The organism is Sphingomonas sp. (genome assembly GCF_036388215.1).
In the GTDB taxonomy this organism is placed as follows: domain Bacteria; phylum Pseudomonadota; class Alphaproteobacteria; order Sphingomonadales; family Sphingomonadaceae; genus Sphingomonas.
The window spans coordinates 168,898-212,706 of sequence record NZ_DASVSH010000026.1; the positions used below are offsets into that span (position 1 = coordinate 168,898).

Consider the following 43,809-nt stretch of genomic DNA (forward strand, 5'->3'; position numbering starts at 1 on the left):
GCGCCGGATCGTCGGGTGAGGATATTCTGCTATGGCCTGGTCTTCGCCTGTCTGCTCATTCCGGTCGGTACATCGACGCGCACGGGGCTCCTCTGCATCGCCCTTCTCGCCTTGCTGATGCTGCGCGATTTCAAGCGGCCTTTGGTCTATCTCAGCGCGCTCGGCTGCCTGGGCCTGTGCGCGATCCCCTTCCTCCCTTCGTCCTTCACCGAGCGGATGGGGACGATCAAAACCTACCAGGGCGACGCCTCTGCCTCCACTCGCGTAGCGGTGTGGCAGTGGACGATGGACTATGTGAAGGTCCATCCGATGGGCGGCGGGTTCGAGGCCTATCGCCAGAACAAGATCCGCTACGAGAAGGTCAGCGTTACCGAGGCGGGCGGCCAGGCCGAAGTGAAGCGCAGCCTCGAAATTGATTCCGCCCGCGCCTATCACAGCGCCTATTTCGAAATGCTCGGAGAACAGGGCTATCCCGGGCTGCTGCTATGGCTGATGATCAACCTGGGGGGTGTCTTCCGGATGGAAGTGCTCAGACGGCGCTACAGGAAGGCTGAGACGGGCCAGGAATGGGTCGCGCCGCTTGCGGCCGCGCTCCAAAATGCGCACATCATCTATCTGCTCGGCGCGACCTTCGTGGCGATTGCCTTTCAGCCCTTCGTCTACATGCTGATCGGCGCGCAGATCGGGCTCGACACTTATGTCGCCCGCAAGCGTGGGGAAACTGCGTGGCGACCCTTGCGCAAGCAACGGCTGGCGACGGCATGAGCGGTGAACTTCGAGCGCTTACCGGCGCGCGGGGAATCGCCGCGTGGCTGGTGGTGCTGTTCCACCTGCGCTTCATGATGGCGGGAATCGGCGGGGCCGCCGGCCCGATGGCGCTGGGGTATCTCGCCGTCGACTTCTTCTTCGTGCTTTCGGGCTTCGTGATCTGGCTGACTTATGCCGAGAAGCTTCGCGCAGAGGGGCCGGCCGGGATTCCCCGCTTCCTCAAGCGGCGCATCGCCCGCGTGTGGCCGCTGCACATGTTCGTGCTCGCCGGTGCGATCGTGTTCTCGTTGATAATCGCGTTGCTCGACCATCCTGACTGGTCGCAATATCCGCCGGCCGAGCTGCCGCTCCACATCCTGCTGGTACAGAATTGGGGATTCACCGATCGCCTGACCTGGAATGTCCCGGCCTGGTCGATCTCGTGCGAGCTGGCGGCCTATCTTCTGTTTCCATGGCTGGTGATCGCCACCGATTTCAAGCGCTGGCCCAGTTGGGCGCTGATCGCCGCCGCGGCCGGCATCGCAGCCGCCTTGCACCTGGTTTTCACGTTGCGTGGAGTGAGCTTGCTCGGCGCGGACATCGTCAAGATGAGCGTGCTGCGCTGCCTGGCGGAATTCGCGATCGGCATGCTCACCTGCGCGTTGTGGCTGCGGTGGCGTGCCCGCCCGCTGCTGCCAGCGCTCGCGGCGGGCGCGGCAGGAGCCGCGATCCTCGCTTTGCATGTGGAGGGGCTGGCGCCGCAGACGTTCGCGCTGCCGCTGGTCTTCGGCGCGCTCGTCCTCGTCCTCGCGCTCACATCCGAGATGCGCGGCAATCCCCTTGCCTCGGCGCCGGTGCACTATCTCGGCGAAATCAGTTACGCGACCTATCTCGGCCATTGGATGCTGTGGATGGGCTTCAAGCTCGCCTTCATCCACGACCACGACATGGGCTGGGGCCTGTTCGCGCTGTTCCTGCTGCTGGTTTTCGCCGTCTCGGTAGCGCTTTACCACCTGGTCGAGCGGCCCGCACAGCGCTGGATCAACGACTGGAAGCCACTGCGGCGAGCCGCCGCGACAATCTGATACAATATTGCCCTAGCGTTTCCCGATCATTTCTCTAGCGTAACGTAGAGTCGGCTGGGGGAGTGGCCAATGTCCTACCGCATATTCGCGTCGGCACTCGCGGCCACGGCGCTTGCATCGTGCAGCAGCGGAAGCTCCACCGGATCGACGGGGGGCGCGGTCGTCGCAGCGGCCCCGACGCCCACACCGACACCTACCCCGACGCCCACACCCACCCCCAGCACGGCCGTCACCACCTTCACCACGCTCGATCTGGCCGCGCTTGCGAGCTATGCGCCCGTGCTCCCGGCGTATTACGACGCCACCGTGGCCGGCGACGACAACACCCCCGCCGGCACGACGCTCGACAATCGCATCGCCACGCTTGGCCGCGTACTCTTTTATGACCGGCGGTTGAGCACCAACGATACGATCTCGTGCGCGTCATGCCACCAGCAGGCAGTTGGCTTCACCGATCCGCGCCGGTTCTCCACCGGAGTGAACGGCGCGGCCTTCACCACCGCGCATTCGACACGGCTCGGCAATGTCCGCTATTACCGGCCGGGCTCGATGTTCTGGGACCGCCGCGCGGCCAGCGTCGAATTGCAGGCGAGCCAGCCGATCCAGAACCCGGTCGAGATGGGCTGGGATGCCGGCGCTGGGGGGATCGCCGCGCTGATCACCAAGATGGGCGGCATCGCTTATTATCCCGAACTGTTCGCCTTTGCCTTCGGCACTCCGACGATCACCGAGGCGCGCATCCAGCAGGCGCTGGCGATGTTCGAGCGCGCGATGGTCTCCACCGCCAGCCGGTGGGACACCGGCTATGCGGCGGTGTTCGTAGCCGCGCTCCCCAATCGCGGGCTCAATCTCGATCTGGCCAACTTCACGGCGCAGGAAAATCGCGGGCGCGCGCTGTTCATGGCGCCGCCCAATGCTCCCGGCGGTGGCGCGGGCTGCTCGGCATGCCACCAGCCCCCGACCTTCGGCCTCGACCAGAATTCGCGGAGCAACGGCCTGGATGCCGGCGAGACGATTGTGTTCAAATCGCCCTCGCTCAAGAATGTGGGGCTAGCCGGTCCCTACATGCACGACGGCCGCCTCGCGACGCTTGCGGCAGTGATCGAGCATTACGACAATGGCGTGCAGAACGGCCCCGCGCTTGACAACCGCCTGCGCCCGGGCGGAGTGCCGATCCGGCTCAACCTGTCGGCCGCGGACAAGGCGGCGCTGGTCGCCTTCCTCCTCACGCTCAACGATCCAGTGCTGACGGTTGACGCCAAGTTCTCGTCACCCTTCCGTCCATAGCCTCCCCCCGGTCGTAGCGCGGAACGAAGCGATGGTCCGGGCATTACTCCCTGACTTGCGAGGGGAAGCCCAGTGGCGGAAGACGGCATCGTCTATATCGACGATCAGGAAAGCGGTATCACGCGCAGGAAGATGCGGCATGGCTGGGGCTATTGGGATGCCCAGGGCGCTCGCATTACGGATCGCGCCGAGATCGACCGGCTGAACGCCATCGGGCTGCCTCCTGCCTATACCGATGCCTGGTTCTGCCCCGATCCGCGGGGCCATATCCAGGCCACCGGCAAGGACGACAAGGGCCGCAAGCAATATCGCTATCACACCAGCTTTCGCGAAGCTCAGGAAGCCGCGAAATACGATCGCTGCGGTGGCTTCGGCAGGCACCTGCCCAAACTGCGCGCCAGGGTCGAAGCCGATCTGAAGCTGCGGGGGCTATGCAAGCAAAAGGCGGTTGCCGCAGTCGTGCGGTTGCTCGATCTGGGCACGATCCGCGTAGGCAATGAGAGCTATGCGCAGGCCAATAAGAGCTTCGGCGCGACAACTTTGCGCAAGCGTCACGCCAAGGTTTCGGGCTCGTCGCTCAAGCTCCAGTTCCGCGCCAAATCGGGCAAATTGCGCGTGATGATGATCACCGATGGTTCGCTCAGCCGCTTCGTAAAGCGCATGCAAGATCTGCCCGGCCAGAACCTCTTCCGATATTTCGATGAAGCCGGCGAGGCGCATCCGGTGACTTCCACCGACGTCAATTGCTATATCCGCGAAGCGATGGGCGAGGATTTCACCGCGAAGCATTTCCGCACCTGGGGCGCCAGCGTCCTCGCCTTCCAGGCGCTCGCGAGCGCTGAATCCTATCTAGGCATCAAATCCATGCTGGAGCCCGTTACCCAGGCGCTGGGCAATACACCCTCGATCGCGCGCAAATCCTATGTCCATCCGCGCCTGATCGAACTGGCCAAGGACAAGCACGCCCAGCAGGCGTTTCGTCAGGGGCTGCGCCTGCCGCGCGCGACGCCGCATTTGAGCCGATACGAACGCGGCCTGATCGCCTATCTGGAGCAATCCCTAGCCGCTCCCAGCAGTCAAAAGGCCGCATGACCAACTCTACACGCAAAGAACCCGCGCTTCCCTCGGGTGCCGACCTGCAGGCCCAGGCCCAGGCCTTCCTGCGCGACGCCGCGATCTGGATGCAGCAGCATTGGCTCAACATCCTTGTCGCCACGGCGATCGCGGTGGCGATCTTCTTCGCGCTCCACGCCACGCGCCGCTGGGGAATGAGGGTGTGCGAGCGCGGCGCAGGCGTCGCCAACTGGTATTCGATCATCGGCCGGGCCGTTTCGAAGACTGGCCATTTCTTCATCTTGATGACGTCGATCCGGCTGGTGGCGGGCTACGCCAATCCGCCCGTAATGGTGATGGCGACGATCGGCTTCCTGTTCACCATCGCGGCGGTGTTTCAGGCGGCGATCTGGGTGCGCGAGCTCATTTTCGGCGCGGTCGAGCACAAGACCAGTTCGGAGCAATATCACGGCGCCGGGCTCGCGAGCGCGCTCGGCATCATCCGCATGATCGTGACGGTGGTCGTCTTCGCCATCGCCTTCGTAGTGGTGCTCAGTAATCTAGGCGTCGATGTCACCGGGCTGGTCGCAGGCCTCGGGGTTGGCGGCATCGCTATCGGCCTGGCGGCGCAGGGCATCTTCGCAGACCTGTTCGCGGCGCTGGCGATCATCTTCGACAAGCCGTTTCGCGTGGGTGACAAGGTCCGCTTCGATACAACTTCGGGCGTGATCCAGTCGATCGGGCTCAAATCGACGAGGGTGCGCGCTTTCACGGGCGAGGAGTTGATCATCGCCAACAAGCAACTGCTGGACAAGGTGATCGAGAACATCTCCAATCGCCACCACGTCCGAATCAAGCTGCTTATCGGCGTCGCCTACGAGACGCCTCACGACAAGCTTGAGGCGCTTCCAGCGATACTGACCGAGGTCGTCGGCCAGTGCGAAGCCAAGATATCGCGCGCGAGCTTCGAGGCGTTTGGAGCGAGTTCGATCGACATGATCCTCGAATTCGACGTGCCCGGAGACGACCAGCCCGCCGCGCACGCAATGCGCGACAAGGTCATCATCGGCATCGTCCGCCGCTTCGCCGAAGAGGGGGTATCGATCCCCTACCCGACCCAGACCGCATTCACTGCGATGCCCGACGGAACCCTGGTCCCGCCTTATCCGATGGACGGTGACGAGGCCGTGTGCTCCGCCTCGCCCTGAGGAAGACCCTTCGCGCGCGCTCCGTCCGTTCATTTAACTCATTGCTTTCACTGGATGAGCGCTTAGGCTTGGCGCAAAAGGGCCGGGCGTGACAGGACAGGGTGTAACAGCGGGCGGTCTCGCCGTGGAGGTCGGGGCAAAGCAGGTTCGCCTGGCGTGGATAGGCGATGGCGCTCGTCCGGCTTCCTCGCTCAGCTATGCCGTGGCGGATTTCCCTACGCTGACTGACGTGCTGCTGCGCTTCGAGCGCGATTCGGGCAGGCCGCTGGCAAATGTCCGCTGCGCAATGAGCGTGTCGGGCTCGACGGCTGGCGAAGTCGTATCGATCGCGCGGGGCCGCTGGACGGTGTCGCGCAGCGGCCTGGCTTCGATCTTTCGCCGACCCGTGCTGCTTCTCAACCTGGTTTCGGCTACGGCTTGGTCTCTGCTTGGCCCATCTCCGCCGCGCCTTCAGCAAATCGGCGGCGCGGGCGCCTTTGGTCTTGGCTCGCCGGGCCGCTGGCTGGTCGCGAATATCGATCAGGGCGTCGGGCTTGCCGGCATCGATATCGGTATCGATGGCCGCGCCCGCATTATCGATTGCGAGATGGGCCATTGCGGCTTCCCCCCGGAAAATGCCGTGGAGGATGCGCTGCTGCACGCGCTGCGAAAGCGCAAACAGCCGGTGTCATGGGAGCATGCGCTGACTCTGGCGCCGGACGATGCCTTATGGGCTGGGCCGGGGCTTCCCGCGGGGCGGGGCCAGCGGCTGGACCTGCTGGCCGGGCTGGCGGGCGCATTCGTCGGCGATGCGATGCTGGCCCTGGGCGCGTGGAACGGCGCATTCGTGATTGGGACCGGCAGTGCCGCGCTTGCCTCGCCCTCCTCCGCATCGGTCTTCAATAGCCGATTCGAACAGCAGCCGTCGTTCGGGCGCGTGATCAAGCAAGCGCCGCGCTGGCGCATGGAAACCCAGGATTCGGTGCTGACCGGCTTGGCGGTGGCACTGGCCCACGCGGAGCACGACCGCTAGATTCCCCCCTCGTCCAAGCTGAGCAAAGTCGCATTGCCGCCCGCACTGGTGGTATCTACCGATATCGAGCGCTCGACGCAGAAGCGGTGGAGATAATGCGGCCCGCCGGCCTTGGGGCCGGTGCCGGACAACCCCTCGCCGCCGAAGGGCTGCGAGCCGACCACCGCGCCGATCATCGAACGGTTGATATAGAGGTTGCCGGCCTTCGCGCGCGCCTCCGCGATCTCCGCCGATCGGGCGATGCGGCTGTGCAGTCCCATCGTCAGTCCGAAACCCTTAGCATTCACTCGGTCGATCGTCTCCGCTAGCTGCCCTGCCGACCAAGTCGCGACATGCAGGATCGGGCCGAACCATTCCTGGGTCAGGTCTTCCAATTTATCGAGCCGGATCAGCGTGGGCGGCACGAACAGGCCATTTGCGGGCACTGGCAACGTCTTGAGCCACTTGCCCTTCACGCCCTCGCGATAACCCATCAGCCGGTCGTACGCACCCTGGTCGATCACAGGACCGACATCGGTGCGCGGATCGCCCGGATCGCCGATCACCAGCAGCTCCATAGCGCCACGCAGCATCTCGATCACATTATCGGCGATCTCTTCCTGGAGCAGCAGCAGGCGAAGCGCCGAGCAGCGCTGGCCCGCCGAGCGGAACGAGGAAGTGAGCACGTCCGCCACCACTTGCTCGGGCAACGCGGTCGAATCTACAATCATCGCGTTGATCCCGCCGGTTTCCGCGATCAGCGGCACAAGTGGACGGCTGTCATCCTCCAGCAATGCCTTGGCGATCTTGCGCGCAGTCGGCGTTGAGCCTGTGAAAGCCACGCCGGCAATACGCGGTTCGGCGGTCAGCGCCGCGCCCACTTCGGGGCCGCCGGGTACGAGGATCAGCGCATCTTCCGGCACCCCCGCCTGATGGGCGAGCCTGACTGCCGCGCGGGCGATCTCGGGCGTCTGCGGCGCAGGCTTGGCCACCACGGTATTACCCGTCACCAAAGCCGCGACGCACTGGCCAAGGAAGATCGCCAGCGGGAAATTCCACGGCGCGATCGTTGCCCAGACGCCGCGCCCTTCCAGCCGCATTTCGTTGCGCTCGCCCGTCGGCCCCGGCAGCACCACCGGCGCCATGTCGCCGCGCGCGCGCATCGCATAATAACGGCAGAAATCCGCCGCCTCGCGCACTTCGCCCAGCGCATCGGGAATGGTCTTGAAGGCCTCCTTAACCGCCAGTCCCATCAGCTCGATACGGTGTTCTTCGAGGAGATCGGCGAGGCGTTCGATGATCTGTGCACGATGCTCGACGGAGGTGGCAGACCAGTCGGGAAATGCGAATTGGGCTGCCGTGACGGCGTCGCCAACACTCCCCTCCCGCTTGCGGGAGGGGCTGGGGGAGGGGCTGTCCGCAAGCAGTTCGGGAGCGGCAACAGGCCCTCCCCCAGCCCCTCCCTTGGAGAGGAGGGGAGAAGAAGCAATCGCCCCCGCCGTCTCGGCAAGCACGCCCCGCTCCTGCAAGTCGATCCCTGCCGAATTCCGCCAGGCGCCAAACAGCTCGGCCGGCAACGGAATGCTCGGATGCCGGCTGCCGCCAACCGCCGCGATCTTCTCAACCGGATCGGCGAGCAGTTCCTCTTCGGACAGCTCCTCATCCGCAAGCTGGTGCACGAAGCTCGAATTCGCCCCGTTCTCCAGCAGCCGCCGCACCAGATAGGCGAGCAGATCCCGGTGCCCGCCGACCGGCGCATAGATGCGGCACTTATGGCCCTCTTCCCGGACGAGCCGCTCATACAGCCCCTCGCCCATGCCGTGCAGCCGCTGGAACTCGAAGTCGCGGCGCGCCTTTCCGTTTCTTGGCCCAGCCCACTCCAGGATCGTCGCCACGGTCAGCGCATTGTGGCTGGCGAACGCCGGCACGATGTTCTTCGCATCGAGCATGTCGCGTGCGCAGGCGAGGTACGACACGTCGGTCGCCGCCTTGCGGGTGAATAGCGGATAGTCTGAAAGGCCCTCGACCTGGGTTCGCTTGATCTCGCTGTCCCAATAGGCGCCCTTCACGAGCCGCACATGCATCGGCCGCCCGAGTTGATCGGCCCATGCGATCACCGCGCGGCATCTTTTGCCATAGCCCTGAACCGCCATCCCGAAGCCGTCCCAGCCGTTGATCTCGGGGCGGCTTGCCACCGCGCCGATGATGTCCAAGCTCATTTCAAGCCGCTCGCTCTCTTCGGCGTCCACCGTCAGCGGGATATTCTGGTGCGCGGCCTCCGATGCGAGCTGGGCGAGCATGTCCGTGAGATCGGGCACGCACCGCTCATATTGACCGACCTCATAGCGCGCATGCAGCGCCGATAGCTTGACCGAGATCGAATGCCCCGCTTTGGGATCGCGGCCCACCGCGCGGATGGCGCCGAAATACGCCTCGAAATAGCGCTCCGCATCCGCCTTGGTCCGCGCGGCTTCGCCCAGCATGTCGAAGCTGGCGGTGAAGCCCCGATTCTCGGGCTTCTTCATCCGCCTCATCGCCTCATCGATCGTGCGGCCCATCACGAAGACTTCGCCCATCATCTTCATCGCGGCGCCAACCGCTTGCCGGACGAATGGCTCGCCCGCGCGTGCAATCAGCTTGCGAAGCGCGCTTTGCTGCTCCGCGCCGACCAGTACGCGTCCAACCACCAGGCCCCAGGTTGCCGAATTGACCAGCATCGAGTTCGATTTGCCAGAATGCGCCTTCCAGTCCGCATCGCCCAATTTGTCAGCGATCAACAGGTCCGCGGTCTCGGGATCGGGGACACGCAGGAACGCCTCGGCGAGCGAGAGCAGGGCGACGCCCTCCGTCGAATTGAGCCGATATTCCTGCAGGAACTGGTTCACCCAGCCCTTGTTCTGCGCCGCGCGCAGATCGGTCAGCAGCCGAAGCGCATGGCCCACCACGCTCCCGCGCGACTCGGGCGTCAGCCTGGCGCGCTCCAGCAGCGGCTTTAGAACATCGGGTTCGCTCGCGCGATGCAGCGCCTTCATGGCTTCGCGAGGGGCGGACGCTACGGCAGTCGGCATTTTCAAACTCTCGGTCTTGCAAGGCTTGCTCAAGCCCCGCCAGTTTCTCTAGGGGTGGGCTGCGCTATGCGAGAAACGCGCGCGGGAGACTAGTGTCAGTGGATACGATCACCGTTCAGCAGATGGCCGGAAGCATCGGAACCGAGCGCATTTCCGAATGGGTCGAAGTCACCCAGACGATGATCGACACCTTTGCCGAGGCGACTGGTGACCACCAGTTCATTCATGTCGATCCCGCCCGCGCCGCGCAGACGCCGTTCGGGGGCACGATCGCGCACGGCTTCCTGTCGCTATCGCTGATGCCGATGCTCGCCGCGAAGACCGATGCGCCGAAGATCGAGGGCGCCAGGATGGGCGTCAATTACGGGGGCAACAAGGTGCGCTTCATGCAACCCGTCCGATCGGGATCGCGCGTGCGCGGCCGCTTCAAGCTGCTCAAATTCACCGAGCGCAAGCCCGGCGTGTGGGAGCAGGTGAATGAATATACGCTCGAGATCGAAGGCGCGGACAAGCCCGCCCTGATCGCCGAGTGGATCGCACTGGTTTACGTTTGACTGTCTTAAGCCCTCTCCCGCTTTCGCGGGAGAGGGTTGGGTGAGGGTCTTCTTCTTTTCGGCGCTCAAAAGAAGAAGACCCTCACCCTCCCGCCTTCGGCGGGCCCCTCCCTCTCCCGCGAAAGCGGGAGAGGTGTTGAAAATTCGAAGAAGAAAAGGACCCAAGCATGCGCTCCGCAGTCATCGTCTCCACCGCCCGCACGCCGATCGGCCGCGCTTATCGCGGCGCGTTCAACAACCTACCCTCGCCCACGCTCGCAAGCCATTCGATCAGGGCGGCAGTCGAGCGCGCCGGCATCGACGGCGCCGAAGTCGAGGATGTAATCCTCGGCTGCGCGCTCCAGCAGGGCCACCAGGCCGGCAATATTGCGCGCACTTCACTCCTGCGTGCGGGATTGCCCGTCACGGTTTCGGGCATGTCGCTCGATCGGCAATGTTCGTCGGGCCTGATGGCGATCGCCACCGCCGCCAAGCAGATCATCACCGATAATATGGACGTGACCATCGGCGGCGGAGTGGAGAGCATCAGCCTGGTCCAGACTCCCCAGATGCGCGTCGCCGCCGATCACGAGCTGCTGGCGATCCACAAGGATGTGTACATGCCGATGCTGCAGACCGCCGAAGTGGTCGCGAAGCGCTATGGCATCGGCCGCGATGCCATGGACGAATATGCGCTACAGTCGCAGCAGCGCACCGCCGCCGCCCAGGCCGCGGGCTATTTCGACGCCGAAATCGTGCCGGTCACCGCGACAATGAACCTCGTCAACAAGGAAACCAAGGAAGTCACGACCAAGGAAGTGACGCTCGCCAAGGACGAAGGCAACCGCGCCGACACGACGATCGAGGGCCTGCAGTCGCTCAACACCGTCCTGCCCGGCGGCACGATCACCGCGGGCAATGCCAGCCAGCTCTCCGACGGCTCTTCGGCGAGTGTACTGATGGAGGAAAGCCTCGCCTCGAAGCGCGGCCTCGCTCCGCTCGGGCGCTATGTTGGCATCGCAGTCGGCGGCACCGAGCCCGATGAGATGGGCATCGGCCCCGTCGTGGCGATCCCCAAACTGCTCAGGAATTTCGGCCTCAAGATGGACGATATCGGCCTGTGGGAGCTCAACGAGGCATTCGCTGTGCAGGTTCTCTATTGCCGCGACAAACTCGGCATTCCGAATGAGCTGCTCAACGTATCGGGCGGCGCGATCTCGATCGGCCATCCTTATGGGATGACCGGCGCCCGCGCGACTGGGCACGCCTTGATCGAAGGCAAGCGCCGCGGCGCGAAATATGTCGTGGTCACGATGTGCGTCGGCGGGGGCATGGGCGCGGCGGGATTGTTCGAGGTCCTTTAGAGGGGCTGGACGACCGGCAATAGCCCCCACCGCCCGGGGGCCAGTAAAGGAGAAAATCCGCCGTCTCGCAAGATTTGGACAATATTTTCTATTTTACTCTAATTTTGGTACGAAAATTATATCGCGCGCGGCCGCGATCCGCCATAGCGACCGAACCTTCCATTCAAGGAAGACTCGGGAGAGGCGCGGTGGGCGACGGCTTGGCGCTCGTGGCCGATATCGGCCGCCAATCGGTACGGTTCGGGATCACCGGCGGCGGCGCCGGGCTCGAGCCCCGCGATGTGCGGCGCTTTTCGAGCGACGACCATCCGACCTTCACGAGCGCGCTGGTTAGCTATCTGCGCGATTGCGGCCTCCAGAATGAACATTTGCCGAGCGCGCTGGCGGTTGCGGGGGCCACCCGGGGCGACCTCATCAACCCGACTGGCAGCCGCTGGTACATCTCGCTTTCCGGCATAGAATCGGTGCTGCGCGTGCGGCCTCTGGCGCTCAACGAATGCGTCGCCAATGCGCTCGCGCTGGTTCAGTTGCCCGCCTCCGCATACAGCGCGCTCCAGGGCATGCCGAACAAGGTGGAGGTCGGCGGAAATTATGTCGTGTTGGGGGCGGGCGCCGGACTGGGGGTAGCGGCGCTGATCACGTCCGGGAACAGGCTGGTCCCCGTGCCTAGCGAGGCGGGGCATATGACCTTCGCGGCATGCACGGCCGACGAGCGCAGGTTCGTCGAGTATTGCGCGGCGAAAGGCCTGGTACCCGATACGGAAATGTTGCTGAGCGAGCCCGGCCTGCTGCGCGCATATGAAGTCCTGTCAGGCGGAGCCAAGCTCGCCAAGCCCGAGGATGTGATGCGCGCGGCCGGCCGCGATCCGGTGGCCGCAGCGGTCGTGCAGATGTTCGTCGAGCATCTCGGCGCATATGCAGGCGATCTGGTGCTGGCCTATGCGGCGTGGGACGGAGTATATCTCACCGGCCCGCTCGCGCGCGCGCTCCATTCGCATATCGCCGGCCCCGGATTTCACCGCCGCATGGTGGCCAAGGCCAGTTTCCGCCGCCAGTTGTCGGAAGTTCCGGTCTCGCTGGTGACTCGCACCGACCTGGAATTGCTCGGCGCCGCTGCCGCGCTTCGGAACGGTTGAGCAAATCCGCTCGTTGCCCCCCGGAACCAGTTACGGGAGCAATCGAATGGCCGACACCGCCCAACTCAAGACCGATCTGTGGAAGAAGATGGCCGCCAGCCCCTTCGTGATGTTCGGCATCGATGGCGAGCATAGCGAACCGCTGACGGCGCAGCTTGATCCGGACCAGGTCGACACGCTCTTTTTCTTTGTCGGCAAGGATAATCGCGCCGCGAAGGGCGGCGCGGCAATGGTGCAATTCGTCTCCAAAGGGCACGATTATTTCGCGTGCATGGCCGGCGCGGCGCGCATCGAGAATGATTTCGCGCAGATCGACAAGCTCTGGAACAAGCAGGCCGAGGCCTGGTTTCCCGGCGGCAAGGACGATCCTAACCTCGCCTTGCTGCGCTTCGACATTTACAACGCCCAGCTGTGGGAGGCCGACATGTCGCTGAGCGGCAAGCTCAAGATGCTATTCGGCGGCAAGATCAAGTCCGGCGAGGAGGGCAGTCACGCCGCGGTGAATACCACCGCGGAGAGTTGACCGCCCGCGGGCGGCGCGCAAAGGCGGGACCATGGGACGAAGCCTCGCGCACCGCATCCGCACCGAAGCTCATGCCGTCTGGCTGGCCGCGCGCGATCCCCGCACGCCGCTGGCGGCGAAGCTGGTCGGACTTCTCGTCGCAGCCTATGCGCTTTCCCCCATCGACCTGATCCCCGATTTCATCCCGGTGATCGGCTTGCTCGACGACGCGATCCTCATCCCGCTTGGCGTCTGGCTGTTCGAGCGGCTCATGCCGGCGGAGTTGATGGCCGAGCATCGCGCTCGCGCCGCGATCGAAACCGAGCGGCCGGTCAGCTGGATCGGGGTGGCAATCATAGTTGCGATCTGGGCCGGCTCGGCGTGGCTGGTATGGAGCGTGATCGCTACCAGCGGGTTCGACTAAGGCGCCCCGCTCACCCGCTATGCGTGGCGATCCATTTCTCGACGACTGGTGCGATACGCGTGCGCCATTTCGAACCGTTGAAGATGCCGTAATGGCCCACTTCGTCGGCGAGATAATAGCGCTTCATTTCGGCCGGTAGGCTGGTCGAGATATCCAGCGCCGCCTTGGTCTGGCCGATGCCCGAGATATCGTCGCGCTCGCCTTCGATCGCGAGCACGGGAATATCCGTGATCGCCGCCGGATCCACCAGCCGTCCACGATGCTTCATCGTGCCCTTGGGCAGCGAATGGTCCTGAAACACGGTGTCGATCGTCTGGAGATAGAATTCGGCTGTCATGTCGCAGACCGAGCGATACTCTTCGTAGAACTTCATCTGGGAATCAGCACCTTCGCCGTCGCCCTGCACAAGATGTTTGAACATCTCGAAGTGGCTGACCATGTGGCTGCCCAGGTTCATCGTCATGAAGCCGGCGAGTTGCAGGAATCCCGGATAGACCCGCCGCCCGGCGCCTGGATAGGTCATCGGGATCGTCGCGATCACGTTATTCTCGAACCAGCTATGCGGCCGCTCCGTCGCCAGCGTGTTGACCGCGGTGGGCGCCTCGCGCGTGTCGATCGGGCCGCCCATCATAGTCAGCGTCGCCGGGCGATTGGGATGCTTGTCTGCGCTCATCAGCGCGGCGGCGGCGTAGCACGGGACCGAAGGCTGGCAGACCGCCAGCATGTGCGGCCGGGGATCCCCATCCTTGCCGATGAACGCCAAGTACTCGATCAGATAATCGATATAATCGTCCAGATCGAACTTGCCCTCCGACACGGGCACCAGCTTCGCATCGCGCCAGTCGGTGATGTAGACGTCGTGCCCCGGGAGCATCCGCTCGACCGTGCCGCGCAGCAGCGTGGCATAATGACCCGACATCGGCGCGACGATAAGCAGCTTGGGCCCGCCTTCGACGCCTTCGCGTCGGAAATGCTTGAGTTGGCCGAAGGGCTTGCGCAGCGCGATCTCCTCGACGACCGCGACGCTCTTGCCGGCGACCGTCGTGTGATCGAGCCCGAAAGCCGGCTTGCCTCGCGGGGCCGACGCATGCGCGAAGACTTCGAGCGCGGAGCCGACCACCGGGCCTCCGCCGAAATAAGCAAATGGATTGGCCGGATTGTTGAGCAGGCCAGCGCTGAAATCCGCCATTGCGCTTGCTCCCGCGAGCCACGAGCGCTGGATTTCATAGGCGTTGTAAAGCATTGTGATCCTTCACCGTACCCCCCGATAAGCGGTGGTGGGGCTGGTTCTTATAGCGGGGCATTGCTGCGGTGCAACGCCGGGATAGCTCCAATGCCCGGAGTGCGGGGGTGTTCCCCTGCCTCGTGGTTCGCGCTAGTGCCCGATGATGGCCGCACCCGCCCCGCAATCCAGCCGAAAGCTCAGCAACCTGTGGGTGATCTGGACCTTCACCAGGCGCTATCCGCTGCAGCTCGTCATCGCCACGCTGGCGCTGTTCACCTCTTCGGCGGCCACCTTGCTGATCCCCGCCACTTTCAAGCAGATTGTAGATAACGGCTTCGCGGCCGGCGCGGACACCAGCCGGATCGGAGTTTATTTCCAGGGCCTGCTGGGCGTGGTCGCGGTGCTGGCGGTGGCTACGGCAGTGCGGTTCTTCTTCGTTTCCTGGGTCGCCGAACGGACCGTGGCGGACCTGCGTACCGCAGTGCACCGCAATTTGCTGCGCCTGCCGCCCAAATGGTTCGAAGAGAACCGCCCGAGCGAAATCGCCTCGCGGCTCACGGCCGACACGGCGATCGTCGAGCAGGTCGTCGGCTCGACTGTCTCTACCGCGCTGCGCAATTTCCTCACCGGGGTCGGCGGCATCGCCTATCTCTTCGCACTCAGCCCGCGCATCGCCGTCTATCTGATCGTCGGCATCCCGCTGATCGTGCTCCCGATCGTGTGGCTCGGCGGCCGCGTCCGCAGCTTTTCGCGCGTAAGCCAGGATCGCGTAGCCGATATCGGCGCGATCGCTTCCGAAACGCTGGGCGCGATGCGCATTGTCCAGGCGTTCGGTCAGGAGAAACGCGAGTCCGCGCGCTTCCAGGATGCCGTCACGCGCACTTTCGCCGCCGCCAAGAAGCGCTTCGCACTCCGCGCGGTGATGACCGCTCTGGTGATCGGGCTGCTGTTCACGGCAATCACCCTGATCATGTGGGATGCCGTGTCGGGTGTCGCCGCCGGCCGCATCTCAGGTGGCGCAATCACTGCGTTCGTGATCACCGCGGGGCTGGTCACCGGCTCGTTCGGTGCGCTCACCGAAGTATATGGCGATCTGCTGCGCGCATCGGGCGCGGCAAGCCGCCTAGCCGAGCTGCTGCGCCAGGAACCCGACATCGCGGCGCCGGCCAACCCCGTGCCGCTGCCTTTGCCCGCGCTTGGCGCGGTCGCCTTCGACAATGTCACGTTCCGCTACCCCACTCGCCTGGAAATATCCGCGCTCACCGGCTTCTCGCTCGACGTGCAACCGGGCGAAACGGTCGCGGTCGTAGGGCCATCGGGCGCGGGCAAGTCCACGCTCTTCCAGTTGCTCCAGCGCTTCTACGATCCCGAAGGGGGCGAAGTCCGCGTCGATGGCGTTCCCCTGCGCAATGCCGATCCCGCCGAGGTTCGCGCGCGGATGGCGATGGTGCCGCAGGAGACCGTGATATTCGGCGCCAGCGCACGCGACAATCTGCGCTACGGCGCCTGGGAAGCGAGCGATGCGCAGCTCTGGGCCGCCGCCGAAGCGGCGCACGCGGCGGACTTTTTGCGGGATCTGCCGCAGGGTCTCGACACTTTTCTGGGCGAAGGCGGCGCGCGCCTCTCCGGCGGCCAGCGCCAGCGAGTCGCCATCGCCCGCGCATTGCTGCGCGACGCGCCGATCCTGCTGCTCGACGAAGCGACTTCGGCGCTGGACGCCGAAAGCGAGCGCCTGGTCCAGGACGCGCTCGATCGCCTGATGGAGCACCGCACCACGCTGGTGATCGCGCACCGCCTCGCCACCGTACGCGCCGCCAAGCGGATCATCGTGATGGAGGAGGGCGGCATCGTAGAGACGGGCACGCATGCGGAATTGGTGGCGAAGGGCGGGCTCTATGCCCGGCTGGCGGCGCTGCAGTTCAACGAGCCCGCGTGATTGCGCCAACTCCGCACGCCGTCTCTATCTAATGTCGCGCTCTTCAATCGAAGCAAACGACCTTAGCATAATCACGCTTCCCTTACCCTCATTCAGCGATGCGTGACCAAATTCCATGGCGCTTAACAGCGCTTGATTGCGAGTAACCCGCCACGGGCCGGTCAGAACCTTTGTAGCCCATCTGAATTCTATCATGTAGATCGCTCCCATTAATTGGGGCGGGAGCACAGCCTAGTGTCTCTCAGTCGTCAGATGGCCAAGATATTGGCTGACGATATCATAATAGCGACTTGTGGAGGCAAAAGTTCCACTAGCCATGCTTGACGAGCCACATAGTGGCATGGCGGCGGTCAAATCTTGCAGAATCGCTGCCGGCTATGGCGAAGCGCACGCTGACGTGGCACCCTCGGGCAAGTTTATAAAAGCGAGCCTGGAGAGCGAGAATGGCTGAGTTCGACATCATCGTCTATGGCGCGACCGGCTTCACCGGGCGGCTTGTCGCCGAGTATCTCGCGGCGAATTACGGGGACGTGAAATGGGCGATGGCCGGGCGCTCGCTGACAAAGCTGCAGGAGGTCCGCGACGAGATCGGCGCGCCCGCGACCACGCCGCTGATTACGGCCAATGCCGACGATCCGGCGAGCCTGAAGGCAATGACTGCCCGGGCGAGGGTGGTGATCACCACGGTCGGGCCGTATCAACTCTATGGCGAGCCGCTGCTCGCGGCCTGCGTCGAGACCGCCGCCGCTTATGTCGATCTGTGCGGCGAGCCCAATTTCATGCACGTGATGATCGGCAAATATCACGCCGCCGCCCAGGCCAGCAGCGCACGGATTGTCTTTTCATGCGGCTTTGATTCGATCCCCTTCGATCTTGGCGTCTGGACCGTGGAGCAGGAATGCATCCGCCGCTTCGGCAAGCCCGCGCCGCGCGTGAAAGGCCGTGTCCGTGCGATGAAGGGCACCTTTTCGGGCGGCACTTTCGCTAGCGGCAAGGCGACCGCCGCCGCCGCGATGAAGGACCCCGCCGTGTTCAAGGCGCTGATCGACCCCTTTGCGCTCACGCCGGGCTTCGAAGGGCCCAGCCAGCCCAAGGGCGCGATCCCCGAATATGACGAAGCCGTGGGCGGCTGGGTCGCACCGTTCATGATGGCGGTGATCAACACCAAGAACGTCCACCGCACCAATTTTCTGGCGGACCATCTGTATGGCGAGGACTTCCAGTATGACGAGATGATGGTTGCGCCGGGCCTGGGCGAGATGGGCAAGGCCGCGGCGGAAGCGATCGCCAAGATGAACCCGATGAACGCCGAGAAGGGCCCCGCCCCCGGCGAAGGCCCGTCAAGGGAAGAGCGCGAGACCGGTTTTTACGACATCGCGTTCGTCGCCGAGATGCCCAGCGGCGAGCGCATCACCGCCACGGTGAAGGGAGACCGCGATCCGGGCTATGGCTCGACGAGCAAGATGATCGCCGAGAGTGCGCTCTGCCTGATCCGCGACGTGCAAGGCGAAGGCGGCATCTGGACCCCCGGCGCGCTGATGGCGGAGCCGCTGATAAAGCGGCTGGAGGCGAATGCCGGGCTGAGCTTTTCGATCGATTGAGATGATTCCCCTCCCTGCAAGGGAAGGGAGCGCAAGGGGCTCAGCCGCGATAGCCCGCGAGCATGATCGCCACGGCGGCAGCGACGACCAGCACGATCACCACCGGAACCAGGATACGCCGCCGCCGGTCGATATCGGCCTGATAGGCGGCGGTATCGAGCCAGTATTTGCCGTTTCCCGAATCGCGCACAATCCCCCGCGCCTGCATCCGCTCGAATTGGCGGCGCATGATCGGGCGCTGCGGCACGAAAGCCACCGCGGCTTCGGCGCTTGTCGCATGGTGCACGAAGAAATGTCCGGCGATCTTGCGCCGCGCGCGCATCACCATTGCCGCGATGGCCGGTGCCGGTGAACCCATGATCATGAAACTTCCCCCCGATTCGCGGGAAGGCTCGCACGGAAGCGCCGATCACTCAATCGGTTAGCGCTTGCGCCCCTGATGCCGGATATTCGCCGGACGCCCGCGATGCTTGATCACGCGCTTGGGCCCGCCACGCCCACGCCGCTCGTCGCCGCTACCGCCGGGCCCTGCGGACCCCTTGCCGTCGGGCAATTCGAAGCGCAGCGCGCCCGTGATCGGGTTGGCGTCCGCCAGTTTGAGCTTCAATCGCATGCCGAGCGCGAAGAACTCGCCCGAATGCTCGCCTATCAGCCGTTGGCTCGCCTCATCGTAGCGGAAATATTCGCTGCCCAGATCGCGCGCGGGCACCAGTCCGTCGCCGCCGATCCCGTCGATCGTGGCGAAGAAGCCGAAATCCTTCACGCCCGTGATCCGCGCGTCCATCACTTCGCCGACATGCGCGGCCAGATAGGCGGCGACATAGCGGTCGATCGTATCGCGCTCGGCCTCCATCGCGCGGCGTTCGAGCTGCGAGATGCTCTCGCCGATACGGTCCATGCTGCCCGCCTCGGCTGCCGTCAGTCCACCCTGCCCCAGGCCATAGGCATCGACCAGCGAGCGATGAACGATGAGATCCGCATACCGGCGGATCGGCGAAGTGAAGTGGGCATAGCTGCCCAACGACAGCCCGAAATGCCCCGCATTCTCCGGCCCGTAATAAGCCTGGGTCTGCGTGCGCAGCACCTGCGTCATCACTTCTTCGCGAATGTCGCTCTCTTCGAGCTTCCTGAGCATCTGATTGAACACGGCCGGGCGGATCACCTGCCCCAGCGCGAACTCCATCAAGAAGGTCTTGAGGTAATCCTTGAGCGCGACCAGCTTTTCGCGGCTGGGCGGCTCGTGAATGCGATACATTACCGGCGCTTTCTTGGCCTCCAGCACCTTGGCCGCGGCGACATTCGCGGCGATCATGTAATCCTCGATCAGCTTGTGCGCATCGAGGCGCTCGCGCGGCGCGACGGACAGGATACGGCCCTTCTCGTCGAGCACGATCCGCCGCTCGGGCAGATCGAGGTCCAGCGGCTCGCGCTTCTGCCGCGCCTTGTTGAGGGCGGCCCAGCAGCTCCATAAGTCCTTGAGAGCAGGTTCTATTTCTTCCCGCATTGCCGACCCCCGGGCAAACCGCTCGTCCAGCAGCGCGCGCGGCGTCTCCGGTCCATCGATGATCGTCTGCGCATCGTCATAGGCAATGTTCGCCGCAATGCTGACCACCGCGCGACTGAACCGCCACGACTTGAGCTCTCCATTGCTGTCGACTTGCAAATGACAGGCGAGCGCCGCCCGGTCCTCGCCCTCCTTCAGCGAACAGACTTCCGCCGAAAGGATCTCCGGCAGCATCGGCACGACCCGGTCGGGGAAATAGACCGAATTGCCCCGCTTGCGCGCTTCGCGGTCGAGCTCCGATCCGGGGCGCACATAAAAGGACACGTCGGCGATCGCGACCACGGCCTTCCAGCCGCCTTCGTTCTTCGGATCGTCATCCGGCGCCGCCCAGACCGCATCGTCATGATCGCGCGCATCGGCGGGATCGATCGCGACAATCGGCAAGTCGCGCAAATCCTCGCGCGTGCCGAGTTGCTGCTTCGAGATGCGCTCGGCCTCGGCAAGCAATTCGTCCGAAAACACATTGGGAATGCCATGCTTGTGGATCGCAATCAGCGAGAAGCTGCGCGGCGCGAAGGGATCGCCGAGTATCTCGGTCACCCGCGCAAAGATGCGCGGCGGCCGTCCGGCCTTTTCGGCAAGCACCAGATCGCCGGGCATCGCCTCGTTGCGGTCGGAAATGGCGAGGCTAGAGCGGTCCTTCTTGTCCACGCCCTGAAGGTAAAGCCGGCCCCCCTCTTCGTGCACTACGCCGAGCATCTGCTCCTCGCCGCGCGCGAGCTTCTTCATCGGGTGCGCGATCCAGCCATTGCCGACTTCTTCGGTGCGCGCGAGGATGCGATCGCCGATCCCCAGAGCTCCGCCCTTGCCGCGCTCCCGAACGCGAAGCCGGGGAACCGGAACACCCTCCGCCTGCCATTGCTCGGGGACTGCCCAAACGGTGTCGCCGCTCACGTCGGTGATACGCAGCACGGTGACCTTGGGGACGCCGCCCATCTTGTGAAAGGCGCGGCCGGGGGCGCTGTCGATCAGCCCCTCGTCGCTCATGTCCTTGAGCAGTGATTTGAGCGCGATCTTGTCCTGCGCGTGCAGCCCGAACGCCTTGGCGATCTCGCGCTTGCCTGCCGGCGTGCCTGAAGAGGAAATGAAGTCGATGATCTGCTGCCGCGTGGGCAAGCCGCTTCTGGGTTTTGATTTAGTCATTGAGCCCCGAGATAGGGGCTACACGCTTCGAAACCAACCGTCCCGTTCAGCCGGCGACGCGCGCGTCCGGAGCTGTATCGTCGAACAGCCAGGCTTCGGCATCTTCGATCGTCTCGAAGAACGCAGCGTCGTCGCGCACGAGCATCCGCCGCAGCTGCAACCGCGCCAGTGCGCTGGTGATGACAAAAGCCACGCGGCGCGCCATGAAACTTGGGTTCGCAAGTGCGGCGCGGCTCAGTTGAATGACATCCTGTGACTGCAAAGCTCCTGACGAGAAGTCGCAGAGCGCAATATGCTCGTTGGGGCCGAGGCCCAACTGGACCACCGCCTTCTTCTGCGCCGCGAGAATGTCGACCAGATCATCGAGGCTGAGAAAGCCGCGGACGATTATCCGCAGCAATCCGCGTGCGGGGTCGATGCTGATTTCATAGGATGGGGCCATGCGCCACCATCGCTCTCCCACCCACTTAGAAGTACTTAAAGCGAACCGCTGGAGAAATACGATGTCGCAGGCTATCCCTCGGCGGTGAGCTACGACATCCTCATCATCGGCGGCGGGATCAACGGGTGCGCGATCGCCCGCGAAGCGAGCCTGCACGGGCTGAAGGTGCTGCTGGTCGAGAAGGACGACCTGGCCAGCCACACCAGCTCCGCCTCGACCAAGCTGATCCACGGCGGCCTGCGCTATCTGGAAACCTATGAGTTCCGCCTGGTGCGCGAAGCGCTGCACGAGCGCGAACGGCTGCTGGCTGCCGCCCCGCACCTGATCCGCCCGATGACTTTCGTGCTGCCCCATGCCCATGCCGTCCGGCCCTGGTGGATGGTGCGCGCGGGGCTGTATCTTTACGATCTGCTCGCCGGCAAATCCTCGCTGCCGCGCTCGCGCAGCCTGCTGGCTCGCGACCGCGCCTTCACCGATCCGCTCAAGGGCGATCACAAGGGCTTCGTCTATTCGGACGCGTGGGTGGATGATGCGCGGCTGACGCTGGCAAACGCAGTGGACGCGGCGATGCACGACGCGGAGATCGCGACGCGGACCGAATTGGTTACGGCCAGGCGCGAAGGCGAAATCTGGCGTGCCGATCTCTCCGATGGCCGCACGGTCGAGGCGCGGATGCTGGTCAATGCGGCAGGGCCGTGGGTCGCGGCTTTGCTTGAGCGGCTGCACGTGGCCACCAAATCGAAGGTCCGGCTGGTCAAGGGCAGCCATATCGCCGTGCCCCGGCTGTTCGATGGCGAGCACGCCTATATCCTCCAGCAGCCCGACCGCCGCATCGTCTTCGCCATCCCCTACGAGAACGGCTTCACTGAGATCGGCACCACCGATATCCCTGTTGATCGCCCCGAGGATGCGGTCTGCTCGGCCGAGGAAATCCAGTATCTCTGCGACGCAGTGAACCGCTATTTCACGCGGCAAGTGGCGCCCGGCGACGTGATCGCCACCTGGTCCGGCGTCCGCCCGCTTCACGATGACGGCGAAGCGCGGGCGCAGGATGTGACGCGCGATTATGTGCTGGAAGTCGATTGCGAAGGGCCGCCATCGTTCTCGGTGTTCGGTGGCAAGATCACCACTGCCCGCGCGCTCGCCGAGGAGGCGCTGGAGAAGATCGCCCCGTTGCTGGGCGTGGAGGCCCGCCCCAAGACTCGCGCCCGCGTCTTCCCGGGCGGCGCGATCGCGGGATTCGATCAGTTTCTGGCGACGACGCGCGCCCGATGGCCCTTTCTCGGCAAAGATCGCTCGCGGAGGATGGCGCATGCTTATGGCCGCTGCCTCGAAGACATGCTCCGCGACGTTAAAAACGAAGCCGATCTGGGGGCGGATTTGAGCGGCGGGCTCACCGAGATCGAAGTCCGCTGGATGCGTGACCGGGAATGGGCACGCACGGCGGAAGACGTGCTATGGCGGCGGAGCAAGATCGGGCTGCACGCGTCGGAGGGCTTGGCGGAGCGAGTCACAACGGCGCTTTCGTCATCGCCGCCACCCTGACTTAAGTCCTTGTTAAAGCTTGAAGGGCAACTTCGCTTGGCGGAGGACGGCATGGCGACGAGGCTTTCCCAATATCGGACCGTTGCGCCTGCGCTCTTCGATCAGCGGGCGGTTCCCCGGCATAGCGTTCTAGTCGGGCGAGCCAAAATCAACCGGCGCGGTAGCCCGGCGGTCGAGGGCATGCTGCACGATGTCTCGATCTATGGTTGCCGGCTCGCCTGCATCGCGTCGCACGGCCCCGGCGCCCGTATTTGGCTGCGCATTGCGGGCAACTTGCCGATCGCCGCGATCGTCGCCTGGAATGACGGCGCGCATATCGGTTGCCGCTTCGACGCGCCGCTGGATCGCAAGGTGATGCGCGCGCTCACGCTCACCGGCGGCTGAGCAGCTCAGCTATAGGCGATCAGCCGCCCCAGCGTGCCCACCGCCAGCCAGAGCAATAACGAGACGCCGGCCATGACGCGCGCTGTCGTCGATGGCGGCTCCCCTCGTTCCAGGCGACCTTGCCACAGGATGCGAAAAGCGATGGCGTTGGTGAGCGCGAAGCCGATGATCACCAGCTTGCGAAAGAACATGTCCGAACCGGCAAGCGATTTGCCGTCGGCGGCGAACAACAGCAAGCCGGTCGGCACCAGGATCGCCAGCCCTGCGATCGCGACCGGAGTGAGCGCGCGCGAGAGCGCCGGCAGGGATAGGCTGCGCCAGAACCCTACGACACGCAGATCGACGACACCGATGCCGCCCACCAGCATCACCAGCCCTAGCAGGTGGAGCGTGTTGACGATCGGATAGGGCGCGCCGCTCGCCCAGCGGCCCAGGCCGATCGCGTCCAGCCAGCCGGCGAGCGGGAGAAGGACCCCTTCCAAGCCGTCAGCGCAATTCGACGGTCTTGTCGCCCACGATCACGCGCTCGATCCGCATCTCCGCGGCGCCATCTCGCCGAGCATAGCCGACCAGCGTGACCTTCTGGCCCTTGTCGATCATCGCGAGCGAGAGGCCGCGTGCCTCCATCCGCGCCACCGGGGCGAGCACGACTGCCCATGGCTTCTTGTTGCGGACGACCTGCGCCGCGCCATGGGGATTGCCCCAGGTCACGTTCGTAAGCGGCCCGGTGGTGGTGAGCGGCTTGGATTCGTCATAAGAACTCCAGCCGTGATGCGCTGCAGCCGGGACCGCGATGGCCAATGCCGCAAGGGTGGAATAGCGAAGCATGGCGTTCCTCATCCCCGATAATGCCCCCCTGGGCTATAATAGCGGAACTTGCCGCCAAAGCGCTAGAGGTGCTCACCAGCGATAATTGAAGCTCACGCTGATCCGCTTGGCGCTGCCGGAACCGGCGGGTACTTCATGCCGCAGCCAGCTTTCCCAGAGGAGGACCGTGCCGATCTCGGGCGCGATTTCGACGAAGCTGCGCAGCATCTCGGGCGCATCCGGGGCGCGGGTCGGTGCGGCCATCATCATCGGCAGGCGCGGGTCTTCCAGGCGAAGGCCGCGCGATCCCGGGGGCAGCGCGATATAGAGCGTGCCCGAGACCACGCTGTTCGGGTGGATATGCCCCGAATGACCGCCGCCGCCGCTCAACACATTAGCCCAAAGGCTGTCGAGCTTGAGCTTGCGCCCCGCGAGATCGAAGGCGCAGTCCTTGGCGAAGGCCGTGACATGCTTGTCGAGCAGCCGCTTGAGATCGCCGAAGGCGGGGTCACGCACGGGCAAGTCGTCGAGCGATGCATAGGACGTATAGCCCTTATAGCCGTGCTCCTTGGCCCAGCGCCGCCCGGCCATATCGTCCTCGGCTAGCGCAAGGCACGATCGCTCAAGCTCAGCCACCAGCGCGTCGTCGCCCAGCTTCTGGTTGTAAAGCAGCGAAGCGAACAAGGGCCTCGAAGCGCTCATCCGCCCTGACCGTTCCAGCCGCCCAGCACCTTCGTCATCGTGAAGTTCGCGACCGCCCCGGCATCAAGCGTCTTGCGTGTCGGCGATACGGCCCCGGCGCCCGGGCCGCGGCTGCCATATTCGAACAGCCGAGCCTCCTGTGGCGTCAGGCGGCGCTGCTCGCCGTTCGGGCCCTTATAGCCCATCCAGGTCCAGCCCTCGCGCTTGATATGCGCATCCATCCAGCAATGGAGGAACACGGCCTGCCCGGTGAGCGCCATATTGCCCCCGGCGCGCCAGGGGCGGCCCAGCCAGGTCGAGTGATCGGTGACGCCGCGCTCGCGCCCCAGGCGGCAGTGCGAGAAAACCAGGCCGTAAGACTGGTCCGCCGGCGTACTGGGAGCCGCCACATAGCCGAACTCGGTCGCGCCAGGCACATGGCGCGTGACGATTTCGCAAGCGTCGAACCAGGCCGGCGCACCGCCGAAGATGAAATCGACTCCGCCCACGATCCGGCAGCGGGAGATGCGCGCACGGCCCTGCAAGTAAAGCGTGTCCTGATAGCCCTCCAGCGCGCAATCCTCGATCAGCGCGCGATCCGCCTCGCGCCCGATCATCAACGCCACCGCCTGCGCGCCATTGCCCGCGGCGTCTCGCTTAGCGCCGATATAGTCGAAACTGTTGCGCACGGTCAGGTTCCGCACCGTCACGCCCGGCGCGGCGATAGTGAGCGTCGCAGTCCGGAACGTGCCCCAATTCTTGCCGTCGGGATGCGGCAGCCCGGCATAGGTGCCGAAGCTGAGGACCGCGCCGGTCTCGCCCGCTATCGTAACGTTCGGGGTGGAGATGGTCACCTTCTCGACCAGCACCCCCTTTCGGATAAGGACGCGGAACGGCGCGCCGGTCGCGCGCTTCAGCGCCTCGCCCAGTGTGCCGGTGCGCGGATCGACGATGACATCCCACTGCTCTTGGGCATGCGCGAGCCCGGGCGTGGCCAGCGTCCCGGCAGCCATGCCTAGAAAGCCGCGCCGCTCCATCAATAAGCCCGCGCGACCAGGATTCCCGCCCACGCTCCTCATCACATCGACCTGTCCATTATCTCTCGCTGTCTTCGATACGGTCATCCGGACGCGGCAACTCGCCTCTTGGCGTCATCAAAAGCCCGCGCGCGGATTCGACATCCGCGCGGGCAATTCGTTCAGCGAAGAACGCCTCGGTCCGCAGCACCGCGAGCTTTTCCGCGGCGGCCATCACCAGGAACTGGTTCAGGCTGGTGCCGTCAGCCTTGGCGAGCGCTTCGAGTTCCTTCTTGAGTGAAACAGGCAAGCGCAGTGCATAATTGCTCGCGACCGTCATCGGCTTCTCTCCAAAACTTCTCTCGGCAACAATACATCCAGACCGAAGCGGTGCGCAGCGGGCAGAAAGTGGCGGCGATTGAACGTCACGATCGCAATAGCGCCGGCATTCACTGCAGCTTCGAGCACAAGCTCGTCTCCCGGATCCCGCAGTTGCGGGCGCCACCGGAAATGCGGCTTCACTGGTTGCGCAACCGAGACCAATGCATCGATGATCTTCAAGGCTTCCGCTTCCGTCAGATGTCCCGCGACAAGGTGCTCGGCTCGCAAGGCCACGGCCTCATATTCGAGCACCATCGCCACCGATAACGCAGCCGATTGTCTGCCTACGAGCACCGAATCCAGCAAGGCCGCTGACGCACCTTGAGAGCTTCGAAGCGCGGCGACCACCACATCGGTGTCAAGTACGAGCATGACACGGATTATGATATCGTATGCGATATGTCAATAAGCCCGCGCGACCAGGATGCGCTCGACCGCGGGCGCGCCGGTGAAGATGCAGGCGCCCTCCGCCGGGGCCGCGCCTTCCGGCACATTGCGAAACGTCAGCTTGAGCGCCTTGAGTCGTTCGGCCACCTTGTCCAGATCAGCGGCGGCCGGCTTCGACCAATTGACTTCGACCCAGCCCGGTTTCTCCCCCGCAAACGCTGCTTCGAGCGCAGCAAAATCCATCACATCCCGACGGATATTGGCATCGAGCCGCGCACGCGCCTGATCGTGCAGCGCCGCCTGAATTTCCTCCAGCATCGCCGCCGCGCCACCGGCGAAATCGCCCTTGGCCACGACTGCGCTGTCGAGCTTGCCGTCCTCGCGGTACAGCCGGTCACGACGGATCACCGAGACATTGCCGCCCGCCATGTCGCGCCCGCCCACTTCGACGACGATCGGCGCGCCCTTCTTCACCCAGCCCCAGCGCTTGGTAGCGGCCTTGGCGGGCTTCAGATCAAGCAGCGCGCGCACCGGTTCGCCGAGCGCGGACAGCTTGGCGAGGTCGGCCTGGAGCGCCTTGCAATAGTCGATCAGCGCCGCGTCTTCGTCATTGTCGCGGAGCATCGGCACGATGACGATCTGCCAAGGGGCAATCCGCGGGGGCACGCGAAGGCCATCGTCGTCGCCATGCACCATGATCACGCCGCCGATCATCCGCGTGGAGACGCCCCAGCTGGTGGTCTGCGCCAGCTCCAGCTCGCCATTCGCATTCTGAAACTTGATGTCCTGCGCACTTGAGAACGTGGTGCCCAAAAAGTGCGAAGTGCCCGCCTGAAGCGCCTTGCCATCCTGCATCATGGCTTCGATCGAATAGGTGGCGACCGCGCCGGGGAAGCGCTCATTCTCGGGCTTCTCGCCCGCGACCACGGGCATCGCGAGGCAAGTCTCGGCAAACTCGCGATACACCTCCAGCATCTTCAGCGTCTCTTCGCGCGCCTCGGCTTCGCTGGCATGCGCGGTATGGCCTTCCTGCCAGAGGAACTCGGTGGTGCGCAGGAACATGCGCGTGCGCATTTCCCAGCGCACCACATTGGCCCATTGATTGATCAGCACCGGCAAGTCGCGCCAGGATTGCACCCAGCGGCTGAACGCGGCGCCGATCACCGTCTCCGAAGTCGGGCGCACCACCAGAGGCTCTTCGAGCTTCGCTTCGGGATCGGGCACCAGCCGCCCGTCCTTCTGGATCAGCCGGTGGTGCGTGACGACCGCCATCTCCTTGGCGAAGCCATCGACATGTTCGGCTTCCTTCTCGAAATAGGAAAGCGGGATGAAGAGCGGAAAATAGCAATTCTCGTGCCCCGTCGCCTTGATGCGATCGTCGAGCAGGCGCTGGATGCGCTCCCAGATGCCATAGCCCCAGGGCCGGATGACCATGCAGCCGCGCACGCCGCTCTCCTCGGCCAGATCGGCCTCCGCGATGACGGACTGATACCAGGCGGCGAAATCCTGTTCGCGCGTAACGGATAGGGCGTGCTTGATCATGGCAGGCCGGATAGCGGGGACTTGCCGCTGGGTCCACCGTGGCGCAAGGCGCGGGCCATGCAAGGCGACCGGATCTTCAAGGGCCTGGGGCTGCGATTGTTCGCGATCCTATGCCTCTCGGGCATGTCAGCTTTGGTCAAGCTGGCCGAGACGCGCGGCGCGAACCTGGCGGAGACGATGTTCCACCGCCAATTCTGGGCGGCGCTGCTTGTCACCGCGTGGATCGCGGCCGGGCCTGGGCTAGGCTCGGTGCGGACCGCGCGCTTCGGGGCGCATCTCCGCCGCGCCGCGGTGGGCCTGACCGGCATGATCTTCACGTTCGGTTCGGTGCTGCTGCTCCCGCTGGCCGAGGCTACGACGCTGCAATTCACCGTGCCGATCTTCGCGACGATCCTGGGCGCGCTGGTGCTCCGCGAGAAGACCGGCCGCCACCGCTGGGCCGCCGTCGTCGCCGGATTCGTCGGCGTGTTGATCGTGGCCCAGCCGGGCAGCGGCCATTTCCCCCTCCACGGCGCCATCGTCGGCCTGCTCGCGGCGCTCTTCGTCGCCGTGGTCGCAATCCTCCTCCGGCAGATCGGGCGGACCGAAAGCACGGGCACCACGGTGTTCTGGTTCTCGGTGCTGTCGCTGCCGCCTTTGGCGCTCGCTTATTCCTTCCAGCTCCAGGCGCACGACGCGCTGACCTGGGCAATTCTGGTGGCGATCGGGCTGGTCGGTGGCGTCGGCCAGCTCGCCCTCACCGGATCGCTGCGCTTCGCCCCCGTCTCGGTGGTGGTTCCGATGGATTATTCGAGCCTGATCTGGGCGACCTTATACGGCTGGTTGATCTTTGGGGCGCTGCCGACCGGATACACCTGGCTGGGCGCGCCGCTCATCATCGCGAGCGGGCTCTACATCGTCTGGCGGGAGCGGCTGAGACAGCAGGAGAAGCCAGCGGAGCCCGGCCTTTAGACCACCCATCTCCATCGCCAGGAGAACACACCGATCGTGATGGGCAGTGTCGCATAGAGAAAGGGCGCGAACAAATGCGGCCCCGGGATCGTCGCCATAATCGTCGAAATCGCACCCGTCGTGCCCAGGATCAGCCAGATCCACGCCTGCCCCGCCGCCTCGCGACGGCTCGCCGGCGAAAGAGCGGCGTTGCGAAGCGCGTCGCGGAAAAGCAGCGCGGTAATCGCCGACATGGCGGTAAAGCCCATGCCGTAGATGGTGAAGAGCTGTGACAGGCTGCCGCGATAAACCGCCGGCTGCCCGCCCAGGAACGCCGCGAACGCCACCGCCATCGATCGCAGCGGCACGATATATACCAGCACCATGAAGATGAGCACGAGAGTGAGCAGCAGCGAGCGCCAATCCCCCGGTCCGCGCAGCGCACGCCACTGGAGGTGGCTGAACCAGAACAAGGCGATGATCGCGAAACCGATCGCGAAACTCGGGATGGATTTCAGGCGTCATGCTTGTAGACCAGGATGAGATTGTTGGCGGGCATCGGCACGATCCGATCGAGCGTCAAGCCCCGCGCGGCGGCTTCGCGGGTGACATCCTCGACGAGGCGCAGGCCATATTCGGGAGACTTGTCCTTCAGCCACAATTCGAATTGCTCGTTGGAAGGCGCGGTGGGGACGCCGCGCTGGCGATAGGGGCCATAGAGGACCAGCGGCGCGCCCGGCGGCAGCAGCCGGGCTGCTCCAGCCAGCAATCCGAGAGTCGCGGCCCATGGGCTGATATGGACCATGTTGATGCACAGGACCGCATCGGCGGCGTCGACTGGCCATTCGCCGCAGGCATCCAGCGCCAGCGGCGGGCGGACATTCGCCAGCCCCTCGGTCCACGCGGCGATCGATTCGAGCGCATCCGCGTCCGGGTCGCTCGGCTGCCATTCCAGCGCGGGGAAGCGCTCGGCGAGGAACGCGCAATGCTCGCCGGTGCCGCTCGCCACTTCAAGCACGAGCCCACGTGAGGGAAGCACATCCGCCAGCACATCGGCGATCGGCTCGCGATTGCGCGCAGTCGCCGGGGCGTGGCGTTTCATGCGCCCCGCGCTGCGGCCAGAAGGCGGCGCGCGCGCAGGTACATCTCGATGCGCTGCGCGGTCAGCAATCCCAAAGCCAGCGCGATCAATATGTCGGTCATCGCCATCACATCGACATGCACGCCGGGGATGCCCAGCGACTCGGCGTTGCGCGCGCCCGAACGGACCAGGATCAGGCCGAGGATCAGCAGCGTCGCGGCAGGCGAGGCCTTTTGGCGGATCTCATGGCTTTCGGGATCCACGTTGATGCGCATCATCCGCCCGCGCTGCCAGCCCAGCGCCGCCCCCGCGATCAGCGCCACGGCGCAATAGAGCCAGACCATGCCGACCGGCGGCGCGTTCCAGAACACCACTCCTGCAACCACGCAATAAAGCGCGGGCACGATCCACAACCGCTCGATCTTGAGCGGGCGCTCGCGGTTCATGTTGCGGAAGCGGAAGGCGAGCACGATTCCGATAATGATGGCGGGGATCGCGTAGCTCAGCCAGCCTTGCGGGTTTGCTGGGTTCATCCCGCATCATCACCTGCCCGGCGCGAATGAACAACCCTCGCGCTTGATCAATGCTGGGCTCGATGCGCGCGTGGGGCTCCCGGCCCTCGTGGGAAGCGGCGCGAGGGCCGGGAGCAAGGTCTTACAGGTGCGTATCGCGCCGAACTTCGGTCTTTTGGTCGGGCTCGCGGCGGCGCAGGCCAAGAAGCCCCGCCAGTCCCAATAATCCGAGAAGGCCCCATTTGCCTTCGTCGCCATCATCGTCGCGATCGGCCGCCTTGTTGACGTTCGCGCCAGTGCGATCTGCGGCATCCACGCGGGCTTCCTCGCGTTCTTCGGAAACTTCGTTGGCGAGCGCCCCGGCCTCGCGCTGAACGTCCTGGGCCTGCTCCGCGAGCTTCTCCGCCCGCTCCTTTACGTCCTCCTGCGCCGAAACGGCAGGGATGAGCGTGATCGCCGCGCCGGCAAGCAGCACGCGATTCAGCAACGATGCCTTCATATTTTCCTCCTGTTTCCCAGCCAGACACTGCTGAGTTAGGATGTTCCAACCTCCGCGGATGAAGTGCGTTCCAACCAGGGGCACAAGAGGGCATTTCGCTGTCTTGATAGGCTGGCTTGGCCTATTGGCGCTCTGGATCGTGCGGCTTCATCACGCGCGCAGGGGATGGCATGAAGATCGACGCGGATAGCCCAGGGATAAGATTTCCACCGCCGCTGGCCTTTATCGGCACGCTGCTCGCGGGGCTCGCGCTGGAAAATTTGATCGGCAGCCCCGCGATTCCCCTGGTGCCCTATGGCGTGCTGCACACCCTGGGCATGGTCGCGATCGTCCTGGGCGCGGCCATCGTCCTTTCGGCGCTCGGGCTCTTCTCGCGATCGAAGACCGACTCGAGGCCATGGAAAGCTTCAAGCACGCTCGTTATTGAGGGCGTCTATCGCCGCACGCGCAACCCGATGTATCTGGGCATGGCGCTGGCCTATGCCGGGTGCGCGATGCTGGCGGACAGCCTCACCGCCACGCTGCTGCTGGCCCCATTGCTCTTCGTCATCCAGCGCGAAGTGATCGAGCCCGAGGAAGCGTATCTGGGAAGCCGCTTTGGCGAACCCTATCTCGCCTATAAAGCCAGCGTGCGGCGCTGGATCTGATCGCCTATTTGCGCGACTTGCGCGCCGCATAGCGCGCATCGCGCGCGGCCTTGGCCTCTGCGGCCGAGGGAATCGCGAAGGACTTGGCCAGCTTTTCCTTGGCAGCGCGCGCGGCTTCGGCTTCGGCCTCCCGGGCGGCGGCTTCCTCGGCGAGCTTGTCGGCCTTCGCCTTCTCGATCGCTGCCTTCTTGGCGGCGCGCGCTTCGTCTTCCTCGGCTTCCTTCTTCAGCCGGGCCTCGCGGCGCTCGGCCAACTCGGCCTCGCTCAGCTTCGGCGTCGCCTTCAGCTTGTCGAGCAGCTTTTTCTTGGCATCCGCCGATCGGTCGGCGCGGTCACGGAAAGTGTCGTTATACGTCATTATTAGGTCATTGCTCCTGAGCGGCTATTCCGCCGCCTTTGCCCTTTCAGGCTCCTTCCAGGCCAGCACCGGCTTTCGCGCGGCCAACGTCTCGTCGAGACGGCGGCGCGGCGCGAAATGCGGTGCGGTCTTGATCGCCGGGTCGCCGCCCTTAGCCCGTTCCGCGACGGAACGGAAGGCACCTATGAATTGATCGAGCGCGGCCTTGCTCTCGGTCTCGGTCGGCTCGACCAGCATGGCGCCGTGGACGACCAGCGGAAAATACACCGTCATCGGGTGGAAGCCCTCGTCGATCAGCCCCTTGGCTATGTCGATCGTCGAAAAGCCCTCGGGCAATCCGCGATCGCTGAAGATCGCCTCGTGCATGCAGGGGCCAGCACCGGCAAAGGGCGCATCGAGCACGTCCTCCATCGAGCGCAGGATGTAGTTCGCGTTGAGAACGGCGTCCTCCGCGACCTGGCGCAGTCCATCCGCGCCGTGGCTGAGGATATAGGTCAGCGCGCGGGTGAACATTCCCATCTGTCCATGGAACGCCACCATCCGGCCGAAGGTGCCGGCGTGGTGCTCCTCGGCGGTTTCCTCCTCCACGAGACGGAATCCGTCGGTGGTCTTTTCTACGAAAGGCAGCGGGGCATAGGGGCTGAGCGCTTCGGAAAGCACCACCGGGCCCGAGCCGGGACCGCCGCCGCCGTGGGGCGTCGAGAAGGTCTTGTGGAGATTGATATGCATCGCATCGATGCCGAGATCGCCCGGACGGACGCGGCCGACGATCGCGTTGAAATTGGCGCCGTCGCAATAGACGTATCCGCCGGACGCATGAACCGCGTCCGAGATTGCCTTCATGTCGCGTTCGAACAAGCCGCACGTGTTGGGATTGGTGATCATCACGCCAGCAATGTCCGGCCCCAGCCGCGCCTTGAGCGCTTCGAGATCGACACGGCCGTCATCAGTGGCGGGGATGTCCTCGACTGTGAAGCCTGCAAAGGCGGCGGTGGCGGGATTGGTGCCGTGCGCCGAGATCGGAACCAGCAGGATCTTGCGCGCCTGCTCGCCGCGGGCATCGAGCGCGGCGCGGATCGCGAGGACGCCGCAAAGCTCGCCATGCGCGCCGGCCTTGGGGCTCATCGCCACCGAATGCATGCCGGTGAGCGTGATCAGCCAATGCGCCAACTGATCGATGACTTCGAACGCCCCCTGCGCGCAATCGACCGGCGTGAGCGGGTGGAGATCGGCGAAACCGGGGAGCCGCGCCATGCGCTCGTTGAGGCGGGGATTGTGCTTCATCGTGCAACTGCCGAGCGGAAACAGGCCGAGGTCGATGGCGTAGTTCTGGCGGCTTAGGCGCGTGTAGTGGCGCACGGTCTCGGGCTCGGAGAGGCCTGGGAGGCCGATGGGCTTTTCACGCCTCAACCCGCCCAACCTGTTCTCCTGCGGAAGCAGGAGCCCAGAGTCACAGGCGGCGTCCTTGGAACCCTGGGCTCCTGCTTTCGCAGGAGAACTAGGAAAGTCGAAGTCGACGCCCGTGGTCTCGCTCGAGCCAATCTCGAAGATCAGTGCTTCTTCGAGCATGAGAGCGTGGTTTCCGGTGAAGGTCTGGCTGCTGCCTTCGCCCTTTTCGGGGGTGGTGGGGCGCCAGCCGCTCGCGTTGATATTGCTCATGCCAGCGCCTCCCGGAGCGCGGAGGCAAGCGTTTCCACATCCTCCTGCGTGGTGGTTTCGGTGACGGCGACGACGAGGCCGTTCTGGAGGCTCGCTTCGCCCGGATAGAGGCGGCCGAGCGAGACGCCGGCGAGCACGCCGTTCGTCGCGAGATCGCGGACGACCGGGCGGGCTTCCCTGGAAAGCTTGAGGGTGAACTCGTTGAAGAAGCTGGGCGTGACCAGTTCGACGCCCGGCACTCTGGCCAGAGCGTCCGCAGCGGCGGAGGCGCCCGCATGGTTGATCGCCGCCAGTTGCCGCAGGCCCTTCTCGCCGAGCAACGTCATGTGGATCGACCAGGCAAGCGCACACAGCACCGAGCTGGTGCAGATGTTCGAGGTCGCCTTTTCGCGGCGGATATGCTGCTCGCGGGTGCTGAGCGTCAGCACGAAGCCGCGCTTGCCCTCGGCATCCACGGTCTCGCCGCACAGCCGCCCGGGCATCTGGCGGACGAGCTTTTCGGAGCAGGCGAAGAGACCCACGTAAGGCCCGCCGAACTGGAGGCCGACGCCGATCGACTGGCCCTCCCCCACTACGATGTCCGCGCCCATTTCGCCTGGCGATTTGATCGCTCCCAGTGCGACAGGCTCGGTCACCACCGCGACGAGCAGCGCCTTCTTCGCGTGGCAGGCATCCGCCAGCTCCGAGAGATCAGCGATGCGGCCAAGGATGTCTGGATACTGGACCACCACGCACGACGTATCATCGTCGATCAGGGCGATCAGGTCATCGGTATCGGACTCCGGCGTCAGCGCCGGCAGCCGCGTGTCGAGCACATCGCCGGTGAACTTCGCCATCGTATTCGCGACAGAGACGTAATGCGGATGGAGCCCGCCAGAGAGGATCGCCTTGCCCCGCCGCGTCACGCGCCGCGCCATCACGATCGCTTCCCAGCACGCCGTCGAGCCGTCGTACATCGACGCATTCGCCACATCGCAGCCGAGCAGCCGCGCGACCTGCGACTGGAACTCGAACATCATCTGTAGCGTGCCCTGGGCGATCTCGGGCTGGTATGGCGTATAGGCCGTCAGGAATTCTCCGCGCTGGATCAGGTGATCGACGCTGGCGGGCACATGATGCTTGTACGCCCCGCAGCCGAGGAAGAACGGGGCATCGCCTGCCGCGAGGTTCTTCTTCGCGAGCGCAGTCATGTGGCGCTCGACCGCAAGCTCGCTGGCATGCATCGGCAGTCCGTGAATCGGCCCGTCGAGCTGGGCCAATGCCGGCACGTCGACGAAGAGATCGTCGATCGAAGCGGCACCGATGACGCCGAGCATCTCGGTGCGGTCGGTCGGGGTAAGGGGCAAATAGCGCATTCAACTACTCCTCCCCTCCCTGGAAGGGAGGGGTCGGGGGTGGGTTTTGGAGCGCGGGCGGTCGCCAAGAACCCACCCACCCCCAGCCCCTCCCTTCCAGGGAGGGGAGCAGAACTAGAGCTTGCTCACGAACTCGGCATAGGCGCTGTCGTTCATCAGGCTCTCGACTTCGCTCGGATCGCTCAGCGTCAGCTTGAAGAACCAGCCGTCGCCCTCGGGGTCCTCGTTGACCAGCTCGGGCGTGTCGGCGAGCGCGGCATTGCCCTCCAGAACCGTGCCGGAGACCGGCGCATAGACGTCCGACGCGGCCTTTACGCTTTCGACCACGGCGACGTCGTCGCCCTTGGTCACGTCCTTGCCCTCATCGGGGGTCTCGACGAACACGATGTCGCCGAGCTGGCTCTGCGCATATTCGCTGATGCCGACGGTGCCGATATCGCCGTCAAGTTCGACCCATTCATGATCTTCGGTGTAATAGCGGCTCATCAGGCTCCCTTTCTGACATAGCGATGGGGAACGAAGGGCATCTGGACGACCTCCGCAATGTGGACCTTGCCGCGCTGGGCAAGCGTGATCTTCGTGCCGACGGCGGCGAGCGCGGCGGGGACATAGGCCATGGCGATCGGCTTCTGCACCGTCGGGGCGAAGCCTCCGCTAGTGACTCGCCCAACTTCGGTGCCCTCGGCATCCACTACCGCCGCCCCCTCCCGGACGGGCTGGCGGCCCTCGATCACCAGCCCGACGCGCTTCAGGATCGGTCCGTTCTCGCGCTCCAGCAGGATGCGCTCGTGGCCCGGAAAGCCGCCTTCCTCGCGGCGGCGCTTCTTGAGCGCGAAGCCGAGGGAGGCCGAGACCGGCGTGGTTTCTTCATCCAGGTCGTGCCCGTAAAGCGGCAGATCGGCCTCAAGCCGCAGCGAATCGCGCGCGCCCAGTCCGATGGGCTTGACTTCGGCCTGCGCCGTCAGCGCGTCCGCCAGCCCTTCGGCGGCGGCGGCGGGCACGGAGATCTCGAACCCGTCCTCTCCAGTATAGCCCGAGCGGCTGATCCACAGATCATGCCCCTGCCACGCGAACGCTGCGCCTTGCATGAATACCAAAGCCCCGACGCCCGGGATCACGCGCGCCAGTGCGGTGACCGCCTCCGGCCCCTGCAGTGCCAGCAGCGCCTGATCGTCCAGATGATTGAGCGTGATATCGTCCGCCAGATGCTCGCGGAAATGCGCGATGTCGTCCCATTTGGTCGCGCCGTTGACGACCATGTATATGCTGCCGTCATCGCGCTTGGTCAGCATCAGATCGTCCAAGATGCCGCCATTTTCGGCGAGCAGCAGCGAATAGACCGGGTGGCTGGGCTTCGCGGCCGCGATATCCGCCGGCATCAGCCCCTCCAGCGCGGCCTCCACCCCTTCACCCGAAAATACCAGCTGACCCATATGGCTGACATCGAACAGCCCGGCATGCTCGCGCGTCCACAGATGCTCAGCCATTATGCCTTCGTACTGGACCGGCATCTCATAGCCCGCGAACGGCACCATCCGCCCGCCCCGCGCGCGGTGCCATGCGTCGAGCGGCAGCTTGCCCAGCGCGGGCTCGCCTTCTCCGCCGTCGGGATCGCCCGAATATTCGGTGCCGCGCGCTTGCGTGAATTCGTCGGTGGGGCCGTTATGCACGTCTCGGCTCATCGGGCATTCCTTCGCGGCAGAAACGGAACGACGAACCGGCGCGACCGCTCGCGCTCGAATCCATCGCCCCCTCTGTCACGGGAACCTGAGAGCTTTCCCCCGGCCAGGCCAAGGTTACCCCTTCGGTGGCCCGCCAACGCGGCGGACGCTTTCCAGAGTGTCTTGGCGCGCGCGGTCCCTGATGCCTGAGAGATTCCGGGGCGGTTGCTCCTTCGGCGGCAGCTTATCGCTACACTCTCCCGCGCATGCCAAATCGACGCGTGCAGCCTTGGCCGCGCTCCCGATTCGAGTCAATCGCTCTTCTTGCTCCCCTCCCTGGAAGGGAGGGGCTGGGGGTGGGTCGCGTCTAGGTAATACGGAAGGGTTCCGGCAAAACGATATCCGTATCGCCAGGCCTCCACCCACCCCTCGATCCCCTCCCTTGCAGGGAGGGGAAGAAGTCATCGCGTGACGTTGTACTTGAGCTGATCCTCGGTCAGCTGGAAGCCGACCAGCGCTTCGAAGGTCGCTGCCAGCACCGCCTGGCGCACCGCGGGGTCCGCGAGCGGGTCCATCGCCGCGCTCTGGTCGCCCGCCTTGCGCTTCTCGCTCAGCCGCGTGCGCACGTCCTCCGGGAGCGACGCTGCGGCGCGCGCCACCTGGCTGCGCGCCTCGCCCTTGGCGCTGGCGCGTGTCTGGCCCGCCTCGAAGCGCAACGTCACCCGATTGATGCTCTTGGCGATCACCGAAGTGCCACCGCGAACCACGGTGATGAAATAGGGCAGGCTCACTTCGCGCGCCGGCCCCGCCGCTGCGCGCGTTCCCAGCACGTCGAAATTCACTACGGTCAGGATCTGCTCGCCCGCATCGTCGCAAGTCGACGTGACGTTGGTCAGCGTCGCGCTCACGTCGATGGCCTTGGCCTCGCGGCTGGCGGGCGGATCGAAGATCGTGATGTCGCCCGTGCCTGCCGGAACGCCGACGCGCGGGCATGCCGATCGCAGTGCGGAAATGCCGCCTTCGGTGATGTCGCCGACGCGGGAGCATCCGCCGGCGGCAAGCAGGATCAGGGCGGAGACGGCGAGCTTGCGGACCAAGATGGAGCACCTTTCGAAACACTGCCGGGACGCACCCGGAAACGGCGGGCACCATAGGAACCGCCTTCCGCACAAGCAAGCAATCGCGTAGGAGGGTGCTATGCCGCTAGCGCGGCGAACGGCACCAGCCCGCTCCCGAGAATCAAATGAACGCACCCGTCAAACCCGTACTCGAACTGCTCATTGCCGCTCCGCGCGGCTTTTGCGCGGGCGTCGATCGCGCGATCCGCATCGTCGAGCTGGCGATCGAGAAATATGGCGCTCCGGTCTATGTCCGTCACGAGATCGTCCACAACAAGTTCGTGGTGGATACGCTGAAGGCCAAGGGCGCGATCTTCGTGGTTGAGCTGGACGAAGTGCCTGACGGCGTGCCGGTGGTCTTCTCGGCGCATGGCGTGCCCAAGGCAGTGCCCGCCAAGGCGGCGGAGCGTGGCCTCTCCTATCTCGACGCCACCTGCCCCCTGGTCTCCAAGGTGCACCGCCAGGCCGAACGGCTGGTCGCGGCGGGGCGGCATATCCTGTTCATCGGCCATGCCGGCCATCCCGAAGTGATCGGCACTTTCGGCCAGGTTCCCGAAGGGGAAATGACGCTGGTTGAGAATCCGGCGCAAGCTGAGACGGTAAGCGTTCCCGATCCGGGCAAGCTCGCCTTCCTGACCCAGACTACGCTGTCGGTGGACGACACCGCCGCGACTCTGGCGGTGCTCAGGCGCCGCTTTCCGGCAATCCTGGCCCCCGGCCCCAACGACATCTGCTATGCGACGACCAACCGCCAAAGCGCCGTCAAGGCAATCGCCTCGTCGGTCGATCTGATGCTGGTGATCGGCTCGCCGAAATCGTCGAATTCGATGCGGCTGGTTGAAGTCGCGGTGCGCAACGGCACTTGCGCGACCTTGATCCAGCGCGCCGACGAACTCGATTTCGCCTGGTTCGACGGAGTGGGCACCGTCGGCATAACCGCGGGCGCCTCGGCCCCCGAATTGCTGGTCCGGGAATTGGTAGCGAAGCTTTCCGAGCGCTTCGAAGTGATCGAGCGCGAAGTCGAGACGATCGAGGAAAACGTGGTCTTCAAGCTGCCGCGCGGCCTCGAAGCGGCGTAATGGCTGTCTATACCCAGGTCTCCGCGGAAGCGCTGACCACCTTCCTCGCTAAGTTCGATGTCGGCGAACTCGTCTCGGCGAAGGGCATCGCCGAGGGCGTCGAGAATTCAAACTATTTGGTCGATACGACCAAGGGCCGCTTCATCCTGACGCTCTATGAAAAGCGCGTCGCGGCGCACGATCTGCCTTATTTCATGGCGCTGCTGGATCATCTGGCGGCGCGAGGGAATCGCGTTCCTCCCGCCGTGCGCGACTGTGCCGGCACCGCGATACATGCGCTACAGGGCCGCCCTGCCTGCTTGATCGAGTTCCTGACCGGCGTCTCGGTAACCCACCCCACACCTGCGCAGGCCGCCGCCGCCGCAGAGGCGATGGGCAGGATGCACGCGAGCCTCGCAGACTTCACCCTAGATCGACCCAATTCGATGGGATCGCAGACCTGGGCCGAGCAACTCGCCCGTTGCGGGCACGATCTCGACAAGATCGAGGCCGGGCTTTTCGACCGCCTATCCCAGGCGCTGGAGCGAGTCCTCGGCCATTGGCCGAAGCATTTGCCGTCGAGCGCGATCCACGCCGATCTGTTCCCCGACAATGTCCTTATGCTGGGCAATGAAGTGACCGGACTGATCGACTTCTATTTCGCCAGCACGGATATCCGCGCCTTTGATCTCGCGGTGATGCACGGTGCCTGGGCATTTGACGCAACGGGCCAAAACTATGATGCGGCGGTGGGGCGGGCATTGATCCAAGGCTATTCGACAAGTTTCGGCCTTAGCGATGAGGAACGCGCCGCGCTGCCCCTTCTAGCCCAAGGCGCGGCGCTCCGCTTCCTGCTCAGCCGCGCATGGGACTGGCTCAACACCCCCGCCGACGCGTTGGTGACGCGCAAGGACCCCCTCGCCTATCTCCGTCGCCTCGATTTCTATGAGACGCACGGCGCAGCCCTTTTCGCATGACCGAACTCCCTCATGTCCAGATCGCCACAGACGGCGCATGCAAGGGCAATCCCGGGCGTGGCGGCTGGGGCGTGGTATTGCGCATCGGGGGCACGGAGAAGGATCTGTCCGGCGGGGAAGCACACACCACCAACAATCGCATGGAGCTGATGGCGGCGATCCAGGGCCTCAACGCGCTCAAGCGCCCCTGCCGCGTGACGCTGTCGACGGACAGCCGCTATGTGATGGACGGCCTTACCAAATGGGTTCACGCCTGGCTGAAGAACGGCTGGCGCACTTCGGACAAGAAGCCCGTGAAGAACGCCGATCTGTGGCAGGAACTGCTCGCGGCCTCCAAGCCCCACCGCGTCGAGTGGGTCTGGGTAAAGGGCCATGCCGGCCACCCGGACAACGAGCGCGCCGACAAGCTCGCGAGCGACGCCGCGCTGGCGATGTAGCGGGGGGAGCGGTGGGCTGAGGCGCTAGAGCGCGCTTTTGCTGGCCCCGCCGAGCAGTGCGGCGCCCGCCCGTTTCTCCTCCGGCGTCATGCGCTTCTCCAGCGCCGCGATCGCGCGGGGCGCGTTCTGGTCTCCGCGCCGCGCCGCCCGGATGAGCCATGCCCATGCTCCGGCCACGTCCTTGTCGCCGCCTTCCCCGCGAACCAGCATCGCGGCGAGGTTCACCATCCCGTCGCTGTCGCCATCCTTGGCGGCCGCTTCAAACCATCCCCGTGCCGCCTTCGCATCCTGGGGCAGCAGCTTGCCTTCGTAGAAATAGGTGCCCATCGCGACCCGCGCCGCCGCATTGCCCTGGAGCGCCGCGGCCTTGTAGAGCGCCATCGCGCGCTGAGGGTTCGCGGGAACACCGTCGCCGAGGTCATAAGCGCGGGCCATCGCATACAGGGCTCCCGGATGGCCGTTCAGCGATGCCCGAGAATACAGGGCCAGCGCCTCCTTGCGGTCCTTCGCGACGCCTTCGTCCCCTTCGTCCAGGATCTGGGCGAGCGCGAACTGGGCGGAGGGATGATCGAACTTTGCAGCCTTGCGATAAAAGGAAACCGCCTTGGCCACGTCCTTCGGCGCCCCCTTTCCGTCATAGTATATGTCGCCCAGCATCTTGGCCGCAGGAACGTGCCCCACGTCATAGGCGCGGTCATACCATTTGCGGGCCTCGACCAGGCTCTTGGGCGTGCCGCCAAAGCCCGTGCGGTAGACATTGGCGAGGATCACCGCTGCCTCGCCTACGGCAGTGATGCGCTCGGGTTGCCTTGGATCGAATACCGGCGTGTCGATCTGGGGACTATAGGGCACGGTCGCGGCCTTTTTGAGCCATTTGATGCCCTCCGCCGTATCGGATTTGTCGCCCAGGCCCTGAAGATACAGCTTGCCGACGAACAAGGCGGCCTCGTCTCCGCCGTCGCGGTACGGCAGCTTGTTGGAGGCCTTGCGGAACCAGGGCAGCGCTTCGGCATAGCGGCCCTGATCGAACAGGGCGAAACCCAGCGGCAGCGTCTTGTCGTGCTGCGCGATGGTTGCGCGGGCCGCCAGATAGCGCTGCTCCTTGGTCGCATCGGCGCCGCCGAAGTCGCCATTGGCCCCACCCCCGCTGGCGTGCCGGGCCCGGCAGGCGTCGATCGCGGCTTCCTGGCTGTTTTGCGTCAGCGAAGAGCCGCTCTCCAGTTCGCCGGCTGCTTCCACGTCGCCGACGAGCGAGCTGAAGTCGATCATACCGCCACGAGCGGAATCGACGATGCTGCCGACGCCGAAGCGCGACTTGGAGAGCTCGGGCAAGGGCGAGCCGGGGGCGACGGTGGGCGGCTTAGAATAATCCGGATCGCGCGGCAGGCGCGTGGGCATGAAGACCGCGCCGCCGGCGCCCATTTCAAGGCGGGCCTTGAACAGCGGATCACGCGCCAGCGCCTCGCACGTCGCCGAGCGCGGCGCCTCTGCGGCGGGCATCCGGCGGCCGGTTACGACGAGCTGATCCTGGCCAGCAGGTTCATCCTGACCGGCGGGGGCTTGGGAAGGAGTTGGCGTGGCCGTTGCGGTCTGCGCGCTGGCCTGGCCCGCGAAAACGGTGCTGCCCATCAGCAAAAAGCCGAACGACCCGATCTTGTACCCCTTCGTCATGCCACCCCTCCCAACATGCGCGACTGCGTTCCACGGACTCGCCATCGCCGCAGTCTATCATTGGCCGCGCCTCGGGGAAATATGGAGATGCGGCCACCGTGCCAGGCTTCGTGGCTCGTGGGGCTACCGATTGTTCGTCGAGGAGCCGTCTAGCGAGCCGGGCACCTGTCGGCAGCCCTGAGTTCCATGTTTCTATAGTCGAGACCACGTGTCTGTTCGCGGTCCCGAGCAGATATCACAGCCGAGCCGTTGAACGTCGCCGGAATTAAGGCGTTGCCGGTGTTATCCCGCACGTCCTCCCGCTGCACGGGCCGGCTCAGCTTCACCAGGACCAGATCACGCAGTTCGTCGGGGCTGGGCTCGTTGAACCAGGTCGCACCATGGCTTCCCTCCCCCTCTAGCGTGCCGTCCGGCGTCGCACTGCTGCCCGCCTTGATCCTCCACCCGCCAGGTATTCGACATACGGCGAGAAACTCCACACCCCACGTGGCGAATGCGAAACTTTCCAGGCTCTCACCCTGCTTCAGGGGCAAGGCGACGACGGACACGAGATAGGTTTGCGCGTTGTCGCCAAGGGGCGCGGCGCCCAGCAGTAGCAGAGGTAGCAGTATCTTCATTGCCGCATAGTCGATCGTACCGCGAGAGCGCGCAACGGATATATGCGGACCGCAAAACGCGTCGCTTGCAATGTAGGACTTGCCCTGCATCGCTTGGCGCTGCGGGCGCGAGCGCAGGCGGCTCTTTGAACCAGTCTCCCGGAAGCTGACTGGATCCAGCTAACGGATTGATTTAAAAGGACATCTCCACGAAAAATCGTGTCTGGGCCTAACCTTGAGCTCCGGTTGTCAGGCGTCGCTGTTCTTCGTGACGAAGAAATGGTCGATCACGCTCTGCGTCAGCCGGGCCGGGCGCAGCGTGTTTGCGTCGAGGCAGCACCAGCTGGATTTGACTTCGGCGAGCACTTCGCCGCCCCGCTTGATCACCGTCGCGTAAAACGCGCGCGCGCCCTGGACCTTTTCAAGCAACACGGTCGCCACGACATCGTCGTTCAGGAAAGTCGGGCGGCGATAGGTGATCTCATGCTTGAGCGCGACCCACAGGTGCTGCGCCACCGCCTCGACCGGCGCGACATGCTGCCAGTGGCTGATCACCGCTTCCTGCACCCATTTCAGATAGGAGGCATTGTTCACATGCCCCATGAAATCGATATCGTCCTGCGCGACATCGACGCGGAACTGATAGGGAAGCGCAGTGGCGGTCATGGCGGCGATCCTAGTGCCACACGGCGATTCGAGCGATAGCAATTCGAGCGAAACTCGCGAAAATCCGGTCTGTTTCACCGGCGCGCGCATGCCGTAGCGGCAATTCGCGCAAGACAATTGGACAGTGCTCTTCTTTGGGGGCTCCGGAAGTTAACTTAGTTGCGCAAACGCATCACCTGCCGGACTTTTCGTTTCCTTAGCCTCGGTTCGTCGCAAGCAATGTTGCGCCGCAACAGCTTTAGCGCTCCATTCTGAACCGGGGACGACGGCCAGTTAAGCAGCGCGTTAACCAATGTGCGGCATGGTGGCTTCGGAGGATTTGGGTTCCGGGGTGGGAGTCGAAGAGCATGGGCGCGAAAATGAAACCGGCGGAAGGCGCTATGACGCTGGCCGAGATGAAGGAATTTGCAGGGTTCAGCGCGGCGACGCAGCGTTATGTGCGCCGCTCGCTCGATGTGGGGCTCGATCGGGATGACGCGCTGGAGCGCTGGTCGCGCGACGGCACCGAGGCCGCCAGCATCCGCGCCCAGGC

General features: G+C 64.8%; 45 protein-coding genes, 1 pseudogene and 1 riboswitch (1 of these 47 only partly in view). Of the genes and pseudogenes, 21 read left to right on the forward strand and 25 right to left on the reverse strand.

What is annotated here, in order from left to right; genetic code table 11:
• The 6 genes from VF617_RS10365 to VF617_RS10390 form a co-directional block, all read left to right on the forward strand.
• On the forward strand, positions 1-765 hold the 3' portion of the coding sequence (locus VF617_RS10365; protein ID WP_331014801.1) for a putative O-glycosylation ligase, exosortase A system-associated. The gene continues 585 nt to the left of window position 1, outside the view; the window shows 765 of its 1,350 coding nt (coding positions 586-1,350); its start codon lies off the left edge, out of view; the stop codon is at positions 763-765.
• Entirely contained in the window at positions 762-1,832 is a 1,071-nt protein-coding gene (locus VF617_RS10370) for an acyltransferase (RefSeq protein WP_331014802.1), read from the forward strand. The genes VF617_RS10365 and VF617_RS10370 overlap by 4 nt, the downstream gene beginning before the upstream one ends.
• A gap of 69 nt (positions 1,833-1,901) precedes the next feature.
• Positions 1,902-3,119 carry a cytochrome-c peroxidase gene (locus VF617_RS10375; RefSeq protein WP_331014803.1) on the forward strand — a complete coding sequence of 406 codons (1,218 nt, stop codon included), beginning with the start codon at positions 1,902-1,904 and terminating at the stop codon, positions 3,117-3,119.
• Positions 3,120-3,251: 132 nt separating this feature from the next.
• Positions 3,252-4,211: a DNA topoisomerase IB gene (locus tag VF617_RS10380; RefSeq protein WP_331014853.1), complete on the forward strand. Its 960-nt coding sequence runs from the start codon at positions 3,252-3,254 to the stop codon at positions 4,209-4,211.
• Positions 4,208-5,380 (forward strand): mechanosensitive ion channel family protein, encoded by a 1,173-nt coding sequence (locus VF617_RS10385; RefSeq protein WP_331014804.1) that lies wholly within the window; start codon positions 4,208-4,210, stop codon positions 5,378-5,380. Before VF617_RS10380 ends, VF617_RS10385 begins: the two co-directional genes overlap by 4 nt.
• 88 nt (positions 5,381-5,468) lie before the next feature.
• The gene (locus VF617_RS10390; protein ID WP_331014805.1) at positions 5,469-6,392 is read left to right on the forward strand and encodes a glucokinase; all 924 of its coding nucleotides are present in this window, start codon (positions 5,469-5,471) and stop codon (positions 6,390-6,392) included.
• Here the strand turns inward: VF617_RS10390 and putA are convergent.
• Positions 6,389-9,439 carry a bifunctional proline dehydrogenase/L-glutamate gamma-semialdehyde dehydrogenase PutA gene (putA, locus tag VF617_RS10395; protein WP_331014806.1) on the reverse strand — a complete coding sequence of 1,017 codons (3,051 nt, stop codon included), beginning with the start codon at positions 9,437-9,439 and terminating at the stop codon, positions 6,389-6,391. The genes VF617_RS10390 and putA overlap by 4 nt on opposite strands.
• Positions 9,440-9,561: 122 nt before the next feature.
• Here putA and VF617_RS10400 point away from each other — a divergent pair, with 122 nt between their 5' ends.
• The 5 genes from VF617_RS10400 (at position 9,562) to VF617_RS10420 (ending at position 13,398) form a co-directional block, all read left to right on the forward strand.
• Entirely contained in the window at positions 9,562-9,993 is a 432-nt protein-coding gene (locus tag VF617_RS10400; protein ID WP_331014854.1) for a MaoC family dehydratase, read from the forward strand.
• A 167-nt stretch (positions 9,994-10,160) separates the two neighbouring features.
• Positions 10,161-11,336 (forward strand): acetyl-CoA C-acyltransferase, encoded by a 1,176-nt coding sequence (locus VF617_RS10405; protein ID WP_331014807.1) that lies wholly within the window; start codon positions 10,161-10,163, stop codon positions 11,334-11,336.
• A gap of 188 nt (positions 11,337-11,524) precedes the next feature.
• Entirely contained in the window at positions 11,525-12,472 is a 948-nt protein-coding gene (locus VF617_RS10410) for a glucokinase (RefSeq protein ID WP_331014808.1), read from the forward strand.
• Between the two features lie 46 nt (positions 12,473-12,518).
• Positions 12,519-12,995, forward strand: coding sequence for a pyridoxamine 5'-phosphate oxidase family protein (locus tag VF617_RS10415; RefSeq protein ID WP_331014809.1), 477 nt, complete (start codon positions 12,519-12,521; stop codon positions 12,993-12,995).
• A gap of 31 nt (positions 12,996-13,026) precedes the next feature.
• Positions 13,027-13,398 carry a YkvA family protein gene (locus tag VF617_RS10420; protein WP_331014810.1) on the forward strand — a complete coding sequence of 124 codons (372 nt, stop codon included), beginning with the start codon at positions 13,027-13,029 and terminating at the stop codon, positions 13,396-13,398.
• Positions 13,399-13,408: 10 nt separating this feature from the next.
• Here VF617_RS10420 and VF617_RS10425 read toward each other — a convergent pair whose 3' ends face one another.
• Positions 13,409-14,641 carry a polyhydroxyalkanoate depolymerase gene (locus VF617_RS10425; RefSeq protein WP_331014811.1) on the reverse strand — a complete coding sequence of 411 codons (1,233 nt, stop codon included), beginning with the start codon at positions 14,639-14,641 and terminating at the stop codon, positions 13,409-13,411.
• A gap of 145 nt (positions 14,642-14,786) precedes the next feature.
• Between VF617_RS10425 and VF617_RS10430 the strand changes: the two genes are divergently transcribed.
• Together VF617_RS10430 and VF617_RS10435 are read left to right on the forward strand one after the other, a co-directional pair.
• Positions 14,787-16,559 carry an ABC transporter transmembrane domain-containing protein gene (locus VF617_RS10430; RefSeq protein ID WP_331014812.1) on the forward strand — a complete coding sequence of 591 codons (1,773 nt, stop codon included), beginning with the start codon at positions 14,787-14,789 and terminating at the stop codon, positions 16,557-16,559.
• 443 nt (positions 16,560-17,002) lie between these two features.
• Positions 17,003-18,160, forward strand: coding sequence for a saccharopine dehydrogenase family protein (locus VF617_RS10435; protein ID WP_331014813.1), 1,158 nt, complete (start codon positions 17,003-17,005; stop codon positions 18,158-18,160).
• Positions 18,161-18,200: 40 nt separating this feature from the next.
• Here VF617_RS10435 and VF617_RS10440 read toward each other — a convergent pair whose 3' ends face one another.
• The 3 genes from VF617_RS10440 to VF617_RS10450 are packed head-to-tail and all read right to left on the reverse strand — an operon-like array spanning position 18,201 to position 21,309.
• A complete protein-coding gene (locus tag VF617_RS10440) occupies positions 18,201-18,524 on the reverse strand; it encodes a hypothetical protein (RefSeq protein WP_331014814.1) in 324 nt (107 codons plus the stop codon).
• Between the two features lie 57 nt (positions 18,525-18,581).
• A complete protein-coding gene (gene rnr, locus VF617_RS10445; protein ID WP_331014815.1) occupies positions 18,582-20,867 on the reverse strand; it encodes a ribonuclease R in 2,286 nt (761 codons plus the stop codon).
• Positions 20,868-20,913: 46 nt separating this feature from the next.
• Positions 20,914-21,309, reverse strand: a complete 396-nt coding sequence (locus tag VF617_RS10450; protein WP_331014816.1) for a hypothetical protein — start codon at positions 21,307-21,309, stop codon at positions 20,914-20,916.
• An 84-nt stretch (positions 21,310-21,393) separates the two neighbouring features.
• On the opposite strand from VF617_RS10450, the gene glpD reads away from it, so the two are divergent.
• Positions 21,394-22,854, forward strand: coding sequence for a glycerol-3-phosphate dehydrogenase (gene glpD / locus VF617_RS10455; protein ID WP_331014817.1), 1,461 nt, complete (start codon positions 21,394-21,396; stop codon positions 22,852-22,854).
• A 51-nt stretch (positions 22,855-22,905) separates the two neighbouring features.
• Positions 22,906-23,238 carry a PilZ domain-containing protein gene (locus VF617_RS10460; RefSeq protein WP_331014818.1) on the forward strand — a complete coding sequence of 111 codons (333 nt, stop codon included), beginning with the start codon at positions 22,906-22,908 and terminating at the stop codon, positions 23,236-23,238.
• A gap of 5 nt (positions 23,239-23,243) precedes the next feature.
• Here the strand turns inward: VF617_RS10460 and VF617_RS10465 are convergent, their stop codons facing one another.
• From VF617_RS10465 to proS, 7 genes are all read right to left on the reverse strand, one after another.
• On the reverse strand, positions 23,244-23,720 hold the full coding sequence (locus VF617_RS10465; RefSeq protein ID WP_331014819.1) for a hypothetical protein: 477 nt from the start codon (positions 23,718-23,720) through the stop codon (positions 23,244-23,246).
• 4 nt (positions 23,721-23,724) lie between these two features.
• A complete protein-coding gene (locus VF617_RS10470; protein WP_331014820.1) occupies positions 23,725-24,066 on the reverse strand; it encodes a DUF6152 family protein in 342 nt (113 codons plus the stop codon).
• Between the two features lie 72 nt (positions 24,067-24,138).
• On the reverse strand, positions 24,139-24,747 hold the full coding sequence (locus tag VF617_RS10475; RefSeq protein ID WP_331014821.1) for a TIGR02466 family protein: 609 nt from the start codon (positions 24,745-24,747) through the stop codon (positions 24,139-24,141).
• A complete protein-coding gene (locus VF617_RS10480) occupies positions 24,744-25,763 on the reverse strand; it encodes a pectinesterase family protein (protein WP_331014822.1) in 1,020 nt (339 codons plus the stop codon). Before VF617_RS10480 ends, VF617_RS10475 begins: the two co-directional genes overlap by 4 nt.
• Before the next feature lie 58 nt (positions 25,764-25,821).
• Positions 25,822-26,082 (reverse strand): hypothetical protein, encoded by a 261-nt coding sequence (locus tag VF617_RS10485; RefSeq protein ID WP_331014823.1) that lies wholly within the window; start codon positions 26,080-26,082, stop codon positions 25,822-25,824.
• The gene (locus VF617_RS10490; RefSeq protein WP_331014824.1) at positions 26,079-26,495 is read right to left on the reverse strand and encodes a putative toxin-antitoxin system toxin component, PIN family; all 417 of its coding nucleotides are present in this window, start codon (positions 26,493-26,495) and stop codon (positions 26,079-26,081) included. The genes VF617_RS10485 and VF617_RS10490 overlap by 4 nt, the downstream gene beginning before the upstream one ends.
• Positions 26,496-26,525: 30 nt before the next feature.
• On the reverse strand, positions 26,526-28,052 hold the full coding sequence (gene proS / locus VF617_RS10495) for a proline--tRNA ligase (RefSeq protein WP_331014825.1): 1,527 nt from the start codon (positions 28,050-28,052) through the stop codon (positions 26,526-26,528).
• A gap of 57 nt (positions 28,053-28,109) precedes the next feature.
• Between proS and VF617_RS10500 the strand changes: the two genes are divergently transcribed.
• On the forward strand, positions 28,110-29,003 hold the full coding sequence (locus VF617_RS10500; RefSeq protein ID WP_331014826.1) for a DMT family transporter: 894 nt from the start codon (positions 28,110-28,112) through the stop codon (positions 29,001-29,003).
• Here VF617_RS10500 and VF617_RS10505 read toward each other — a convergent pair.
• From VF617_RS10505 to VF617_RS10520, 4 genes are all read right to left on the reverse strand, one after another.
• On the reverse strand, positions 29,000-29,455 hold the full coding sequence (locus VF617_RS10505) for a hypothetical protein (RefSeq protein ID WP_331014827.1): 456 nt from the start codon (positions 29,453-29,455) through the stop codon (positions 29,000-29,002). The genes VF617_RS10500 and VF617_RS10505 overlap by 4 nt on opposite strands.
• Before the next feature lie 41 nt (positions 29,456-29,496).
• Positions 29,497-30,084: a DUF938 domain-containing protein gene (locus VF617_RS10510; RefSeq protein WP_331014828.1), complete on the reverse strand. Its 588-nt coding sequence runs from the start codon at positions 30,082-30,084 to the stop codon at positions 29,497-29,499.
• Positions 30,081-30,596 (reverse strand): CcdC protein domain-containing protein, encoded by a 516-nt coding sequence (locus VF617_RS10515; RefSeq protein ID WP_331014829.1) that lies wholly within the window; start codon positions 30,594-30,596, stop codon positions 30,081-30,083. The genes VF617_RS10510 and VF617_RS10515 overlap by 4 nt, the downstream gene beginning before the upstream one ends.
• 121 nt (positions 30,597-30,717) lie before the next feature.
• Positions 30,718-31,074, reverse strand: a complete 357-nt coding sequence (locus VF617_RS10520; RefSeq protein ID WP_331014830.1) for a WGxxGxxG family protein — start codon at positions 31,072-31,074, stop codon at positions 30,718-30,720.
• A 170-nt stretch (positions 31,075-31,244) separates the two neighbouring features.
• Between VF617_RS10520 and VF617_RS10525 the strand changes: the two genes are divergently transcribed.
• Positions 31,245-31,721, forward strand: coding sequence for an isoprenylcysteine carboxylmethyltransferase family protein (locus tag VF617_RS10525; RefSeq protein WP_331014831.1), 477 nt, complete (start codon positions 31,245-31,247; stop codon positions 31,719-31,721).
• A gap of 4 nt (positions 31,722-31,725) precedes the next feature.
• Here VF617_RS10525 and VF617_RS10530 read toward each other — a convergent pair whose 3' ends face one another.
• From VF617_RS10530 to VF617_RS10555, 6 genes are all read right to left on the reverse strand, one after another.
• Positions 31,726-32,079 carry a DUF6481 family protein gene (locus tag VF617_RS10530; RefSeq protein WP_331014832.1) on the reverse strand — a complete coding sequence of 118 codons (354 nt, stop codon included), beginning with the start codon at positions 32,077-32,079 and terminating at the stop codon, positions 31,726-31,728.
• Positions 32,080-32,103: 24 nt separating this feature from the next.
• Entirely contained in the window at positions 32,104-33,738 is a 1,635-nt protein-coding gene (gcvPB, locus tag VF617_RS10535; protein WP_331014833.1) for an aminomethyl-transferring glycine dehydrogenase subunit GcvPB, read from the reverse strand.
• A complete protein-coding gene (gcvPA, locus tag VF617_RS10540; protein WP_331014834.1) occupies positions 33,735-35,093 on the reverse strand; it encodes an aminomethyl-transferring glycine dehydrogenase subunit GcvPA in 1,359 nt (452 codons plus the stop codon). Before gcvPA ends, gcvPB begins: the two co-directional genes overlap by 4 nt.
• A gap of 114 nt (positions 35,094-35,207) precedes the next feature.
• The gene (gene gcvH / locus VF617_RS10545; RefSeq protein WP_331014835.1) at positions 35,208-35,579 is read right to left on the reverse strand and encodes a glycine cleavage system protein GcvH; all 372 of its coding nucleotides are present in this window, start codon (positions 35,577-35,579) and stop codon (positions 35,208-35,210) included.
• Positions 35,579-36,775 (reverse strand): glycine cleavage system aminomethyltransferase GcvT, encoded by a 1,197-nt coding sequence (gene gcvT, locus VF617_RS10550; RefSeq protein ID WP_331014836.1) that lies wholly within the window; start codon positions 36,773-36,775, stop codon positions 35,579-35,581. Before gcvT ends, gcvH begins: the two co-directional genes overlap by 1 nt.
• Positions 36,776-36,937: 162 nt before the next feature.
• Positions 36,938-37,027, reverse strand: a riboswitch (glycine riboswitch).
• Positions 37,028-37,215: 188 nt separating this feature from the next.
• Entirely contained in the window at positions 37,216-37,851 is a 636-nt protein-coding gene (locus VF617_RS10555) for a hypothetical protein (RefSeq protein WP_331014837.1), read from the reverse strand.
• Between the two features lie 146 nt (positions 37,852-37,997).
• Here VF617_RS10555 and ispH point away from each other — a divergent pair, with 146 nt between their 5' ends.
• From ispH to rnhA, 3 genes are read left to right on the forward strand one after another with little or no spacing between them, the layout of a single operon-like run.
• Positions 37,998-38,951, forward strand: a complete 954-nt coding sequence (ispH, locus tag VF617_RS10560; RefSeq protein ID WP_331014838.1) for a 4-hydroxy-3-methylbut-2-enyl diphosphate reductase — start codon at positions 37,998-38,000, stop codon at positions 38,949-38,951.
• The gene (gene thrB / locus VF617_RS10565) at positions 38,951-39,907 is read left to right on the forward strand and encodes a homoserine kinase (RefSeq protein ID WP_331014839.1); all 957 of its coding nucleotides are present in this window, start codon (positions 38,951-38,953) and stop codon (positions 39,905-39,907) included. Before ispH ends, thrB begins: the two co-directional genes overlap by 1 nt.
• Positions 39,904-40,344, forward strand: a complete 441-nt coding sequence (rnhA, locus tag VF617_RS10570; protein WP_331014840.1) for a ribonuclease HI — start codon at positions 39,904-39,906, stop codon at positions 40,342-40,344. The genes thrB and rnhA overlap by 4 nt, the downstream gene beginning before the upstream one ends.
• A 24-nt stretch (positions 40,345-40,368) precedes the next feature.
• On the opposite strand, the gene VF617_RS10575 is transcribed toward rnhA, so the two are convergent.
• The 3 genes from VF617_RS10575 to VF617_RS10585 all read right to left on the reverse strand — a co-directional run bounded on the left by VF617_RS10575 (position 40,369) and on the right by VF617_RS10585 (position 43,277).
• Complete coding sequence (locus VF617_RS10575; protein ID WP_331014841.1) at positions 40,369-42,015, reverse strand: hypothetical protein; 1,647 nt, start codon at positions 42,013-42,015, stop codon at positions 40,369-40,371.
• Positions 42,016-42,164: 149 nt separating this feature from the next.
• Entirely contained in the window at positions 42,165-42,722 is a 558-nt protein-coding gene (locus VF617_RS10580; protein ID WP_331014842.1) for a hypothetical protein, read from the reverse strand.
• A gap of 138 nt (positions 42,723-42,860) precedes the next feature.
• Positions 42,861-43,277: a thioesterase family protein gene (locus VF617_RS10585; RefSeq protein WP_331014843.1), complete on the reverse strand. Its 417-nt coding sequence runs from the start codon at positions 43,275-43,277 to the stop codon at positions 42,861-42,863.
• Positions 43,278-43,624: 347 nt separating this feature from the next.
• On the opposite strand from VF617_RS10585, the pseudogene VF617_RS10590 reads away from it, so the two are divergent.
• Positions 43,625-43,809, forward strand: a pseudogene (locus VF617_RS10590) (hypothetical protein); the annotation flags it as partial.

Excerpts from the sequence above, each read along its gene's own strand:
- VF617_RS10380 (WP_331014853.1), top strand. The coding sequence starts at position 3,252 with ATGCGGCATGGCTGGGGCTATTGGGATGCCCAGGGCGCTCGCATTACG.
- VF617_RS10420 (WP_331014810.1), top strand. The coding sequence starts at position 13,027 with ATGGGACGAAGCCTCGCGCACCGCATCCGCACCGAAGCTCATGCCGTC.
- VF617_RS10450 (WP_331014816.1), bottom strand. The coding sequence starts at position 21,309 with ATGGCCCCATCCTATGAAATCAGCATCGACCCCGCACGCGGATTGCTG.
- gcvT (WP_331014836.1), bottom strand. The coding sequence starts at position 36,775 with ATGAGCCGAGACGTGCATAACGGCCCCACCGACGAATTCACGCAAGCG.
- VF617_RS10375 (WP_331014803.1), top strand. The coding sequence starts at position 1,902 with ATGTCCTACCGCATATTCGCGTCGGCACTCGCGGCCACGGCGCTTGCA.
- VF617_RS10370 (WP_331014802.1), top strand. The coding sequence starts at position 762 with ATGAGCGGTGAACTTCGAGCGCTTACCGGCGCGCGGGGAATCGCCGCG.
- VF617_RS10400 (WP_331014854.1), top strand. The coding sequence starts at position 9,562 with ATGGCCGGAAGCATCGGAACCGAGCGCATTTCCGAATGGGTCGAAGTC.
- VF617_RS10530 (WP_331014832.1), bottom strand. The coding sequence starts at position 32,079 with ATGACGTATAACGACACTTTCCGTGACCGCGCCGACCGATCGGCGGAT.
- VF617_RS10425 (WP_331014811.1), bottom strand. The coding sequence starts at position 14,641 with ATGCTTTACAACGCCTATGAAATCCAGCGCTCGTGGCTCGCGGGAGCA.
- thrB (WP_331014839.1), top strand. The coding sequence starts at position 38,951 with ATGGCTGTCTATACCCAGGTCTCCGCGGAAGCGCTGACCACCTTCCTC.
- rnhA (WP_331014840.1), top strand. The coding sequence starts at position 39,904 with ATGACCGAACTCCCTCATGTCCAGATCGCCACAGACGGCGCATGCAAG.
- VF617_RS10475 (WP_331014821.1), bottom strand. The coding sequence starts at position 24,747 with ATGAGCGCTTCGAGGCCCTTGTTCGCTTCGCTGCTTTACAACCAGAAG.
- gcvPA (WP_331014834.1), bottom strand. The coding sequence starts at position 35,093 with ATGCGCTATTTGCCCCTTACCCCGACCGACCGCACCGAGATGCTCGGC.
- rnr (WP_331014815.1), bottom strand. The coding sequence starts at position 20,867 with ATGACTAAATCAAAACCCAGAAGCGGCTTGCCCACGCGGCAGCAGATC.
- VF617_RS10575 (WP_331014841.1), bottom strand. The coding sequence starts at position 42,015 with ATGACGAAGGGGTACAAGATCGGGTCGTTCGGCTTTTTGCTGATGGGC.
- VF617_RS10490 (WP_331014824.1), bottom strand. The coding sequence starts at position 26,495 with ATGCTCGTACTTGACACCGATGTGGTGGTCGCCGCGCTTCGAAGCTCT.
- VF617_RS10460 (WP_331014818.1), top strand. The coding sequence starts at position 22,906 with ATGGCGACGAGGCTTTCCCAATATCGGACCGTTGCGCCTGCGCTCTTC.
- VF617_RS10440 (WP_331014814.1), bottom strand. The coding sequence starts at position 18,524 with ATGATCATGGGTTCACCGGCACCGGCCATCGCGGCAATGGTGATGCGC.
- ispH (WP_331014838.1), top strand. The coding sequence starts at position 37,998 with ATGAACGCACCCGTCAAACCCGTACTCGAACTGCTCATTGCCGCTCCG.
- gcvPB (WP_331014833.1), bottom strand. The coding sequence starts at position 33,738 with ATGAGCAATATCAACGCGAGCGGCTGGCGCCCCACCACCCCCGAAAAG.
- VF617_RS10580 (WP_331014842.1), bottom strand. The coding sequence starts at position 42,722 with ATGCAGGGCAAGTCCTACATTGCAAGCGACGCGTTTTGCGGTCCGCAT.
- VF617_RS10385 (WP_331014804.1), top strand. The coding sequence starts at position 4,208 with ATGACCAACTCTACACGCAAAGAACCCGCGCTTCCCTCGGGTGCCGAC.
- VF617_RS10585 (WP_331014843.1), bottom strand. The coding sequence starts at position 43,277 with ATGACCGCCACTGCGCTTCCCTATCAGTTCCGCGTCGATGTCGCGCAG.
- putA (WP_331014806.1), bottom strand. The coding sequence starts at position 9,439 with ATGCCGACTGCCGTAGCGTCCGCCCCTCGCGAAGCCATGAAGGCGCTG.
- VF617_RS10415 (WP_331014809.1), top strand. The coding sequence starts at position 12,519 with ATGGCCGACACCGCCCAACTCAAGACCGATCTGTGGAAGAAGATGGCC.
- gcvH (WP_331014835.1), bottom strand. The coding sequence starts at position 35,579 with ATGAGCCGCTATTACACCGAAGATCATGAATGGGTCGAACTTGACGGC.
- VF617_RS10470 (WP_331014820.1), bottom strand. The coding sequence starts at position 24,066 with ATGCTTCGCTATTCCACCCTTGCGGCATTGGCCATCGCGGTCCCGGCT.
- VF617_RS10510 (WP_331014828.1), bottom strand. The coding sequence starts at position 30,084 with ATGAAACGCCACGCCCCGGCGACTGCGCGCAATCGCGAGCCGATCGCC.
- VF617_RS10500 (WP_331014826.1), top strand. The coding sequence starts at position 28,110 with ATGCAAGGCGACCGGATCTTCAAGGGCCTGGGGCTGCGATTGTTCGCG.
- VF617_RS10485 (WP_331014823.1), bottom strand. The coding sequence starts at position 26,082 with ATGACGGTCGCGAGCAATTATGCACTGCGCTTGCCTGTTTCACTCAAG.
- VF617_RS10480 (WP_331014822.1), bottom strand. The coding sequence starts at position 25,763 with ATGGAGCGGCGCGGCTTTCTAGGCATGGCTGCCGGGACGCTGGCCACG.
- VF617_RS10430 (WP_331014812.1), top strand. The coding sequence starts at position 14,787 with ATGGCCGCACCCGCCCCGCAATCCAGCCGAAAGCTCAGCAACCTGTGG.
- proS (WP_331014825.1), bottom strand. The coding sequence starts at position 28,052 with ATGATCAAGCACGCCCTATCCGTTACGCGCGAACAGGATTTCGCCGCC.
- VF617_RS10435 (WP_331014813.1), top strand. The coding sequence starts at position 17,003 with ATGGCTGAGTTCGACATCATCGTCTATGGCGCGACCGGCTTCACCGGG.
- VF617_RS10405 (WP_331014807.1), top strand. The coding sequence starts at position 10,161 with ATGCGCTCCGCAGTCATCGTCTCCACCGCCCGCACGCCGATCGGCCGC.
- VF617_RS10515 (WP_331014829.1), bottom strand. The coding sequence starts at position 30,596 with ATGAACCCAGCAAACCCGCAAGGCTGGCTGAGCTACGCGATCCCCGCC.
- VF617_RS10520 (WP_331014830.1), bottom strand. The coding sequence starts at position 31,074 with ATGAAGGCATCGTTGCTGAATCGCGTGCTGCTTGCCGGCGCGGCGATC.
- VF617_RS10525 (WP_331014831.1), top strand. The coding sequence starts at position 31,245 with ATGAAGATCGACGCGGATAGCCCAGGGATAAGATTTCCACCGCCGCTG.